This window comes from Bradyrhizobium sp. SEMIA (assembly GCF_014844175.1).
GTDB lineage: Bacteria > Pseudomonadota > Alphaproteobacteria > Rhizobiales > Xanthobacteraceae > Bradyrhizobium > Bradyrhizobium arachidis.
The window spans coordinates 1,475,736-1,531,882 of sequence record NZ_CP046601.1 but is presented as its reverse complement, the minus strand read 5'-3'; the positions used below and the strand labels follow the sequence as shown (position 1 = coordinate 1,531,882).

The window sequence follows — 56,147 nt, the reverse complement described above, 5'->3', positions numbered from 1 at the left end:
GAACGTACCGTTCTCGACGCTGATGCTGACCCACGGCCTCTGGCTTCTGTTCCTGCTCTGGTACGTGACCCCTCGAACGCTGTTTGGTGGTCCAGCCGAACATTGAAAGAGGGTCGCGCCGGGCTCGATTCGCTGTGGCGAAATCGATGAAGCGAGAAGAACCATCGTACTAATCTAGCCTGGCCGGCTCGAATGTGCCGGCTTTTGCCAGCGCCAAAAGAAGCTCGCCGACGACGCCAAGCAGCAAGAGAAGGAAAATCTTGACCGGGAAAAGATAGAGTTCGGTGTAGTGAAAAAGAGTCGCCTGCCCGAGAAAGGTGGCAACGAACACCGTACTCACGCTGAATACTGCATCGTAGGGAGACCAGCCCTTAGAGACGCGCGCAAGTGAAAACCGCGCCCACACAAAGACGATGGAGGCGAGCATGAGCAGGTATTTCATGTTGTAGGTGGCAAGCGCCGTCGTCACCTTCTTCAGATAGATCGTCGCCACTTCGATCGGGTGGTGAAGAACAATCTCGAAATATTTGCGCTTCAGTATCGAGTAATATTCAGCCGACAGGTACAGTGTGTTGGGGTTTACCTCCTTGACGGCTCGAATACCGTCGTCATCGTTCCACACGATTCCGAAAGGGTTCTCGACGACACCCAGACCGATATACAGATTGTGCCATGCCCCGTGCTGCTCCATCCGGGCGGACGGCGCAATATCAAAGACGGCATCGCGAGCGCGAAGGATGGAGTACGGCGTCCAGATCGTCAGAACCGTCGCGGCGACAATGACGAGATGGGCCAGCCCCATATGCCGCATCTTCATCAGTGAACAGAAATAACTGACGCCGAGGGCAAGAAGAGCAGCCACAACTCCCATAAGCCCGATCGCCTCACGGAAAACCATTCCGACAGCCAGACCAAGCAGACCGACGATCATCCATAACCACCAATTGGCGCGCGGCGGGCCGGTGGATGGAATTCCGAGAACCGCCAACGGCAGCAATGCGACCAGACAGGCGACACCAAAGTGGCCAGGATGCGGCCCAAGCGCATGAGACTTGTTGGCAATCACGGTCCCGACGGTCAGGACGAGAAACGAGACAAACGGCAACCGCAGACGAAAAAGCAGACCCGCCAGACTTATGATGCCGACATAGTTCAAGATCGTATTCACCCTCGAAACGTCGGTTTCGGTTACGACCGAGCCGCTAAGGGCCGCATAGAGATCCAGAACAAGGGGAGGCCCCGGATCGTCACCCGCCGAGACGTCCGCGATAGGTACGAGACGATCCCCCTGGCAAATGGCCAGGACGGCCTTCGTTGTTCGCGCGCAATCTGCGCTCTTCGCGGCCTGGTTGCAGAGATCGAGCTCGCGGCGGTCCACCGTGACGAGCCTCGCATCCTCCCGTTCGAGCCGGCGCACCAGCGCGGCTCCGACCATGCCGCGATGGCCGGCGACGTAGACGCTTTTGCCTTTCAGCTCAAACGCTGTGCTTGCCACGGCCGGCGTCCCGTTTCGCGTCCGCCAGATCGCTCGCTACCATCTCCTCGACGAGTTGTGCAAACGTCCGCTTCGGCTTCCAGCCGAGCACCTGGCGCGCCTTGCTGGCGTCACCGACCAGGAGATCGACCTCGGTCGGGCGGAAATAGGTGGGATCGATTCTCACCACGGCCTTGCCGCTCGTCTCGTCGACGCCGGTTTCGTCGACGCCCTGCCCTTGCCACGCGATGCGGCGGCCGACCTGCGCAAAGGCCAGTTCGACCATCTCGCGCACCGAGCGCGTCTCGCCGGTGGCGAGCACGAAGTCATCAGGCTTGTCGGCCTGGAGGATCATGTGCATGCCTTCGACGTAGTCCCTGGCATGGCCCCAGTCGCGCTTGGCTTCGAGATTGCCGAGATAGAGCGTGTCCTCGAGGCCGACTTCGATGCGGGCGACGGCGCGGGTGATCTTGCGGGTGACGAAGGTCTCGCCGCGGATCGGGCTCTCGTGGTTGAACAGGATGCCGTTGCTGGCGAACATGCCATAGGCTTCGCGGTAGTTCACAGTGATCCAGTAGCCGTAGAGCTTGGCGACGCCGTAAGGCGAGCGCGGATAGAACGGCGTGGTCTCCTTCTGCGGGATCTCCTGCACGAGGCCGTACGCCAAGCCGCGTTGATGACGCGGCCCTTCCAGCTCGGATCGGGCGCGAAGGACAAGGGCGGCATCCGATAGGCGACGGAGCCGAGGCCGCCGGCAAATTGCCGGTCGAACGGCTTGGCGATGATGCCATCGCTGTCGATCCGCACCACCTCGCCGATCTGCGGCTTGCCGCCGGAATTGACGCCGATGAGTTCACCGAGCCTGACGAAGCGCGACAGGCCGGAGACACGGAAATGCGTCGGCGCGATCTCGGAGATCGCGCCGCTGACGCTGGCCAGGGGAGTGCTCTGCTGAAGCTCCAGCAGCGCCCACTCGAGTTGCCGAAGAGCGTTCAAGGAAATCGTCCACCATCAATGCGCACGCGGCGCAAACTACTTGCAGGTCTATTTGCCCGGCTCGCCCAGCGTCCGGATTGCATTCTGGAGCGAGCTCTCGGTGCCCTCGATCATCGAATTGGTGCCGTCGAAGGCGCGCGAAGCCGCGATCAGCTTCGTCAATTCCATCATCGGATTGGCGCCGGAGCCTTCGACATAGCCCTGCTTGAAGCCGTCGCGGGAGAAATCGGCGATGGCGGTCGCGGGCCGGTCGGGCGTGACGCCGGAATTGCCGTAGCGCTCGAGGTTGGCATCGGCGGGGATGTTGAACAGGCCGATGGTGCCGATCTCGTTGTTGTCCTGGGTGATCGCGCCGCTGCGCGCGATCGAGATCGGTCCGCCGTTCGGGTCGAGCGTGATCTGCGCGCCGCCGGCATCGATCACCGGGAAGCCGGCCACCGTCTGAAGATCGCCGTTGGGAGCGATCTGGAGGCGGCCGTCGCGGGTATAGACCGTGCCGTTCGGGCCGGCGAAGGCGATCCAGCCCTGGCCGACCACGGCGACGTCGAGCGGGTTGCCGCTTTCGGTGATGCTGCCTTGCTCGCGCGAGATGATGTTGTCGCCGGGCGAGGAGAAGGCCACCGGGTTCGCGCCGGCCTTGGACAGCACCGTCTCGAACTTCACCACGTCGGTGCGGAACGCCGCCGTGTTCACGTTGGCGACGTTGTTGGCGATGGTCTGGAGGCGCTTTTCGAGCGCGACCTGCGCCGACAATCCCACATAGAGAGCCGATTGCATGACTTACCTGTTGAAGCGAATGTTCTGAAGCGTCGTGAGCATGTCGGTATCCAGGCTCACCGATGTCGAGGCGCCGGCGATCAGCACCAGCGCGGGATTGGTCGAATTGTCGCTCTGGGCCTGGGTCGCATCCCACATCGCGGCAAAGCGCTGCACGAATTTTGTGACCTTGGTCGGGTCCTGGAAATCGGTGAGATCGATCTTGTCCGTGATCATCTTGGCCTGGGCGTCGATGTCGGACGAGCTGATTGTCGACGACCAGCCCATGGCGGTCTGGACCACCTGGGTCAGCGCCTTGTCGGCGAGGATCTGATAGGCGTTCGTGATCGTGGAGGCTTTACGGGTGAAATAGAGTGCGAGCCGCAGGCCCTCGTTCTGGTTGCCGGCGTTCTCCTCCAGCGTCTGCGTGACGTATTGGGTCGCCGTGCCGGTCGTCGCCGCGGTGGTCGAGGTCGCCTGATCACCGAGGGCGGCGAAATTGAAGGCGGTGGCGAACTGCCGGTAGCGGGTGTCGGAGAGCTTGTTGGCGAAAGCGTCCTGGTCCGAGACACCCTCAGTCAGCACCTTGCGCATGAACGCCTTGGCGTAGGTCATGTCGCTGAGGCCATAGGCCTTCATCGCGTAGGAATAGAGGCGGTAGTCGTTCAGGAAGTCGTCGATCGTCTTCACGTTGCCGATATGGCTGAGGAAGTAATCGGTATCGCGGCTGACATCGGGCTGCGTCGCGACCTGCGTCATCGACTTGCTCATGTCCGTGGTCAGTCTGGTGTAGTCCGCGATGGTGGATAGCATGGCCCGCGCCCCTCTGGCCGCTGTTGCGGCGTGTCCCAAGCTGCCGTCAATTGCTTGCGCGGGGCTGGCGATGCGGCAAGCCAGCTTCGCGCAAGCGTCGCCGACTAGATATTCCCAGTGGGATCGGCGATGGAGCGGCGTGTTGGGCAGTTTCGTGGGGATTTTCATCACGGTAGCGGCGCTGCTCGGCGGCTTTGCCGCCATGGGCGGGCATCTGGCCGTGCTCATGCAGCCGTGGGAATTCGTGATCATCATAGGCACCGCGGTCGGCACCTTCATCCTGGCCAATCCGTGGAAGACGGTCATCGACACTGGGGTCGCCTGCATGCAGGCCGTCACCAACGCCGTGCCGGGACAGCGCTATTACCTCGACCTGCTCGGGGCGCTGCACGCCCTGATGCGCGAGCTGCGGGGCAAGGGCCGCAACGAGGTGGAAGCCCATATCGACGACCCCTCGTCTTCCGAGATCTTCAAGGCGTTCCCGAGCGTGCTCGGCGACCCCTCGCTGCTCCAGTTCATCTGCGACTATGTCCGTCTCATCATCATGGGCAACGCGCGCACCCACGAGATCGAAGCGCTGATGGACGAGGAGATCCACACCATCGTGAAGAGCAAGCTGGCACCCTACCATGCGCTGGTGACGGTTTCCGAGGCGATGCCGGCGCTCGGCATCGTCGCCGCGGTGCTCGGCGTCATCAAGGCGATGGGCGCGCTCGACCAGTCGCCGAAGCTGCTCGGCGGCTTCATCGGCGCGGCCCTGGTCGGTACCTTCGCAGGCATCTTCATTTCCTACGGTGTGCTTTCGCCCTTCGCGATCAAGATCAAGATGACGCGCGAGAAGAAGTGCCGGCCCTACATCATCGTCAAGCAGACGCTGCTGGCCTTCATGAACGGCGCCATGCCGCAGATCGCCGTCGAGCACGGCCGCAAGATGATCTCGAGCAACGAGCGTCCGTCGATCGACGTCGTCGAGAACGAGACGATCGCCGGCCCCAAGGCGGTCCCGACCGAGGCTGAACCGAAGGCGGCCCGCGCATGACGATGGAAGACGTCGAGGTCGATCAGCGGAAGCAGCTGCCGAACTACCTGCTCGATGCGGCGGGTATCTCGATCGAACGCATGCCGATGCTCAATGTGATCTTCGATCGCATGGCGGCATCGTGCACCGACAGCCTGCAGCCGATGGCCGGCACGCCGTGCTATTTCTCGGTCAATGGCATCACCAACGACCCCCTCGGCGACATCATCAAGGACTACGAGGGCAACGCGGTCGCCGCCGTGCTCTATGCCGAGCAGTGGGATTCGCGCGTCATCATCATGCTGGACCGCGACTTCGTGTTCACGATGGTCGAGGCGATGTTCGGCTCCGACGGGGCCGAGCCGCCGCTCGATGTCGAGCGCACCTTCTCGAACATCGAGATCCGCCTGGTCCAGGCGCTGTTCGAGCGGTTCGCCAAGGCGCTGCAGGGCGCCTTTGCCGGCACGTCCAACGTCACCTTCCGTGTCGAGCGGGTCGAGACGGCGATGGCGTCGCTGGCGATCGGCCGCAGCAGCAACATGTCGATCTGCGCGAACATGATGGTGCAGGCGCTCTATCGCGGCGGCCAGATGTTCCTGATCATTCCGCACTCTGCGCTCAACCCGCTGCGCCAGAAGCTCGCCCATGTCGTCGTCAGCGACGGCCGTGCGTCGGATCCGCGTTGGCGCGAGCAGATGGAGAGCGAGGTCAACAAGACCGAAGTGACGTTGACCGCCGTGCTCGACGAGAAGATGATAACCCTCGACGATGTCGTGAAGTTCCACGTCGGCCAGGTGCTCGAGCTCGAAGCCACGCCGCGCACGCTGGCCCGTCTCGAAAGCAACAACCAGGTGCTGTTCTGGTGTCAGATCGGCCAGCTCGATGGCTATTATGCCATGCAGGTGTCCGATCCCGTCGATCAGAAACGGGAGTTCGTCGATGATATCCTATCTCGTTGATGCCGTGCTCTTGATTGCGCTCGCCTTCACCAGCATGCGGGTGACCCGGATGCACCGCGAGCTGGCGCGCTTGCGCAGCTACCAGGGCGAGTTCTCGACCATCGTCCACGAGACGGCGGGCGCCTTCGACACCGTCATCACCGCTGCGCACGATTCCACGGCGAATCTCGGACGGCTCGCCAACGTGCTGAGCACGAAGATCGATCAGGCTCACGAGGCGATTGCGGCACTCGATGCGAGGAGCGGGCTCGCGTCCGCCACAGGCGGCGCCGACGTGAACAAACATTGAAGCCGGAGCAGGCTGAACACATACGACCGGAACGTCGCGGCGCTCCGGGGGCGGAACTACCAAGAGGCGATACCACATGGCGCAATCCTTCGACTATGAGTCTGCATCTGCATCTGACGAGACCGAGGCGTCTCCGCTGGAGCGGCTGGCCGAGATTGCCGCGCGCACGGCGGAGGAGACCGGCAAGTTCGCCAACGTCGATGCCATCATGCGGATTCCCGTCACCATGCAGGTGGTGCTCGGCTCGGCGACCATTCCGGTCGCGAACCTGATGAAGCTCGGCCGCGGCGCGGTGGTCCCGCTCGACCACCGGGTCGGCGAGCCCGTCGATGTCGTCGTCAACGGCCGCATCGTCGCCCGCGGCGAGGTGGTCGTCGTCGAAGAGGATAACTCTCGCTTCGGCGTCTCGCTCACGGAGATCGTCGGACCGCTGGGGCAGGGTGATACCTGACCATGGCGGCACAGGTCGCTCCCATCAAGCAGCGAGGCGTTGCCACGCTGGGTGGAACGGAAAAGGTCGCAGCGCTGCTGCTGGCCATGGGGCGGCAGGCGGCCGCGAGCGTGCTCGCGCAGTTCGAGCCGCAGGATATCCGCATCGTCACCAAGGCCGCGGCGGAGTTGCGGCCGATCACCGCGCAGGAGCTCGAGGGGATCGTCGAGGAGTTCGCCCAGCAGTTCTCGATGGGCGCCAACATCCTCGGCACGCTCGGCGGGCTCGAGGCCGTGCTCGGCGACGTGCTTCCGGCCGACCAGGTCACGGCGATCATGTCGGACCTGCTCGGCAATTCGAGCCGCTCGGTGTGGGACCGGGTCTCGTCGGTGTCGGAAAATTCGCTGGCAACCTACCTCTCCAAGGAGCATCCGCAGACCGCGGCGCTGATCCTGTCCAAGGTCAAGCCGTCCTGCGCTGCCAAGGTGATGAGCCAGCTGCCGTCGAGCCTGCGCAACGAGCTGATGCGGCGCGTGCTCAGTCTCAAGCCGATCGTCGACGACGCGATGAAGGTTCTCGAGAAGACGCTGCACGAGGATCTGACGCTGAATTTCGCCCGCAACCTCGGCGCGGATACCTATGCCCGCGTCGCCGACATCATCAACAAGATGGAGCGCGGCCACATCGAGGACATGCTGAAGAGCCTGTCGGAGAAGCGGCCGAAGTCGGCCGAAGTGCTGAAGGAGCTGCTGTTCACCTTCGACGACGTCATCAATCTGGCCCCGAAGGCGCGCACCATGATCTTCGATCAGGTGCCGACCGATCGCATCGTCGTCGCACTGAAGGGCACCGACAAGCATTTCCGCGAAACCATCCTGTCCGCGGTTGCCTCGCGCGTTCGCCGTGTCGTCGAGAGCGAACTTGCCATCGGCGAGCCGTCGAACCAGCGCGACGTGCTGGAGGCGCGCCGCGTCATCACCGATCTCGCACTCGACCTCGCGGAGAAGGGCGAAATCGAGCTCAACCCCGACCAGGAGGATGAGCTGGTCTTCCGCTGACCGCTGAACGGGCATGGCAGAAACATCCGATCAGGACAGCAAGACAGAAGAGCCGACCGAGAAGAAAGTCCGCGATGCGCTCGAGCAGGGCAACATTCCGGTCTCTCGGGAGGCGCCCATCTTCGCCTCGATGGCCGCGTTGATGGTGATCCTCACGTTCCTGATCGGCCGGGGCGTGCAGCAAATAACGCTGACCTTGAAGGGTCTTCTCGACGACCCCGACGGATTCCCGCTCGGTGCGCCGGCTGATGCGCTGAACCTGCTTACCGTCGTGGGGCTCGAGGCGCTGCGCTTCCTGACGCCGTTGCTCGTCATCTTCGCCGTGTTCGGGCTGGCGGCGCAGCTGCTGCAGAATGCGCCCAACCTGGTGCTCCAGCGCATCATGCCGGACCTTTCGAGGATTTCTCCGCTGAACGGCTGGAAGCGGCTGTTCGGAACGCAGGGCCTCGTCGAGTTCGCCAAGTCGATGTTCAAGCTCGCCTCGGTGAGCGCCGTCGTCGCCTTCGTGCTGCGCTCGTCCGAAGCGAAAGCCTTCGAGGCGATGTACACCGATCCGGTCGCACTGCCGGAGATGATCCTCAGCATCGCGATGCGGATCGTCTCGGCGATCTGCATCGCCACCATCGTCCTGGTCGCGATCGATCTCGCCTGGGCGCGCTTCCATTGGCGGCGCGAGCTGCGCATGACCAAGCAGGAGATCAAGGACGAGCACAAGCAGGCGGAGGGCGATCCGCTGATCAAGGCCCGCCTGCGCTCGCTGGCGCGTGATCGCTCGCGGCAGCGCATGATCGCTTCGGCGGCGCGCGCGACGCTCGTGATCGCGAACCCGACGCATTTTGCGATCGCGCTGCGCTACAAGCGCGAGGAGAACGCGGCGCCCCTGGTCGTGGCCAAGGGCATGGACGTGATCGCGCTGAAGATCCGCGAAGTCGCCGAGCAGAACCGGATTCCGGTGATCGAGAACAAGGCGCTGGCGCGCGCGCTCTACGAGGCGGTGCAGGTCGATCAGGTGATCCCGGCGGAGTTCTTCCGGCCCGTCGCCGAGATCATCTACTTCCTGCAGTCGAAGCAGGCGCCGCGGCCCGAGAAGGTCCAGTAGATTTCCGAGGATGGCGCTTCGCGCAACAGCTTGACGAAAGCTTAACGCCCTAGGGTTCTCCCGAATGGACCAGAATGGGGCTGTCGTGGGACCGCTTTATCTCTTCGAACTCGCATCGTCGCAGGCGCGTTACCTTGAGCTCCGCCAGCAGACCATCGCGACCAACGTCGCCAATGCCAACACGCCGGGCTTCAAGGCGCGCGACGTCGAGCCCTTCAACAAGGTGCTCGACACGATGCCGGTCAGGCTTGCGACGACATCGCCGTCGCACATGCAGCTGTCTGCGGCCGAGACCGACACGCGCGCGACCGCCAAGAAGGATAGCTGGGAAGTGGTCCACTCCGGCAACTCGGTCAGCCTCGAGCAGGAAATGATCAAGGGCAACGACGTCAATCGCGACTACTCGATGAACGCGGCCGTCGTGCGCTCGTTCCACCGCATGCTGCTGTCGAGCGCGAAGACCTGAGGTGAATTGATATGCTGGACGCACTGAGTGCCTCTCTGACGGTCGCGAGCTCCGGGCTCGAAGCGCAGTCGACGCGCATGCGCATCGTCTCTGAAAACCTCGCCAACGCCACGGCTACCGGCCGCACCGCCGGCGCCGATCCGTATCAGCGCAAGACCATCACCTTCGATGCCGCGATGGACCGCGCCTCCGGTGCCCAGCTTGCGAAGATCAAGGAGATCGGGGTCGACACCACGCCTTATCGCGTCGAGTACGATCCGGGCCATCCCGCCGCCGACAAGGCCGGCTACGTCAAGCTGCCGAACGTCAACATGATGATCGAGATGGCCGACATGCGGGAAGTCAACCGGTCGTATGAAGCCAATCTCCAGGTCGTGAAGCAGGTGCGCTCGATGCTCGGCATGACCATCGACCTTCTGAGGAGCTGACAATGCTTGAGGCGATTTCATCCACCGCGATCTCCGCTGGGCAGGCCGCGTCCCGCGCGACGGAGACACAGGCCGTCGCGCCGTCGGCGCCGAGCGCGATCCAGTCCACCGACGATCTCGGCTTCGAGTCGGTGATGAAGCAGGTGACGACGGACGCGATCGGCACGCTGAAGGCGGGCGAGGCGGCGTCGATCTCGGCGATGCAGGGCAAGGAGTCGACGCGGAAGGTCGTCGAGGCGCTGATGTCGGCCGAGCAGGCCATGCAGACGGCGGTCGCGGTCCGCGACAAGGTCGTGCAGGCCTACCAAGAAGTCGTTCGGATGTCGATTTGATCTGAGGGAGTGACGATCGTGAAATCGCTCGCCATTGCGGCCACGGGCATGAACGCCCAGCAGACCAACATCGAAGTCATCGCGAACAACATCGCCAACATCAACTCGACCTCGTACAAGCGGGCGCGCGCGGAATTCACCGATCTGTTCTACCAGATGGACCGCATGCAGGGCGTCGCGAACGTCAACGGCTCCTCGCCGATCCCGGAAGGCGCCAATCTCGGCCTCGGCGTCAAGTCGGCGGCGATCCGGAAGCTGCACATCCAGGGCGCGTTGACGCAGACGGGCAACCCCTACGATCTCGCCATCAACGGCCGCGGCTGGTTTCAGGTGCTGGGTCCAAACAACGAGGTGCAATACACCCGTGCGGGCTCGTTCAACACCAATGCCAACGGCCAGCTCGTCACCATCGACGGCTACCTGCTGGACCCCGCGATCACGGTGCCGCAGGGAACGGTCCAGGTCACGGTCAACCAGACCGGACAGGTGTTTGCCAAGCTCGACACCGAAATCAACCCGCGGCAGATCGGCCAGCTCAACCTCGCCAATTTCGCCAACGAAGCCGGCCTCGAGCCGCTCGGCAGCAATCTCTATCGTGAGACGACGGCGTCAGGTACGCCCGTCGTCGGCCTGCCGGGCGATTCCGGCTACGGCAAGATCAACCAGCAATATCTCGAAGCCTCGAACGTCGATCCGGTCAAGGAGATCACCGAGTTGATCTCGGCGCAGCGCGCCTACGAGATGAATGCCAAGGTCATCCAGGCCTCGGATGAAATGGCCTCGACGGTATCGAAGGGCCTTCGCTAGTTCCGGTGTCTCCATGTTGAACTGGGTGGGCCTGATCGTGCGCGGGTTGGCCGCCGTGCTGCTGGTTCTGGTTTCGGCGCGCGTCGCCGTGGCCGAGGAGAAGCGGCTTCCCGTGCCGGCCGTGTCGATCCGCGCCGGCGAGCTGATCCGGGACGACATGATCACGGAGCGCGTCTTCGCGCCGAACGTGCTTGGCGTTGCCATGTTCATCGAAGGACGCCAGGTCCTGGTCGGCCGGATGGCGCGGCGCAACTTGCTGCCGGGCCAGCCGATCCCGACCAACTCGGTCGAAGAGCCCTGGACCGTCGCACGCGGCGCCATGGTCAAGGTCGTGGTCGAGGACAGCGGCCTGTCGATCGTCACTTACGGCTCGGCGATGCAGCAGGGCGCGCCCGGCGCGCTCATCCCGGTGCGCAACACCGATACCGGCGTGATCATCAGGGGCATCGTCCAGCCGGACGGCACCGTCAAGGTCATGGACGGGTCATGACCAGGTTCCTGCTTACGCTCGTCCTGCTCCTCTCCACCGCCAGCGCCCAGGCCGCCGTCCGCATCAAGGACATCGCGGACATCAAGGGACTGCGCGAAAATCAGATCGTCGGCTACGGCCTCGTTATCGGCCTGAACGGCACCGGCGACACGCTCCGCAACGCGCCGTTCACGGAGCAGTCCCTGCAATCGATGCTCGAGAACATGGGCATCAACGTCAGGAACGAGACCACCAGCACCAACAATCCGCCGCGTCCGACCACGCTGCGCACGCGTAACGTCGCCGCCGTGATGGTGACCGCGGATCTGCAGCCCTCGATCGGGCCCGGCGAGCGCATGGATGTGACGGTGTCGTCGCTCGGCGATGCGACCTCGCTGCTCGGCGGCACGCTGGTGATGACGTCGCTGCGTGCGGCCGACGGCGCGGTCTATGCGGTGGCGCAAGGCGCGGTCACGGTCGCCGGCTACAGTGTCGGAGGCCAGGCGCAGAACGTCAGCCAGGGCACGCCGACCGCGGGACGCATTCCGAACGGCGCGCTGGTCGAGCGCGAGGTGCAGGGAAGTCTCCACGAGATGGAATTCCTGGTGCTGGAGCTCAAGAACCCCGATTTCGTCACCGCGACGCGCATCCTCGACGCCATCAACCGCTACGCCGGCGGCCGCTATCGGGCGCAGATCGCCTTCGAGCGCGATTATCGCACGATCGTGCTGTCGAAGCCTCGCTATGTCGGGCCGGTCCGCTTTCTCGCGGAAGTCGGTGAGCTGACGGTCGAGCCTGATACCCCGGCGCGGGTGGTGATCAACGAGCGTACCGGCACGGTGGTGATCGGACGTGACGTGCGCATTTCGACCGTCGCCGTGACGCACGGCAATCTGACGGTTCGTGTCACCGAGCTTCCGGTGGTGTCGCAGCCGGCGCCGTTCTCGCAAGGGCAGACCGTCGTCGTGCCCCAGACCATCGTCGAGGCCAATGAAGCCGGATCGCAGGTGGCGATCCTCAGTGGCGTCGATCTCCAACGTCTGGTGCGCGGCCTGAACCAGATCGGCCTGAAGCCGTCCGGCATCATCGCGATCCTCCAGGCCATCAAGACCGCCGGTGCGCTCCAGGCTGACGTCATCGTGCAATGATGCACAAGCGTCGTGCAAGCTTGGTCGCTCAATGCTCAGGTCTCGACCGAGAATCGCACGCGGCCCGATGCTGAAGCTGGATCACAAAGCCAAACTCCTCGTCCTGGTCGCGGCGTCCGCGCTTGCGGGCGGCTCGCCTGTGCTGGCGCTGGACGAGGCCAAGCCGTCGAAGCCGCTCAACCTGCTCTCGTTCGCGCGCGGCCGGGCGCCGGGAGCGCAGAAGCCGTCTGCATCGGCACCGATACCGGCCGACAATGCGTCGATCCGCGCGACGGCGTGGGCGGCCGAAGATCAAGGACCCGCGACCACCGGCGCGGCCGCACCTGCATCTGCGCCCGTGCGCACGGTCAAGCCCGGCAGCGTCACGGCCCCGCCGAAGCCTGCGCCGGCCCAGGCCGCTGTGCCCGCGGATAACGAGGTCGCCCTGTTCTGTAGCAACGTTGCCGATCCCGCCGTCGATGCGCGGCTGGCCTGGCAGCTCAAGGAGCTGGAGAAGGCCGAGGCCCAGCTCCGCGAGCGGATCGCCGAGGTCGAGGCCAAGCGCGCCGAATACGAGAAGTGGATGGCGCTGCGCGACGACTTCCTGAAAAAGGCCGAAGCGCAGGTCGTCGAGATCTACTCGCGCATGAAGCCGGACGCGGCCGCCACCCAGATCGCCGGCATGGCGGACGAGACCGCCGCCGCCGTGCTCGCCAAGCTCAACCCGAGGACCTCGAGCGCAATCTTCAACGAGATGGATACGGCGCGCGCGGCGCACCTTGCCGACGTGCTCGGTGGAATGCGCCGCGTGGATGACGGAAAGACCAAATAGATGAAGAAGCCGATCCTCATCCTGTCGCTCCTGCTGTCGTCGGTGCTCCTCGCCGGGTGCTTCAATGATCCGGCGGAAGTCCTGACCGGTCCGCGATTGTCGCCAGTCGGAAGCGGCCTCAGGACGCAGGCCGAACCGATCCCGGTGACGCCCCGCGTTCGTACGCCCGTCAGCTATCGCTCGACCTGGGACGACGGCACCGATCTCTACCGCGATCCCCGTGCCCGCCGCACCGGCGACGTCGTGACGGTGATCATCTCGATGCAGGACAAGGCCAAGCTCGACAACAAGACCGACCGCTCGCGCGATTCGCAGATCAAGTTCGGGCTGGACTGGCTGATGGACGTCGCCGGGTGGAACGACAAGGGCACGGCCAACGCCAACCTCTCGACCAACACCCAGATCAAGGGCAACGGCCAGATCGATCGCACCGAGGACATCAAGCTGTCGATCGCCGCCGTCGTCACCGACGTGTTGCCGAACGGCAATATGATGATCAGCGGCTCGCAGGAATTCCGCGTCAACACCGAGATGCGCGTGCTCAACGTCGGCGGTATCGTGCGTCCGCGCGACATATCGCGCACCAACACGATCTCCTACGAGAAGATCGCAGAGGCGCGCGTGTCCTACGGCGGCCGCGGAAATCTGTCTGACGTGCAGCAACCCGGATGGGGACATCGGATCTATGACGCCGTGGCACCGTTCTGAGAATAGCGCCGGCCGGGCCGCATCGCGAGGGCAGGGGACGTGATGCGCCTGATCGCGGCCATTGTGGTGCTGACCCTGATCGCGATCGGCGCGGGCGCGCTCGCCGGCCTGCATCTGTTTGCGGCCGCGGAACGCGTCGCCGACGCGAAGAAGGCCGCCGCGCCGCCGCCTCTTGCCACGAGCTACGCCGGAAGCGCGCGGCTCAGGAAGCTGTCGCCGATCGTGACCAATCTCGGCGCGCCATCCAACAACTGGGCGCGTATCGAAGCCTCGATGGTGACCGATAGCATGAACGACGAGGATGCCGGCATCCTGGCAGCCCATATCAGCGAGGACATCGTGACCTATCTGCGGTCGGCGTCGGTCGGCCAGTTCGAGGGATCTCGCGGGCTCCAGCATTTGCGCGACGACCTGACCGAGCGCGCCAACATCCGCTCGTCGGGCAAGGTTCGCGAATTGATCATTGAGACGTTGGTGATTCAGTGAAATTGAGAGTCCTGCTGCTCGCGCTGATTCTGGTCGTCCTGCCCGAGGTGGCGTTCGCCCAGATTCCGGACCTCAACTCGCTGCTGCCGCCCGGCAACGGCTCGACCAGCGGCCGGATCATCCAGCTGATGGCGCTGATCACGGTGCTGTCGGTGGCGCCGGGACTGCTGATCATGGTGACGAGCTTCACGCGGTTTGCGGTGGCGCTGTCGTTCCTGCGCTCCGGTCTCGGCCTCCAGACCACGCCGGCCAATCTGGTGCTGATCAGCCTCGCGCTGTTCATGACGTTCTACGTGATGGCGCCGACATTCGACCGCGCCTGGGAAACCGGCGTCCAGCCGCTCATGAAGAACGAGATCTCGGAGGAAGAGGCCTATCTGAAGATCACCGACCCGTTCCGCGAGTTCATGCTGGCGCATGTCCGCGACAAGGATCTCCAGACCTTCGAGGCGCTCGCCGCCGAGAGTTTTCGCAAGAAGTTCGACGACAAGCGCATCGATCTGCGCGTCATCATCCCGGCCTTCATGATCTCCGAGCTCAGGCGCTCGTTCGAGATCGGATTCCTGATCATGCTGCCGTTCCTGGTCATCGACATGATCGTGGCGACGCTGACGATGTCGATGGGCATGATGATGATGCCGCCGACGATCCTCGCGCTGCCGTTCAAGATGCTGTTCTTCGTGCTGATCGACGGCTGGAACCTGCTCGCCTCAGGCCTCGTGCGGTCGTTCTCGTAAGGCGGCGACCTCCGGCCGGCCGGTTATGGTTAGCGAGAAGTACCGCATCATGGTTAGCGGTGGGTAATGTTAACCATATGATTTTGCTTAGAAATTCAAGCCGATCTTAAGGCGCGCGCAAGATTCGGCGTGCTAGCAATGCGGCACGGCGGGTTGGACCCCACCCACATCAGTCCAAAGGCATGATGCCGCCCCTCCGTACCGGTGAAAGCCCGGTATGTCCCCTCGTGAAAATGTAACGCGTACATAAAAGGGACATTCGCAATGTCAAGCCTGCTTACGAACTCGACCGCCATGACCGCACTCCAGACCCTGCGGTCTGTGAGTTCGCAGCTCTCCTCCACGCAAACCCGCATCTCCACCGGCCAGCGCGTCTCGACTGCTTCGGACAACGCCGCCTACTGGTCGATCGCGACCTCGATGCGCGCCGACAACGCCGCGCTCTCCGCGGTCTCCGACTCGCTCGGTCTGTCGGCCGCGACCGTCGACACCGAATATACCGCTCTGACCGCCGTCGTCGGCGACAAGACCGGTGGCTTGACCAAGCTGCAGTCGCTGCTGGTCGAAGCCAAGACCGCCGGTATCGACCGCTCCAAGATCCAGGCTGACATCACCCAGATCCAGCAGCAGATGAAGAGCACCGCGGATGCGGCGACCTTCAACGGCGTGAACTGGCTGAGCACGACTGCCTCGACGCCGGCGACGGTCGACCTCGTGTCGTCCTACTCCCGCGTCCAGAGCACGCCGACCACGGGCGCGATTACCCTGACGGTCTCCAGCTACTCGCTCTTCACGGCGAGCACGAGCGGTATTCTGGACACGCAGACGACCAGCGGTGTGTCGGTCGCCAACATGACCATCACCTCGCTGACCGACGCGGCCTCCGACCAGACCACGCTCGACGGCTACATCGCGCAGGTCACCGCTGCGATCAACTCGGCAGCTTCGGCCGCCGCCGATCTCGGCGCCGTCAAGAACCGTATCTCGACCAACACGGAGTTCGTCAAGACCCTGATGGACTCGGTTGATCGCGGTATCGGCCAGCTTGTCGACGCCGACATGAACCAGGAGTCCACCCGCCTGGCGGCCCTCCAGGTCCAGCAGCAGCTCGGCGTGCAGGCGCTCTCGATCGCCAACAACAGCAGCCAGAGCATCCTGTCGCTGTTCCGCTAAGTCGAAAGACAATCCGGGGAGGGCCGCGCTTCTCGCAAAGCGCGGCCCTTTCGTTTTGGCGTGACGCTACGCGCATGCCTTCAATTCGGCTGCTCTGTTGCAACCGGGACACAGAGCCACAAGCCTCGCACAAGCTTCGCACGTTACGGTCGCCGTACGACAGGTTGGGCCTAACCGCTTTCAGCAGCCCAAAGGCATGACGCCGCCCTGTCGTACCGGTGCAAGTCCGGTATGTCCCCACTCAATCAATCTCAAAGGGACATCAAAATGGGTTCTAGCCTCCTCACTAACTCCGCAGCAATGACGGCGCTGCAGACCCTCCGCAACGTTCTCCCGCGTCCAGAGCACGCCCACGATCGGCTCCATCACCCTGACGATCTCGAACTACTCGCTCTACACGTCGACCACGAGCGGCATTTTGGACACGCAGACGACCGCCGGTGTGTCGATCGCCAACATCACCATCACCTCGCTGACCGACGCGACCACCGACCAGGCCACGCTCGACGGCTACATCGCGCAGGTCACCGCTGCGATCAACTCGGTGGCTTCGGCCGCCGCCGACCTCGGCGCCGTCAAGAACCGCATCGCGACCAACACGGAATTCGTCAAGACCCTGATGGACTCGGTTGATCGCGGTATCGGCCAGCTCGTCGACGCCGACATGAACGCGGAATCGACTCGCCTCCAGGCGCTGCAGACCCAGCAGCAGCTCGGTGTTCAGGCGCTCTCGATCGCCAACCAGAACAGCCAGAGCATCCTGTCGCTGTTCAAGTAAGCTTCGGCTTTCAAGACGACCGTGCTCCCCATGGGAGCACGGTCACCGCCATGAACGGCGGATTTGGCGGCACATGATGTGCCCGCAATGACCTCCTGACACCAGACTTCATGCAGCACCCGCAGCCGACTGCGCTGGCGTGCGTTCGCGCGCCCGATGGCTGCTGCTGGACCGTCTGTATCGGAGAAAATTCTTGCAAATTTACAACGCCTCGCCAGCGAACTGACACATTCGTGTCCTTGCGCAACCTTCAGACAAGGTTGGCAGCGGAGTGTCCTCTACGTTCGCATTGGTACGAGGTCATATGCTGTTCAGTCGTGCGCAGATACAGCAACTGCTCAACAATCTGCTGGAGCTTGGGCCGCGACGCCTGATGGCCTTGGGACTGATCGGCTTTGCCGTTCTCGTCACCGTCGTCGGCGGCGCGTATTATCTGAGCCGGCCGGAATTCGAGACCCTCTATACCGGCCTCACCCGCGAGGACGTGACGCGCATGGGCGCGGCGCTGCGCGAGCAGAACATCGCCTTCGACGTCAATACGGCCGGTGACGCCGTCTCGGTGCGCCCGAGCCAGACCATGCAGGCGCGGATGCTGCTCGCCGAAAAGGGCCTGCCGACCAGCGCCAATTCCGGCTATGAGCTGTTCGACAAGATCGGCTCGCTCGGCCTGACCTCGTTCATGCAGGAAGTGACGAAGCTCCGCGCCCTCGAGGGCGAGATCGCGCGCACCGTCCAGTTGATGAAGGGCGTCAAGGCGGCGCGGGTGCATATCGTGCTGCCGGTGCGCGGCTCGTTCCGCGCGACGCAGCAGCCGCCTTCGGCCTCCGTGGTGCTGCGCACCGACGGTGCAATCGAGGCGCGCACCGCGCAGTCGATCCGCCATCTCGTCGCGGCCGCCATTCCCGGCATGAGCCGCGACAAGGTGACCGTGCTCGACGCCGACGGCTCGATGCTCCTCGCCGAGGAGGACGAGGCGAGCGCTGCGCCGACCAAGATGGCGAGCCTCCAGAAGACGGTCGGCGGCATGGTGCAGGAGAACATCCGCAAGGCGCTGACGCCGTATCTGGGCCTCGACAATTTCGAGGTGAGCGTCGCCCCGCAGCTCTCCACCGACAAGCGGCAGATCAACGAGACGGTCTACGATCCGGAGAGCCGCGCCGAGCGTTCGGTGCGGAACGTCCGCGAGAAGGAATCGTCGCAGAACGCGGACCGTTCGCAGCCGACCACGGTGCAGCAGAATCTTCCCGACCAGCAGGTCAATTCCGGCGGCACCAAGAATTCCAGCGAAGACAAGTCCCGCCGCGAGGACGTCACCAATTTCGAGGTGTCGTCGAAGACCACGACGACGGTAAGCGACGGCTATTCGGTCAAGAAGCTCTTCATCGCCGTGCTGGTCAACCGCGCGCGGCTCGTCGCCGATCTCGGCGACAAGAGCAACCAGGCCATCATCGACAGCAAGCTCGCCGAGATCAGCCAGCTCGCGGCGACCGCCGGCGGACTGGACAAGACGCGCGGTGACCAGATCCAGGTGACGGCCGTCGACTTCATCGAAGGCTCGCGCGAGCTGGCACCTGTGCCGCCGATCAGCTTCGTCGAGATGATCAACAAGCAGCTCGGCAGCGTCATCAATGCGGTGACGATCCTGGCTGTCGCCTCGATGCTGGTCTGGTTCGGGCTTCGTCCCGCGGTCAACGGCATCCTGACTCACCGCGCGCAGCAGGAGCAGACCGAGGCCGCCGAGGCCGCTGAGCTCGAAACCGCCGCGGCCCTCGCCTTGGCCGAGAGCCAGGACCCCGAGCTCAACCTCGTCGAGGACCTCGAAGGCAAGATGCAGCGGACGCCGCAGAAGCGGCTGGAGCAGATCGTCCGGCTCGATCAGATGCAGGCGGCAGCAATCCTTAAAGACTGGATGCGACGCGAGGAGGCGGCATGAACGCGGCAATCGGAAAACTCCTGACGCAGTTCGACGCGAACGGCCGGGCCAAGTCGCCGCCGCCTCCGCCGCCCAAGATCCAGGACGTGCTGACGAGGCAGAAGGAGGCGCGGCGCGAGCCGCAGCCGCAGGCCCAGCCGCAGCGCCAACCTCAATCGCAGCCGCAGCTTCAGTCGCCGCCTCCGGCGCCCGAGCCGGAAGCTCCGCCGGTCAATCTTCTCGAAGATGCCTATCGTCGCGGCCATGCCGCCGGCGTTGCGGAAGGCGATGCCAAGGTCGCCGAGGAGCGGGTGCGCAGCGCGATCCGGCTCGGCGAAGAGCGCGCCAAATGGTCCGACCAACAGGCGGCCGCGATCGTCGGCGGTTTCGAGGCGGCATGCCGCGAGATCGAGACCAACATTGCGAGCTCCGTCGCGCGCATATTGCTGCCGTTCCTCGCCGATGCGGTCCGCGACAAGGCGATCGGGTCGCTGGTCGAGCAGGTCGCGGCCCTGACCGGCAACTCGCCGGTGCCGGTGTTCAAGGTGACGGGTCCGAGCGAGCTGCTTGACCTCGTGAGGACGCAGCTCGACGCCTCCAGGCGAGCAAGCATCGAGTATGAGGCCGCCGAGACCCTGGAGGTCCGCGTCGTCGCCGACCAGACCGTGATCGAGACGCAGATCTCGGCGTGGAGCGAGCGCCTGAAAGACGCACGCCGGTAGTCGCCATGGAAGAGGTCAAGCATGAGATCGTGATCGTCCGCCGGCGCAGCGCCTTCGCAGAGGAGGCGCATCACGGTGGCGTGTGGAAGATCGCCTATGCGGATTTCATGACCGCGATGATGGCGTTCTTTCTGGTCATGTGGCTGCTCAACGCCCTCAACCAGGACCAGAAGCAGGTGGTCGCGAGCTATTTCAATCCGATTAAGCTCGCGGAGAACGCGCCTGCCCCAAAGGGTCTCAAGGATCTCACCAAGAAGGAGCCGACGCAGTTCGAGGGCCAGGATGGCAAGCGTCAGCCAGCCGGACCGAACGAAGAGCGCCGCGGCGACTCGCCGACGGCCGAGAAGCCGGCTTCCTTCGAAGAGAAGGTCCTGTTCCGCGATCCCTATGCGACGCTTGCCGAGATCGCGAACAGCTCGAACCAGGCTTCGGGCCAGCGACGTGCAGGTGCGCTGACCTCGGCCGAAGAGGAAGGCCTCAAGGGCGGCGACGCCTATCGCGATCCGTTCGATCCCGGCTATTGGAAGATGGCGCCGCAAATGTCGAAGGATGCGGATCGCTTCGTCGACAGCGAGCCAAAGCCGAATGCGTCCGCGCGCGACATCGCGTCCGGAACGAGCCAGGGAGAGCCGCAGGCGCGTCGTGCCAAGACGGACGATGCTGGCGGAAGCATCGCTCCCAATGCTGATGCTTCGTCGGCAAGCCTGTCGCCGCTGCTGCCGCCAGGGCCCGCGCCGTCGCAGGCTCAGCGCGACGGCGGTGCCCAGGCGAATGCGCAGCCAAGTGCGCAGGCTGGCGCTCAAGCCAATGCCGCCGCGCAGCCGCGCCCCAACGATCAAGCGAAGACTTCCGAACCGCGCGATGCAGCGCAGACCCAGCAGCCGACCGTCAAGCAGCTTCAATCCGCGATCGCGGATGCGCTGTCGGATATCAAGGCCGGCGCCGGACCGGTCGCCGAGGTGCGTCAGGTCGAGGAAGGCCTGCTGATCAGCCTGACCGACGATGCCAGCTTCGGCATGTTCGCGGTCGGCTCGGCCGAGCCGCGGCCCGAGCTGATCCGCGTGATCGACAAGATCGGACCGCTGCTGACGAAACGCCAGGGCGTGATCATCGTGCGCGGCCACACCGATAATCGGCCGTACAAGTCGGAGAACTACGACAACTGGCGGCTGTCGACGGCGCGGGCGCAGATGGCCTATTACATGCTGGTTCGCTCCGGCGTCGATGCGCAGCGGATCGAGCACGTCGAAGGCTATGCCGATCGGCGGCCGAAGCTTCCGAACGACCCGGCCGCCGCGCAGAACCGCCGGATTGAGATCCTGATCCGGGAGAAGCGCCCTTGATCAGGCAGCTCCTCTGCGCTGTGCTGCTGATGGTGGTGCCGCTGACGGCTTCACGCGTCTTGGCCGAGACCGCACCGGCGCCAACACCGGCGCCGGCGCCGGCTCCTGCGCCGGCATCGACGTCGAGCGAACCTTATGAGCTGGTGCGCGGATTGCAGGCGGTGCAGGACGGCATCGCCAATGGCGACACCGCGGCGCATGGCAGCCACATCGCGCTGATCCGGCAGATCGGCGAGAAGTTTCTCGCCGCCGATCCGAACGTGTGGAGCAATCCGCAGAACGGCCAGGCCGTTGTTATCTACATGCTCAGCGGCGGCGCGCCTCAACTGGTCCGCAAGCTGCCGCGCGACAAGATCAATGTCGAGGGGCGGCTGTTCGACGGCGCGCTCGCCTATGTCGAGGGCCGCCAGGACGAAGCGCGCGAGCTGCTCAAAGAGGTCAAGCCGCGGACGCTTCCGTCGGGCCTGGGCGGACAGGTCGCGCTGGTTCAGGGTGCGCTGTTCGCGCGCTCTGAAGCATCGCTCGCGATCGAGCGCCTGGATGACGCGCGGCTGCTTCTGCCCGGCACGCTGGTGGAGGAAGCCGCACTGCGCCGCGAGATCCTGCTGGTCGGACAGGCCGAGGATTTCGACAAGTTCGAGTTCCTGACGCTGGCCTATATCCGCCATTATCGCAACTCGATCTATGCCGGCGACTTCTGGCAGCGCTTCTCCTCGGGTCTGACGCAATCGAGCCTCGCGCTCGACGAGCGCCGCTTCTCGCGGATCGGCAGCCTGCTGGAGCAGATCGACCGCGCGAGCCGCCTCAAGCTCTATCTCATGATCGCACGCGCCGCGATGGTGCGCGGGCGGATGGAAGTGACCCGGCTTGCCGGCGAGCGCGCGCTGACGCTTAGCGCCGATGCTTCGGCGGAGCGCGAGCGAGCGCATCTATTCCGCGGCGCCTCGCGTGCGCTCACCGACGAATATGACGGCGGTCTTGCCGAGCTGAAGGCGCTTGACCGCTCGAAGCTGCCCGAGCGCGACGTTCCGCTTCTGAATGCGACGATGCAGCTCGCGCTCGACGTCCGCAAGCCGTTCGCGGGCGGGCCCTCTGCTGCCGCCGACAAGCCGCCGGTAACGCCGGCGCGTCTCGATCTCGCGTCGTCGACCGCGGCCCTCGCACGCGCGCAGAAGCAACTCAGCGAACTCGAACTTCTCACCAGGGATCGTCGTCCATGACGAAGCTCAGCGGAACATCAGGACAGGTCTTCTCCGGCCTCGCCGAGAGCCTCAACATGCGTGGGACGTCGCGCTCGGCGAAGGGCACTGGTACGAAATCGCAGGCGGATTCGTCATTCAACGATCTGCTCCACACCGTCTCGAACCTCGCCAAGCGGGCGCTGAACGACGAGGGCAGCGACACCGGCGTGAAGACCGCCACGCTGCGCACGCGCCTGGCGCACTCGGCCGGGAAGGACGAGACCAAGGACGGGCACGAACGCACCGAGGCGGCCGACGAGTCCAAGTCAGCGGGGAAGTCTTCCGACGAGAAGACCGGCATATCATCGGAGAAGCAAAATCCGGTTGATCTTGCCTCGAAAGCGGATGCCCAGAGCCGATCGATCACTCCGGTGATCGTTGGCCAGGAGCTCGCCGCCGCGAATCCGCAGATGCAATTGCCGGCGGGCGACAGGAAGGACGCGCCCGCGCGAGATGAGCGATCCTCCTCGACGAAGCGTGAGGTTCCGGCAGCTTCCAAGGCGGCTGCGCTCGATTCCGCGGCGACCGCTGCAGGTCCAGCCAGTCCGCGCGCGCAAGGTCCGGGTTCGCAAGCAGTGGCAGCTCAGCAGGCCACGCCGCAGCAAGGCGGCGACGCCGCGAAGGCAATGCCTGCGACGTCAGGCTTCGAAGCCGTCACGGCCAATGTCGAACGCGCAGTCAAGGCCTCGGCGCGGGACACCTTGCCCGAAACGACCAAGGTCACCGTGGTCCAGCAGGAGACCCATCTGCCGCCGGCGCAATTCAACGCGCCGCAACAGGTCGCCAACGCGGTCGTCACGGAGTTGAAGGAGACCGCAGCGCCGGCGGCGTCCGCGGCTCCCGATCTCGCAACGTCGCAGGCCAACGCGCCAGAGCCGCTCAAGATTTTGACCATCAATCTCGAGCCGCCGCAGCTCGGCAACGTCACCGTGCGCCTTCGTCTCGTCGGCACCGAGGTGTCCGTCCACCTCGCGGCCGAACGCAAGGACACCAGCCAGATGCTGGACCAGCAGCGCGACCAGATCCGCGATCTGATGCAGTCGGCAGGTTACGTTGCCGACGTGGCGCCGGTGCAGCATGGCTCGCTAGACGGATTCCAGAGCGGCTCCGGCCAGTCGCAACCGCAACTGCCCGGCCAGCAACAGCCGTCGCCCCAGTCGCAGGGCACGTTCGACGGCACCGGCACGTCGTCGGGGCAATCCGATGGCGATGCGAGGCAGGCCCGCCAGGAGCGCCAGTCCAACCAGGAGACGCGTCATGATCAGGACGTGGGCCAGCAGACTCGTCGCGGCCCTGTTTATCTGTAGCGCCGGCACCGCGGCAGCGGCGACCGACAATGCGCGCCCCTGCGAGCGCGAGATGGCGCGCGCGTCCCAGCAGCACGGCATTCCGCTCGGCATTCTCTATGCGGTCGGCCTGACCGAAACCGGGCGGCGCGGTGCGCTCTATCCTTACGCGCTCGGAGCGGAAGGGCAGACCGTGTTCGCCAAGGACATGGACGATGCGATCGCGAATTTCGAAGCGATGCGCGCCAAGGGCATCAAGCTGATCGATCTCGGCTGCATGCAGATCAACCACTACTATCACGGCGACAAGTTCACGTCCGTGCGCGCGATGTTCGATCCCGCCAGGAACGTGGAATATGCGGCGCGCTTCCTGAAGGAGCTGAAGCAGCGCGAGGGCAGCTGGACCATGGCGGTCGCCCGCTACAACGCCGGCCCCAACAATCAGCCGGCGCAGAAGCGCTATGTCTGCCACATCGTCGCGCATCTCGTCTCGAGCGGCTTCGGCGCGTGGACCGACAAGGCGCGCTCGTTCTGTCAACCCAAGACGACATGACCAGGACAACCCTAAAGTTGTGCATGGTTCCCAATCATCAGCCCCGCGCAAGCAAGAACCCGCATTGTAGCGGCAACCTACCGAAGGAGCCAAATCCATGAGCCTGTATGGTGTTATGCGCACCGGCGTTTCCGGAATGGGCGCGCAGTCCAACAAGCTGTCGACGGTCTCGGACAACATCGCGAACGTCAACACGACCGGCTACAAGCGGGCCTCGACCGAGTTCTCCTCGCTGATCCTGAAGAGCGGCTCCGGCAACTACGACTCCGGCGCCGTCGAGACCACGGTGCGCTACGCGATCAGCGATGCCGGACATACGCAGTTCACCACGTCGACCACGGACCTCGCCGTCCAGGGCAACGGCTTCTTCGTGGTGTCGAATGCCAACAACACGCAACAATATCTGACGCGCGCCGGCTCGTTCGTGCCGGACAGCCAGGGCAATCTGGTCAATGCGGCTGGCTACTACCTTCTGGGCCAGCCCGGTAACGTGACCAATTTCTCACAGAACAGCCTGTCAGGCATGCAGATCGTCAACATCGCCCAGGTTTCGCAGGTGCCCGTGCCGTCGACGGCGGGGACGCTCACGACTGGCAATCTGGATCCGAAAGCGGCCGTGATCGCTGGCCCGCCCGGCCCGGCCTCATACTCGTCGAAGAGCTCGATCGTGGCCTACAACAATATCGGCCAGGCCGTTACGCTTGACGTCTACATGTCCCACACCGCAACGGCCGCCGGTTCGGACACCTGGCAGATTCAGGCTTACGACTCCGCGACGGGTGCGTCGGTCGGCGCCGCCACCACTTTCACCTTCGATACGACCGCAACCGGCAAAGGCACGCTGGCCGCGGCGAGCCCGACGACCCTCGCCTTCACCGTCCCCGGCGGTGCGGCGATGACCATGGACCTGTCGAACATGACGCAGGTCGGAACCGACTTCAGCTTCAAGGCGACCGTCAATGGCAGCGTTCCCTCGGCCATCGACAAGGTCGATGTCGACGATACAGGCCACGTGACGGCGGTCCTCAAGAACGGACAGACGCTGACGCTCTTCACCATCATGCTTGCCGACGTCGCGAGCCCCGACAATCTGACACCGGAGCCGGGCAACGTCTATTCGACCAACATGAACTCCGGCAACGCGCAGGCCGGGAATGCCGGCACCGGCGGCCTCGGCACGATCCAGTCCGGCGCCCTGGAAGACTCGAACGTCGACCTTGCGGACGAGCTGACCGGGATGATCGAGGCGCAGCGCGGCTTCACCGCGAACTCGAAATCGTTCCAGACCGGCGCTGACCTGCTCGACGTCGTCGTCAACCTGAAGCGCTGAATTCTTCAGCGCGCATTCCAGGCAAGAGCAAATCATGTCCCTTACCGCCGCTCTCGACTCCGCCCGCGCTTCGCTCATGGCGTCGGGCATCCAGTCCTCGACGATCTCGCGCAACATCGCTGGTGCCAGCGCCGCCGGCTATTCGCGCAAGATCGCCGTGCTGGACAATCTGCCCGGGGCTGGCGTCTATGTTGCGGCGATCCAGCGCGCCGCGAGCTCGGGTCTCTACGACAACGTCTTGGTCGCGACTTCGTCGTCGGCCAAGCAGACCGCGATCTATGACGGTCTGCAGAAGATCGCATCTGCCACTGTGGACGATCCGGAGCTCGACCAGTCGCCGACGGCGCAGCTCAATGCGCTGAAGAAGGCGCTTCAGCAATATGCCAACGCTCCGGATAACACCACGCTGGCGCAGGCGGCGGTGACATCCGCCAAGGACATGGCGACCGCGCTCAACCAGGCGACGCAGACCGTGCAGTCGGTCCGTGCGGGCGCGGATGCCGACATGAATACGTCGGTCCAGAACATCAATCAGCTGCTCTCCCAGTTCGGGACCGTGAATACCGCGATCGTGAAGGGCACGATCTCCGGCGACGACATTACCGACTATCTCGACCAGCGCGACAGCATCGTCTCGCAGCTGTCGCAGGAGCTCGGAGTCACGATGTCGCTCCGACCCAACGGCGACGCGGCGCTCTACACCGACAGCGGTGTCGTGCTGTTCGACAAGACGGCCCGAACGGTCAGCTTCACGGCGACCAACATCTATACGCCTGGCACCATGGGCAACGCGGTGGTCATCGACGGCGTGCCGGTAACCGGTGCCAATTCGGTGATGCCGCTGAAGTCGGGCAAGCTCGCGGGCCTCGCTCAGCTGCGTGACCAGGACACCGTCACCTATCAGAGCCAGCTCGACGAAATCGCGCGCGGCCTGATCAATACCTTCAGGGAGAGCGATCAGACCGCCGCGGCGCTGCCCGACGTCCCCGGTCTCTTCACCTATCCCGGCGCGCGGCGATGCCCGCGAGCGCCACCGTCTCGGTCGGCCTTGCCGGCCTGATCAGCGTCGCGGCGTCAGTCGACCCGGCCCAGGGCGGCAACCCAAATCTGCTGCGCGACGGCGCGATCAGCGGCAACGTCGCATACCAATACAACACCGCCGGCAATGGCGGCTACTCGGTCCGGCTGCAGCAGCTCATCGCCGGCATGGATGCTTCGCAGCCGTTCGATGCAACCACGCAGGGCAAGCCGAGCGGCAGCCTGATCGACTTCGCGTCGTCGTCGACCAGCTGGATCGAAAACCAGCGCAAGACCGCGGACTCCAACGTCAGCTACCAGAAGACGCTGCTAGACCGCAGCACCGCGGCGCTGTCGAACGTCAGCGGCGTCAACATGGACGACGAGATGTCCTTGATGCTCCAGGTCGAGCGCACCTATTCGGCCTCGTCGAAGATCATCTCGACCGTCGACGAAATGCTGCAGAGCCTGCTGGCTGCCGTGGGGAATTAAGCCATGATGAGCGCGAACTACATCTCGACCTTGATGCTGTCTTCGTCGTTGAGGTCGTCGATCACGAACAACCAGTCCTTGCTGAGCAAGGCGTCGACCGAGGCGACCACCGGCCGCTTTTACGATGTCGGCCTCGAGCTCGGGGCCACCACGGGAGGCGACCTCACCCTGCGGGCCGACCTCAGCTTCGCCGATCAGCTCGTCGACACCAACGGGCTCGTCGCCGGACGCCTCGACGTGACGCAGAACCGGATCACCCAGCTCAACACGACCGCAACGTCCTTCCTCAAGGATCTGATCGCGGCCCGCAGCACCGACGGCGGCGGACGGATCATCCTGCCGCCTGCGTCCTCCAACCTCCAGGATCTGATCGGCGCGCTGAACGTCTCTTATAACGGCTCGTACCTGTTCTCGGGCATCAACACGCAGAACCAACCGATCACGGCTTACGCCGCCGGCTCGGCCAGCAAGAACCAGGTCGACACCGATTTCGCTACGTTCTTCGGCTTCTCGCAATCCTCGCCCAACGTGAAGAACATCACGCCGGCCCAGATGCAGACCTTCCTCAACACCACCTTCGACGCCGAATTCGCGAGCCCGGCCTGGAACACCAACTGGTCGTCGGCCACCGACCAGGTCATGCAAAGCCGTATCTCCACGACCGAGATCGCCGATACGTCCGTCAGCGCCAATCAACCCTCCTTCCGCATGCTCGCCGAGGCCTACACCATGATGGCCGATCTCGGGAACGCGAACCTGGACCAGTCGACGTTCCAGGTCGTCGTGGACAAGGCGATCGGCCTCGTCGGGAACGCCATCACCGGCCTCGCTACGCTCGGCGGCGATGTCGGCACGGTCCAGCAGCGGCTCACCTCCGCAACCGACAAGCTCAAGACGCAGCAGGACATTCTGAACAATCAGATCGTCGGTATGGAGAAGGTCGATCCGGCCGAAGCCTCGGTGCGCGTCAACACCTTGCAGACCCAGATCCAGACGGCGCTTGCACTGACGTCGCAGCTCCAGAAGATCAGCCTCATCAACTATCTCTGAGCCTAGGCTCGTCACCTTTGTCTTGTTCTTCGTTTCCTGCGCAGTGTGGTCCTGATGACGTTTGAAGCCTATGAAGCGGTCGTCGATGATAGCGGCTATGAGGCGAGGGGCCGCGAGCGCCAGGCGCTCAGTCTCGGCATCGACCGACTCGAGCGCCTCCAGAAGGGACGCGCCAGTTTCGAGGATCAGGTCCAGAGCCTGCTTTACGTGCGGCGGCTGTGGACGATCTTCATCGAGGATCTCGCGCATCCGGAAAACGGGCTTCCCGAAAAGCTGCGGGCCGACATCATCTCGATCGGCCTGTGGGTCGTCAAGGAGGCCGACCGCCTTCGCGAAGAAAAGTCGAACGACGTGATGCAGCTCATCGAAATCAACCGCATGATCCGAGACGCACTTTAATGAAGATCTCCTTGCGGGCGGGCGAACGGATCTACATCAACGGCGCGGTTCTGCGTGTGGACCGCAAGGTCTCGGTCGAGCTCGTCAACGACGTGATGTTCCTGCTCGAAGGGCAGGTCATGCAGGCCTCCGACGCCACCACAGCGATGCGGCAGCTCTATTTCATCGTTCAGCTCATGCTGATGAACCCGACCGACGTCCGGGACGCTTCGGCGCTCTATGTGCAACACCACGCGGCCCTGGTCGCGGTGTGCGAAAGCCGCGAGATGCTGGAGGGGCTTGCCGCGGTCGACGAGCTGGTCGAGACGACCCGTTATTTCGAGGCGCTCAAGCGAATTCGGGCGCTGTTCCCGGTGGAGCAAGCCATCCTGGCCGGCGCCGCCGCCCCATTCGAGGCTGCCTGACAGCGGAGAGGCAAATGAACGTCACCAGCGCGACCGACAGCACCAGCAAGTCCAATTCGACCAGCTCGACCTCGAACACGTCGAGCACCGGCGTCGACTACAACACGTTTCTTCAGCTTCTCGTCGCCGAGATGAAGAACCAGGACCCGACCAATCCGATGGACACGTCGCAATATATGAGCCAGTTCGCCCAGCTCTCGACGGTCGAGCAGGCCATGCAGACCAATAACAAGCTGGACTCGCTGTTGTCTTCGCAGTCGCTGTCGCAGGCGGACGCGTTGATCGGAAAGAAGGTCAGCTTCACCGACTCGACCGGTGCGACCTTCAGCGGCAAGGTCGCATCGATCTCCATCAACACCGACGGTTCCATCGCGACCCTCGAGGACGGCACCAAAGTCGCCGTCGGGCCCGGGCTCACGATCAGCCAGTCATGAACGAGCGCGACGCCCTCGACATCGTCCAGGCGGCGATCTGGACCATCATCGTCGCCTCCGGCCCCGCAGTCGGGGCCGCTATGCTGGTCGGCACCGTCATCGGGTTGCTGCAGGCCCTGACCCAGATCCAGGAGGCAACGCTGACCTTCGTTCCGAAGATCATCGTCCTTCTCGTGGTCGTCGCCGTCTCCGGTTCCTTCATCGGCGCCCATCTCTCCACCTTCACCGAGATGGTCTATTCGCATATCGAACGCGGCTTCTGAGCCGCGCGGCCGGCGGCCACCACCCTCGCGTAAGCTTTGCGCGGCAAATTACCGGGCGGACCCTCTGCCGGTGACCCATGGCCGATACGTTAGCTGCTAGCCTGCCCAGCCCGCGCCGACTCGGGGCGGACGCCTTCTTCGCGGGCGGCATCGTGACCATGCTCACGATCCTGTTCCTGCCGATACCGCCGATCCTGATCGATCTCGGGCTCGCGTTCTCGATCGCGCTCTCGGCGCTGATCCTGATGGTGGCGCTGTGGATCCAGCGCCCGCTCGACTTCTCTGCCTTCCCGACCGTGCTGCTGATCGCGACGATCCTGCGCCTGGCGCTGAACGTTGCGACCACGCGCCTGATCCTGTCGCGGGGCGGGGAGGGTGAGCAGGCCGCAGGCTATGTCGTCGCCGGCTTCTCCAAATTCGTCATGGGCGGCGACTTCGTTATCGGTCTGATCATCTTCGCGATCCTGGTCACGGTGAACTTCGTCGTGATCACCAAGGGTGCGACGCGTATCGCCGAAGTCGGCGCCCGTTTCACCCTGGACGCCATCCCCGGCAAGCAGATGGCGATCGACGCCGATTTGTCCGCGGGCCTGATCGACGACAAGGAAGCCCAGCGCCGGCGTCGCGAGCTCGAGGAGGAAAGCGCCTTCTTCGGTGCCATGGACGGTGCCTCGAAGTTCGTCCGCGGTGATGCCATCGCCGGCCTGATCATCACTGCGATCAACATTTTTGGCGGCATCATCATCGGCGTCACCCATCACGGTCTGACCCTGTCGCGTGCCGCCGACGTCTACACCAAGCTGTCCGTCGGCGACGGCCTGGTGTCGCAGATGCCGGCGCTGATCGTGTCGCTGTCGGCCGGCCTTCTCGTCTCCAAGGGCGGCACCAGGGGCTCGGCGGAGCAGGCCGTGCTGCGGCAGCTCGGCGGCTATCCCCGCGCGGTGTCGGCCGCCGCGCTGATGATGTTCGTGCTGGCCCTGATGCCGGGCCTGCCCATGGCGCCCTTCATGCTGCTCGGCGGCGTCATGGCCTTCGTCGGCTACTCGCTGCCGAAGCGCCAGGCGGCCCTCAAGCAGAAGGAAGACGCGCGCAAGGCCGAAGAACGCGCCCAGGCCGAGGCCAAGGATTCGGTCAAGGAATCGCTAAAGACCGCCGAGATCGAGCTGGCGCTCGGCGGCCACCTTTCGGTCCATCTGCTGGGCGCGCGCACCGAGCTTGCTCACCGCGTGGCCAAGATCCGCAAGAAGTTCGCCAAGCAGTACGGCTTCGTCATTCCCGAGATCAAGCTCACCGACAATCTGTCGATCGATCCCAAGGGATACCAGATCCGGATTCACGACACGCGCGTTGCGCATGGCGAGCTCAGGCTCGGCGAGGTGCTGGTGCTGGTCGACAAGGACGGCAAGCCCGACGTGCCCGGCGAAGAGGTGATCGAGCCCGCCTTCGGCATGAAGGCGCTGTGGGTGACAGAGGCTTTCACCGACGAGGTCAAGCGCCAGGGCTGCAAGCCGGTCGACAATCTCTCGGTGCTGCTCACGCATTTGAGCGAAGTGATCCGGGCGAACCTCGCCCAGCTCCTGTCCTACAAGGACATGCGCGCGCTGCTCGACCGGCTCGATCCCGAATACAAGCGCCTGGTCGAGGATCTCTGTCCGTCGCAGATCTCCTATTCGGGCCTGCTGGCGATCCTGAAGATCCTGCTGGCCGAGCGCGTGTCGATCCGAAACCTGCATCTGATCCTCGAAGCCATCGCCGAGATCGCGCCCCATGTGCGGCGGTCCGAGCAGGTCGCAGAGCATGTGCGCACGCGCCTTGCCCAGCAGATCTGCGGCGACCTCTCTGACAACGGCGTGCTCAACGTCGTCCGGCTCGGCAATCGGTGGGACCTTGCGTTCCACCAGAGCCTGAAACGCGACGGCAAGGGCGACGTGGTCGAGTTCGACGCCGATCCCCGCCAGATCGAGCAGTTCGCGACGGAAGCCAGCGCCGCGATCCGCAAGTTCACCGAGAGCGGCACTAGCGTGGTGCTGGCGGTGACCCCCGAAGCCCGTCCCTATGTCCGCATGATCCTGGAGCGGGTGTTCCCGACACTGCCGATCCTGTCGCATGTCGAGGTCGCGCGCTGCGCCGAGATCCGGGCGCTCGGAGCCATATCGTGATCAGCAGCCTTGCCGACAGCGTGCTGGTCACGTTCATCGTGTTCTGCCGCATCGGCGCCTGCCTGATGTTCGTGCCCGGCTACTCTAGCGTCAACGTCCCGGCCCAGGTGCGCCTGTTCATCGCGCTCGTCACGACGTTTGCGCTGACGCCGATCCTGATCGCGGTCCTGAAACCTCTCACGGAGAATGCGGCGCCGCTAGCGCTGGCACTTCTGATCGGCTCCGAGATCCTGGTCGGCAGTGTCATCGGCCTCGGCGGGCGCGTGTTCTTCCTAGCGCTCCAGACCATGGCCACCGTGATGGCGAGTGCGATCGGGCTCAGCAACATTCCGGGCACGCCGATCGGCGATACCGATCCGGCGCCCGCTTTGGTGCCGCTGATCATGGCGTCCGTCACCACGCTCTTCTTCATGACCGACCAGCACTGGCAGGTCCTGCGCGGGCTGATGAACTCCTACGATGTCTGGCATCCCGGCAGCAGGATCGAGGGCAGCATGGCGCTGGACCAGCTGCTCGCTCGTCTGTCGGAGGCGTTCGTGCTGACGCTGCGGATCACGAGCCCCTTCATCGTCTATTCGGTCATCGTCAACCTCGCTGTTGGCTTCATCAACAAGCTGACGCCGGCAATTCCAGTCTATTTCATCTCGGTGCCCTTCGTGCTGTTCGGCGGCTTCCTGCTGCTCTACCTCACCAGTGACGAGCTGCTGACGCAATTCATGCTCGGCGTCTCGTCGTGGCTCGCAGAGTGATCGGTCATGAGGTCGCGTGCGGACAAGCTCGCCCGGATGGTCTCCCTCGTGAAGCTCCAGCTCCGGCTGTCCGAATGGCAGCTCGCGCAGCTGCGGCAGCAGGAGAAAAGCCTGCAGGACGAACAGGAATGGCTGGTCGGAGCTTTGAACGAGGGCAAGCCGCCGGCAGGTTCGTCGAGCGAATCGATCGCGCGGCGCCTCAACAGGACCAGCGTCGGCGCGCGCGCGGTTCAGGCGCAGGCATTGCAGCAGTTCAACCAGGTCCGCGCGGAGAGCCGCCGCGTGAAACAGCTCGAGGAAGTCGCCAAGGCGGCGCTCGCGGACAAGCTTCGCGATGCCGAAAAGCGTTCGCTCGAGGAGATCGCGGGAACAAGCCTCACCGTGCGCGAGTGGACGCCACGACCAGCCAGCCGGAACAAGACATGATCGTGACAGCGACGCCCGACCTCGTTCTCGACGTCCTCGATGCCGCCGATCCCGTGACGCAGCGCGCAGCGGCCGCGAAGCTCGACGCGCTCAAATCATCCGACGCCGATTTCGCCGCCACGATGGACGCGGAGGTCGGCAAGGCCAAGGCGGCGACGGCCGATCAGGCCGCGTCGAAGGTTGTCGATGCGCAGTCGACCGCCGTGAACGGGGCGCCGGTGCAGGTGATCAAGGCGCCTGCCTCCGGCGAGGTCTACCGGAAGTTCGAGGCTTTCATCCTCCAGACCTTTGTCGAGACGATGTTGCCGAAGGAGTCGGAGCAGGTCTTCGGCAAGGGCACGGCCGGTGGCGTCTGGAAATCGATGCTGGCGGAGCAGCTGGGCAACCAGCTGGCCAAGGGCAAGGGGATTGGCATTGCCAAGCAGCTCGCCTCAGCGCATCCGGCGGGAACGGACATTACGGGGAAAGCCGGATCATGATCCGGGAATGGGTGACAGACGTTGAGGGGTGAATTTCCTATGCAGGCACAAGAAAGCGCGGCGGTCCTGGTGATGGAGCAGCCGGTCGCGGACACCGAGGCGATAACGATGGAAGCGGCGACAGGCGGTGCGCAGCTGCCGGCGCTGTTGCCGAATGCCGGCGGCGAAGCGGCGGTCGACGGCATTGACGCGGCGAGATCGGACGAGGTGCGCGGCCTGCTGGCGGCGATCCGCCGGCTCGAGAGCATCGTCGAGGAGGAGACGATTGCGCTCACGACGCGCAAGAAGATCGATTTCGACGACTTCAGCGCCCGCAAGAGCCGGAGCATGCTCGAATTCGTCCGCCTGATGCGGGCACGGATGCATCTCGGCAACGAGACCGTGATCACCGAGGAGATCCAGCGCTTGCGCGAGAAGCTCGAGCGGAATCGCTCGGTCCTCGAAATGCATTACGAAGCGGTGCGCGAGGTCGCCTCCATCATCGTCAAGGCGATCAAGGACGCCGACTCGGACGGCACCTATACCGGTCGTACGGCGCAGGACGGAAGATGATCAGACTCGTTCTGGCCGGCCTCTGGGTTTGCATCCTCACCGCGGGCACGAGCTATGGCGTGGCCTATTGGAAGGAAAACGGTAGCCTGCTGCCGGCGAAGGACGAGTATCTCGACGGGCTGCAATACCAGAAGACGCGGGCGCTGAGCGTGCCGATGATCGAGGGTGGCAGCGTGCAGGGCTACATCGTGGCGCGCTTCGTCTACACCATCGAGGCGCGGACCATGCACCAGCTCAACGTTCCGCCGGAGCCGTTCGTCGTCGACGAGGCCTTCCGCAGGATCTACGCCGACGACCGTCTCGATTTCAGGAAGCTCGCCCGTTACGATCTCTCGATCCTCACGACGGCGATCAAGCAGCGCGTCAACGAGCGGATGCAGGCCGACGTCGTCCAGGACGTCCTGGTCGAGGACTTCAACTACGTATCAAAGGAAGAATTCCAGAAGCAGTAGGCGTCGCGGAACAAGCGTGGGCGGCCCTCCGGCTGCGCCGCGCTGCGTGGCCTGATTTCAGCCGGCCTCGGTCCCCAACAGTGCAACGGCCTCTGCGAAGGATGCTCCGCAGAGGCCGTTGTCGTTGTTGTGGCGGTGCGCTGCCGCGTCAGTTTCCGGCGGGATACGCCGCAGGGGCCGGGGCGGCGCGCGCCGTGTTCAGGAGGATGCCGACCTCGTCGAGCTCCTGCATCGGCACGTCGATGGTCTCGCCCGCGGGGATGTTGAGGCGGTATCCGACGTAGCGCCGGGCCACGATCGCATCGAAACCGAGGCGGTCGCGAAGCTTCTTGCGCAGCTTGCTGACGTGGCTCTCGATCACGCTCTCGTCGAAGGTCGACTCGAAGATGCCGTAGACCGCGTTGAAGATCTGCGTCTTGGTGATCCACTTGCCGTGGTTGGCGACCATATATTCGAGGATGCGCAGTTCGCGGCGGGGCAGGGTGAGGGCGTGGCCCGCGATCTCGGGGTCACGTCCGTTGAAGAAGACCTGGATCCGGCTCTCGCAGGGCCTCGGCAGATCGCCAACCCGGCGGCGCGCGATCGCGGCCGTTCGGGCGAGGATCTCGCGCAGGTGTATGGGCACGTGCACGACGTCGTCGACGCCCGACTCGAACAGCTCGAGCGTGTTCTTGAGCATCTTCTGGCCGCTCATGGCGATGATGGGAGCCGAGGAGCGCTTGCGCATCGCCCGCGGCAGGCTTCCGCGGGCATCGCAATCCCCGAGCAGGAAGGCATCGACCGCTGCCAGATCCGATTCACTCGCAGATTGCAGCCAGTCCCAGAATTCTCCGGAGGAGAATCCGATCGACGATACACCTTCGCGAACGAGCCCTACAACGTAGCTGTTCGTGACGCTCTCGCGATCATCAACGATAATATACATCAGTCTTTCGCCCCTGTTTCGCACTTGCAGCGGCCGGGTGGTTGTTTGTGATGCCCCGGCTCGGCAGCCATGCTGTTTGACGATATTTCCCTCCCGCGAACCGTTGTTATGGTTTCGATATTCGCGGGCAGCCCTACGCATTCAGTGCCTGCGTGAGCAGGCCTGCTACTTCGACTCGATACTGAACGCTTACTGTGTGAGGCCCGGCGGGTGTCTTACGGATCACCCCGCGGAGCGGATTGAGAATACGACCTAGTACAGTTGCGCCAAGTTGCTCATCGTGTCCGAAACGCTACTGAACTTTGTCGATCTCCTCGCCAACTGGCGAGAGAATCACTTGAGTAGGACCGTAACAATTGCCTAATTCCGATCAAGCGCGCGCCGCAAAGCGATTGCTATGCATGTTTGATGCTGTTGATTTGTTTCGAGTTGTTTCTTGATATTTTCAACCGCATCAGTTGATTTGAATTTCGAACTAGTTTTGCACCTTGGCGGTTCTAAAGTTCCGCATGTCCGTATAATCACAGCAATTTTGAGTGGTGCTACCGGTGACGCGTAGCGAGGGGTTTTCAACCCCGGATTGACTCGTGCTCCCATTTTTCCACATGCGACAATTCGACTCATGTGTGGCGGCTGGACTCCAGCTTGGCGAAATCTTGGCGAGTGTGTGTCTTTCGAGTCGCACTCTCGCCGCGTGCGTGTCGCGTTCGACTCATTGAGGTCGCATCGCGCGCGTTGAAAGCTTTTCGATGCGCACGTTTCAGGCAAGCTTCGGCAAATAATCTCGTCGATCAACAGATCGAACTGAACGGAGCATTTTCACATGTCGTCCGATGGACAAGCTCGTCCCAGCGAAACCGCTGATGTTTCCGCGGCGGCGAAGCCGGCTCCGGCGGCAAGCAATATGAAGGACAGCGCGACGCAAAATTCCAGGCCCGCAGCAAGCACCAAACCCGCAGCGAACGCGAAGCGCGTGTCGGCCGCGGTGAACGATGAAGTGCTGGCGAAAGAGGCGCTCGAAGGGCTGAAGCGCATTCGCGCCAAGGCGCGCCTCGACAAGATGGCGATACCCAAGCCTGCCCCGGCCGTGATCAAGCCGGCCGTGATCGTGGCCAAGCCGCCGCCGCCGCGTCCGACCTGGGTCGTGCCGCTCGCAACATTGGCGGTCGCCGCGATCCTGGTGGTCTGCGCCTGCACCGGCGTGATCGCCTATCTCACCACGCAGCCTGCGCAGAACAACGTCGCGGCCAACACCGAGATCAGGATTCTGCGCGAGACGGTCGCGCAACTGCGCAAGCAGGTGTCGGGCGTGTCCGAAAATCTCGACGGTCTGCGCACCGCGGTCGATCAATCGAGCAAGGCGACCAACGATCGCTTCGGTAGGTTCGCCGAGAATCTCGACCGGATCGAGCGGGTGAGCTCGTCCTCGACGGCGAAGCTCGACAGGCTCGCCCAGGTGCAGGCTCAGGCGCCGGCGCCCGCGGCCGTTGCTTCGCAGCCGCCGTCACAGGCTGCACCGATGATGGCTTCGCTCGCAGCGCCCGAGGTCACCGGCTCGGTACCTCCGTCCGCGCCGCGGAAGGTCGTCAAGGGCTGGTCGGTTCGCCAGGCCTATGAGGGGATCGCGATCCTGCAAAGTCCGAACGGCGTCATCGAGGTCGTGCTGGGACAGCAGGTGCCCGGCCTTGGCCGCATCGAGGACATCAAGAACGAGAACGGTCGCCTGGTGGTGGAGTCCAGCAGCGGCGTCATCTATTCGTCACGCAAGGCGACGCCCTGAGCAAAGGCCGCCCTCTATTGGCGGTGATGCTCGAAGCTGGTGCATAGCAGATCCACCTCCGCTTCCGCGATCGGCGCGCGGAACAGACGGCAGCTGAACTCGGCTGTCTTGCTATCGGGGGAAGTGCGATCCTCGCGAAGGAAGATGCATCGCTTGCAGACATCGGTGTGGTGCCGCTGCTCGGCAGCGTCGGACTGATCCAGTACGTGACGGAGTGCGTCGCGGAAGCGGACCTTGGCGTCGTCGTCGAGGACGGCAATTGCCTCGACGAGAACGCTGACGGGATCGCGCACCAGGAACTTCTTGCCCTGCTGCGTCACGCTCAGCATCACCGATCGCTTGTCAGTGGCCGAGCGCTTTCGCTCCAGATAGCCGAGCCGCTCGAGCTCGCCGATGATGAACGAGGCGGTGCCGCGCGTGGTGCCGACGTAGCTTGCGAGCGCCGAAGGCGTCCGGGAAAACCGGTTGGCGCGGGAAAGGAATCGCAGCGCCATCCACTCGCGGTCGCGCAAGCCGTGCTTGGTGCCTTCGAACCAGAGGATTCGCGCGACCTGCTCCAACAGTTCAATCGATTCACGAGCCAAGTTCATTTCAATTCCAGGTCGGATAAAGCTTTATTCAATTGAGCCTTGGGTAGCGCAATCTGGGTGGACGACAATGAAGCTCTCGGGCGATCCTTCGTCCGAATGGACGGCGGAGCGCTCTTGGAAGTCGCCCTTCGGTTTCCAAGAGGGAACCTCCGGACGTGGAACTAGGGCGTCACAAAGAAAGTTCGAGTGAATCGTACGGCTCAACTCTTCGGAAAATTTCAGTCAAATGACTGCGCTTCACCGGCCGGATTCCGGCGGCGCGCTGCGTCTGGGCAACATGATGTGTCGTTGCCGCCACCGCACAGCCTATTTGTTGCGGCGGAGCCTTTTCGAATTGTGCGAAGTGGCCGCAGTCTGCAGCTTCTGACCGCGTGGGTTGCGGCAGCAGAACTGTAATGTTGGGTTAATGGATGTTGCGTCGCAGCGCAGCCACGCGGTTAAAGCCCGCACACGATCAAATCCGACGGCTGGCGTATGGCCGATCCGATCGGCCGCCGGTCTCTTGTTCAGAGTCCGGCGCGCGGCCGATGGTCCGCGCCAACGAAGGGATGATACCGAGAACCGCGTGCTCGCAGGCTGGTGACTTGCCTTTGCCCGTTAACTATCGGCGAATGCGTCGCCCCCGGGGCACCACCATAAGCAGGAAGGGATACCGATGAGCTTCGAAACCACCATGACATCCGACGTCGTCGGCCTGACGAAAGTCGCCCCGGTCTCGCGCCGCGGATTCATGAGCGCCACGGCGGCCGTCGCCGCTGGCTACACGCTCGCGGCCGGTCCGGTTCGCGCCGACATCATCACGACCGACACCAACGGCCTCCAGACCGGCGACGCCAAGATCAAGGTCGGCTCGGAAGAGATGCCGGCCTATTTTGCTCGCCCTGCCGGCAACACCAAGGCGCCGGTGATCATCGTCGCGATGGAGATTTTTGGCCTGCACGAATACATCAAGGACGTGACGCGGCGCCTGGCCAAGCTCGGCGCGTTCGCGGTCGCGCCTGACTATTACTTCCGCAAGGGCACCGATCTCACCAGGATCACCGACGTCAAGGACCTGCTGCCGATCGTCAATGCCAAGCCGGACGCCGAGCTATTGACCGATCTCGACGCGACGGTGGCCTGGGCGGGATCGCAGGGCGGCGACAGCACGAAGCTGGGCATCATCGGCTTCTGCCGCGGCGGACGCACGGTCTGGGAATATGCCGCCCATAGCGGCGCGCTCAAGGCCGGCGTCGCCTTCTACGGTCCGCCGGTCGATCCGGCCAATCCGCTCTGGCCGAAGAGCCCGATGCAGCTTGCCCCCGAGATGAAGGCGCCGGTGCTCGGCCTGTATGGCGGGGCCGATACCGGCATTCCGGTCGCCCAGGTCGAGCAGCTCAAGGCGGCGCTGGAGCAGAACAAGAAGACGGCCGAATTCAAGATCTATCCCGAGGCGCCGCACGGCTTCCATGCCGACTATCGCGGCAGCTACCGCAGGGACGCCGCGGAGGATGCCTGGAAGCAGGCGCAGGCCTGGTTCAAGAAATACGGCGTATTGAGCTGAGGGCAGCGTTTTCGAAAGGGCGGCCGGAGTGGCCGCCCTTTCTCTATTCGAGGCTCACTTCGTCATTGCGCCATAGACGATGTCCTGGACCTGCTCGCGGTAGTATTTGCGCAGCTCACCCGGCGCCGCCGTTCCGACAACGACGACGAGACGTTCCTTCGGATCGCAGAAGAACTGCGTCCCGTAAGCGCCGTTCCAGGTGAACTCGCCGGGATTGCCGGGCACCGACGACAGCCCCTCGCCGGTGCGCACCGCGACCGCGAGGCCAAAGCCGAAGCCGGCGCGGTGCGGCTCGATGTTGGCCACGTTGTTCTTGATCTCGGGGCCGAGATGGTTGGTCGTCATGTGGTGCACGGTCTTGGGCGAGAGGATACGCTGGCCGTCGAGCTCGCCGCCATTGAGCAGCATCTGTCCGAAACGGATGTAATCGCCGATCGTGGCGAACGAGCAGGCACCGCCGCAATCGAACTTGGTTGGCGTGTCGAGCAGCTTGATGGCCTGCGGCTTGCCGGTCAGCGGATCGTTGGCGAACGGGCGGGCGAGGCGGGGGCGCTGCGCGTCGGTGGGGTGGAAGGTCGCGTCCTTCATGCCGAGCGGTTGCCAGACATTGGCAGCGAGATAGTCGCCGAGCTTCTGCTCGCTGACTTTCTCGACGACGGCGCCGAGCACGTCGATCGAAAAGCCGTATTCGAACTCGGTCGAGGGTTGATGCGCCAGCGGCAGTTTGGTGATGCGCTCGATGAAAGCCGGGGTGTCGCCTTCGATCGCGGGCGCGACGCCATCGGGGTATTGCCGCGCAAGCGCGCTGGAGGAGTCCGGGCGGCCGCCATACATCAGGCCGGACGTGTGCCGGTAGAGGTCGTGAATGAAGATCGGCGAGGCCTGCGGCTCGAATTTCAGCGAGCCGTCGGCCTGCTGAACGCCGACCTTCATGTCGGCAAAGCCGGGATAGTAGTCCGACAATTTTGCCTGGAGCGGGAGCTGACCCTTTTCCATCAGGGTCAGACCTGCGACCGCGGCCATCGGCTTGGTCATCGAAGCGAGCGCGAAGATCGCATCGACCGGCATCGGCGTGCCCTTGTCCGGATCGAGCATGCCATAGGCCTTGTAGTGCACGAGCTTGCCGTCGCGCGCGATGGCGACGACCGCGCCGGGCACGCGCTTGGCGGCGATCTCGCGCGCGAAGAAGCTGTCGAGCCGCGCCAGGCCCTGCTTGGAGAAGCCAGCGTCATCGGGATTTGTTTCGGGCAGCGGTGCGGCGCGCGCTGCACCGAACGTGATGACGGCAGCCGCCGCCGCGATCATGGCGATCGTCTTCTTCATTGCATCCTCCCAGGCGAGCGCGTTATGCGAATGGCTCGCTCGACGCCTAGATCACGACCGCGCTGGCGCGAAGTCAAGCGCGCACCCAGCATGTCTGGGACGCACCGGTGATGCCCGAACCCTAGCGTCCTTCGCCGGCGCGCCAGAGCGCATCGAGGCCATGGCGGTAGGTCGGATAGGCGAGCGTGACGCCGAGCTCTCGCTTCAGTCTTGCGTTGGAGACGCGGGCGCTGCTGGCATAGAAGCTGCGCGCCATCGCCGACATCTCGGCGGTCTTGAAGGCTTCTTCCGGCGGCGGCGCAACGTTCATCAGCTTCGCGGCATAGGTGATGACGTCCTGCGGGGGCGCCGGCTCGTCGTCGCAGACGTTCCAGGTACCCCCGCCCTCGCGCTGGATCGCCGCCATGATCGCGCCCGCGATGTCGTCGACATGGATGCGATTGAACACCTGTCCGGGCTTGATGATGCGCCTTGCCGTGCCCGCGCGCAGCGTCACCAGCGCATTGCGGCCTGGGCCGTAGATGCCGGCAAGCCGCAGGATGGCGGCTTCGCCGCCGGTTGCGTCGGCCCAGGCCTGCTCGGCCGCAATGCGCATGCGCGTGCGCTCGAGCGTCGCCTGCGGCGGCGTGCTCTCATCGACCCATCCGCCGCTGTGATCGCCATAGACGCCGATGGTGGAGAGATAGACGACCTTGCGGCGGCCCGCCGCCAGCACGTCGCCGAATGCGGCGATGGCAGGATCACCGGTGCTGCCGGGCGGGATCGAGATGAGAAGGACATCGGCCTCGCTGATGCGTTCGACCGTCTCGCGCGCGGACTGCCGCCGGAAAATTCGTGGACCTCGATGCCAGCGAGATCGTTCCGCTGCGCGGGATCGCGCACGGTGCCGGCGACATGGGAGAAGCTGTCGCCGAATTTGCGGACGAAGTGCCGGACGCTGTAGCCGAGGCCGAGGATGAAGAGCCGCATGCGTCTCCCGTGCAGGTCAAGGTTCCCGTTCGCGCTCGCCGCGCGTCTCGCTCATAAGAGATTTTTGGGTCCGGCAAAAGATATTCCGATTTGTCTCGCCGGCCGGTGCAGGCAATGCTCGCTCGACACCGGGAGGCATCGACCATGCAGGCGGAAGCGGCCACCATGACGCCCTCCGGCGCGGCAGAGCTGATCCGCGGCGCGGCCGCGCTGATCTTCGATGTCGACGGCACCCTCGCCGAGACCGAGGAGCTGCATCGGCAGGCCTTCAACCACGCCTTCGTCCGCCATGGTCTCGACTGGCAATGGGACCGTGCCGTCTACAAGGACCTGCTGCGAGTGACCGGCGGCAAGGAGCGCATGCGTGCCTACCACGCGAGGCTGGCAGCCGCCCCGCCATTATCCGATGTGGACATCGCGGCGCTTCACCGCATCAAGACCGCGCATTATGCGGAGCTGGTCGAAACCGGCTGCTGTCCCTTAAGGCCCGGCGTGGCGGAGCTGTTGGCCAAGGCTAAGGCGCGTGGCCAGCGGCTCGCGATCGCGACCACGACGTCGCACGGCAACATCGATGCGCTGCTGTCTCGAGCGCTGGGGACCCGCTGGGCTGCGGATTTCGATGCCATCGTTGCTGGTGATGATGTCAGGCACAAGAAGCCGGCGCCGGATGTCTATCTCGAGATCCTGGCGCGGCTGAGGCTCCATGCCTCCGACTGTGTCGCGATCGAGGATTCTGGCAACGGGCTGATCGCGGCGTCGCGGGCGGACATTCCGGTTCTCATCACGCGCAGCATGTTCTTCCGTGATGACGACTTCAGCGCGGCGCGGTTTGTGCTGGATGACCTGTCGGAACTCGGGGCTCAAAAATAAAACCGGAAAACAACCCCATGCACAGTAGCTCACGCCGGCGTGAGGGCTGCGGTCAGTGGACGCGGTGACTCGCCCTATCGTCTTCGGCCTGCTCGACAATCTGCGCAATCGGGCTCGACTGGTGATGCACCAGGCGCCAGCCGTCGCCGACGCGGCGAAAATGGTTGGCGGCGGCCAGAGCGGTGCCGTCGACGATCTCGATGCAGAGCACGCGGGCGCTGTCGCCGTCGACGATCGCCTGCGGTTCGGCGCAGACGATCTGCGGCCGCTCCGGATTTTGCAGAATATCGCGCCAGCTTCCGATCACGGTGGCGCGGCCGACGATGGCCGGCCAGCCTGGATGGATGCAGGAGATGGCGTCGTCATCCGCCCACATCCGTTCCATGCCGGCGAAGTCGCCAGTCGAAAAAGCGGCGTAGAAAGCCGCGTTGGCGGCGATGACCTTGCTGTCCTTTGCCATGCCTCTCGGGTGGGCCAATGACAGAAAAAAATCAAGCGCGACTTGCGTTTGATTTTGACCGCACTGCAGCATTCAAGGCGCGGCTGCTCCTTTTGTAGTCACGCCGAAACGTGCGTCTCCACCGCCCGCCGCGCGCCATCCTTGTAAAGATGGGCGAGCGCCGAGGTCACGGCCTCGCGCAAGCGCGGATCGGTGCCCAGCGGCCCGAACACTTTTTCCACGCCGAGCAATGCGGGTGCGAGCCGCTCGGCGACCGGGCCTGTCTCACGCGCCAGCGCGGCGAACTCGGCGGCGAGCGGATCGCGCACGTCGATGGCGCGGCCCTGCTCGTCGGTGGCGGCGACGTAGCGCATCCAGCCGGCGACCGCGAGCGCGTGGGTCGCGATCGGCAGGCTCCTCGCAAGGCGATCCTGCATCGCGCCGAGCAGGCGCTGCGGCAGCTTTTGCGAGCCGTCCATCGCGATCTGCCAGGTGCGGTGATGCAGCGCCGTATTGGAAAAACGCTTGAGCAGCGAGGCGCGATAGGCGGCAAGGTCAGTGCCAGGCGGCATTGTCAGCGTCACCGCGGCCTCTTCCATCACCCGCGCGGCGAGACGCGCGAAACTCGCATCGGTCATGGTGTCGGCGATGGTCTCGTAACCGGCGAGATAGCCGAGATAGGCGAGCGCGGAATGGCTGGCGTTGAGCAGCCGCAGCTTCATCAGCTCGAACGGCTTCACGTCGGTGACGAGCTCGACCCCCGCGGCGGCAAGATCAGGCCGGCCCGCCGTAAAACGGTCCTCGACTACCCATTGCGTGAAGGGTTCAGTCATGACCGGCCAGGCGTCGCGTAGGCCGAGCGCGGATGACACCGCATCGCGGTCGGCGTCCGTCGTCTCCGGCACGATGCGGTCGACCATGGTCGAGGGGAAGGCGGCATTATCTGCGATCCACTTGCCGAACTCCTTCGAGCGCAGTGCGGCGAACTGCGTCACGATCCGCTGCACGGTGTGACCGTTGGCGGCGAGATTGTCGCAGCACAGCACGGTGAAGGGGATCAGCCCCTGCGCACGCCGGCGCGCCAGCGCAGCCACGATGACGCCGGGCGCCGAGCGTGGTGCGTCGGGATTGTTGAGGTCGTGCACGACATCGGGATGCCGCTCGTCGAGGTCGCCGGTCTGCGGCGTGTGGCAATAGCCCTTCTCGGTAACCGTGAGCGAGACGATGCGGATGGCGGGATCGGTCATCCGCTCGACCAGCGCCGCCGGCTTCTCGCGCGCGACCACGCTGTCGAGCAGCGCGCCGATGACGCGGTGCTCGGTGCCTTCGGCCGCACGTACGGCAACGGTATAGAGATGATCCTGCGGGGCGAGGGCGTCGCGCGTATCCGGGCTGCGCAGGCTGGCGCCGACAATGCCCCAGGACGAGCTGCCGCTGGCAAGGCAATCGTCGATGACGACGGCCTGATGCGCGCGATGAAAAGCCCCGAGGCCAAGATGCACGATGCCGGGCGTGGCGCGCGAGCGGTCATAGGCCGGGCGGCGGATGCCGGACGGCAACCGATCGAGATTGGCGCCGCCAAGACGCATCGAACTTGGGCGCATGGACGTCTCCCCTTTGCTTTGCCGCTGCTTGACATGGCGCCCGACCTCGGTCAATGCTCTGGTCAATTGGTAAGACCAATTTTCCAAAATTGGCGGGCCGCGGGTCGGGACGATTCCGCGAGACCCTTTCGGGGAGGCCAGCGTGCCGCTGGAAGCTGTGGAGGCGAGACGGCTTTACCGCCAGGTCGCCGATCAATTGCGAAGCCTGATCGACAGCGGCGAGTACGCGGTCGGCAGCCGCTTGCCGACCGAGCGCGAGCTCGCCGAGCAGCTCAAGATCTCGCGGCCCACGGTGCGCGAGGCCCTGATCGCGCTCGAGGTCGAAGGCCGCGTCCGCATCCGTGTCGGCTCAGGCATCTATGTGATCGAGCCGGCCGATGCCGCGCCGGCGCCGGCGGCCGCCGTCATCGAAGGCCCGTTCGAGCTGCTGCGCGCCCGCGAATTCCTGGAAAGTGCCATCGCCGAACAGGCTGCGCGCGTGGCGACGAAGGATGATGTCGCCCGCATCGATGCGTCCCTGGTCGCGATGGAGAACGTCGAGCATCCCGGCGAAGCCTCGATGGTGCACGACCGCGCGTTCCACGTCGCGATCGCCGGAAGCCTCGGCAACGCCGTTCTGGTCCGCGTGGTCGGCGAGCTGTTCGACCAGCGCCTCAATCCCTATTTCGCGCAGCTTGCGCATTATTTCGAAAGCCCCGGCACGTGGCGTACCGCGCTCGACGAGCACCGCGCCGTGCGCGATGCGATCGCGGCGCACGATCCGGACAGCGCGCGCGAGGCGATGCGAAAGCATCTGGCGCGCTCGCAGGAGCGCTTTGCTCAGAATTTTGGCGCCGAGACCGCCGCAGCGGCCTCGTCTGCCGGGCGGAGCCGGGCGGAGCGACATCAGGCCAAGCCGGCAATACCAAAGCGAGCGGCGAAGAAGCAGGCCAAAAAGCAGGTCAAGGGCAGCAGCGCGCGGCGGCGATGAGATTGGGCGGCCCTCATCCGTTTCAGGTGTGGGCGAACAAGAAGCAGACTTTAGTCAGTGGAGGATAAGTCGATGTTGAAGAAGATGACGATGGTGCTGGCGGCTTCGGTCGCGGCGATGGTCGCGGCGACCAGTTCCGGCATGGCGCAGACCAAGCTCAAATGGGCCCATGTCTACGAGACCTCGGAGCCGTTCCATAGCGCGTCAGTGTGGGCCGCGCAGGAGATCGGCAAGCGCACCAATGGGCGCTACCAGATCGACGTCTATCCGGCGTCGCAGCTCGGCAAGGAGGCCGACATCAACCAGGGCCTCTCGCTTGGCTCGGTCGATATCATCATCTCCGGCTCGAGCTTCGCGGCGAAAAGCTTTCCGCCGATCGGCGTGACCTACTATCCCTACACTTTCCGCGATGCCGATCATCTGCTTGCCTACACCAAGAGCGACATCTTCAAGGAGCTCGCCAAGGGCTATGAGGACAAGAGCGGCCACCACATCATCGCGGTGACCTATTATGGCGTGCGCCAGACCTCGTCGAACAAGCCGATCAAGAGCTGCGCCGACCTCAAGGGCCTGAAGATGCGCGTGCCTGACGTGCCGGCTTATCTGGCCATGCCGCGCGCCTGCGGCGCCAACACCGCGCCGATCGCCTTCGCCGAAGTCTATCTCGCGCTCCAGAACGGCACCGTGGAGGCGCAGGAGAACCCGCTGACCACGATCGAGGCCAAGAAGTTCTACGAGGTGCAGAAGCACATCGTGCTCACCGGCCACATCGTCGACCACCTCAACACGGTGGTGGCGGGCGCGCTCTGGAAGAAGCTCTCCGACGAAGACAAGAAGATCTTCACCGACGTCGCGCAGGAGGCCGCCGCGAAAGCGACCGCCGAGATCAAGCAGAACGAGGCCAAGCTGGTCGCCTTCTTCAAGGAGAAGGGCCTGACCGTGACCGAGGTCGACAAGAACGAATTCCGCGACATCGTGCTGAAGAACGTCCCGTTCGAGACCTTTGGTTATCGCAAGGCCGACTGGGAACGGATTCAGGAAGTCAAATAGCAACGACCGTCATTCCGGGGCTCGCGAAGCGAGAACCCGGAATCTCGAGGTTCCGGGTTCGACGCTGACGCGTCGCCCCGGAACGACGATTTGAGGAGGAGCACACCCATGTCCACCGCCGAAATACACCGGCAGATCACCGCGGACGAGATCGCCCACACCTTCGAGGAGGAGGCGACGCCGAAGGTCGATCTCGGCATCTACGCCTTCGAGGACTGGGTGGCGCTGGTGATCTTCTGGGTGATGGCGCTTGCCGTCTTCCTCCAGTTCTTCACCCGCTACGTCCTCAACGACAGCTATGCCTGGACCGAGGAGATCGCGACCTATTGCCTGATCGGCGTGGTCTTCATCGGCGCCTCGATGTGTGTGCGGCTGTCGCGGCATATCCAGGTCGACCTGATCTACCGCTACCTGCCGCACATGGTGGCGCGCACGATGTCCACACTGATCGACCTGATCCGGATCGCCTTCTTCGGTTACGCCATCAAGCTGGTCTGGGTCTACATCCAGATCATCGGCGATGAGTCCATGACCACGATCAATCTTCCCAAGGACTACGTCTATTACGCCGTGCTCGCCGGCTTCGTGCTGATGTTCGTGCGCTCGCTGCAGGTGGCGCTGCAGCATCTGCGGCAGGGCTATTCGATCCTCGAACGCCCCGGCGCCTACGACGGTTTTGAAGGATAGTATCATGCTGTTGCTGCTTGGGGGCTTCCTCATCCTGATGCTGATCGGCGTTCCCGTGGCGATCGCCATGGCCGCGTCGTCGCTGCTCTACATCCTGGTCAGCGGCGTGACGCCTGACGTCACGCTGGCGCAGCGCATGATCGCCGGCGTCGAGAGCTTTCCGCTGCTCGCCGTGCCGTTCTTCATCCTCGCCGGCAATCTCATGAACATCGCCGGCGTCACCGGCCGCATCTACAAGTTCGCAGTCGCGCTCGTCGGCTGGATGCGCGGCGGCCTCGGTCACGTCAACATCATCGGCTCGGTGATCTTCTCCGGCATGTCCGGCACCGCGATCGCGGATGCTGCCGGCCTCGGCACCATCGAGATCAAGGCGATGAAGGACCACGGCTACTCCACCGAATTCTCGGTCGGCGTCACTGCGGCGTCCGCAACGCTCGGGCCCATCATCCCGCCGTCGCTGCCCTTCGTGATCTACGGCATGATGGCCAACGTCTCGATTGGCGCGCTGTTCCTCGGCGGCGTCATTCCCGGCATCGTCATGACGCTGCTGATGATGGCGACGGTCACCTATTTCGCGCACAAGAACAAATGGGGCAGCGACACGCCGTTCTCCTGGCCGCAGCTCGGCTCGGCCGGCCTCGAGATCGCGATCGTGCTGACGTTCCCGCTCGCGATCTGGCTGATGGTGATGGCCGGCATGTCGACCAACATGGCGGTCGTCATCGGCCTCGGCACGCTGCTCATCATCGACTGGTATTTCGACTTCTCGGCCGTGATGGCGCTGATGGCGCCGGTGATCCTGATCGGCGGCATGACGCTCGGCTGGTTCACGCCGACGGAAGCCGCGGTCGCCGCCGTGATCTGGTCGCTGTTCCTCGGCCTCGTCCGCTACCGCACCATGACCCTGAAGACGGTGGCGAAGGCGACCTTCGACACCATCGAGACCACGGCCTCGGTGCTCTTCATCGTCACGGCGGCGTCGATCTTCGCCTGGCTGTTGACGGTGTCGCAGGCGGCGCAGATGCTGTCGGACTGGATGCTCAGCATCACCCACAACAAATGGGTATTCCTGGCGCTCGCCAACATCCTGATTCTGTTCGTCGGCTGCTTCATCGACACCACGGCGGCGATCACCATCCTCGTGCCGATCCTGCTGCCGATCGTGCTCAAGCTCGGCATCGATCCGATCCACTTCGGCTTGATCATGACGCTGAACCTGATGATCGGCCTGTTGCATCCGCCGCTCGGCATGGTGCTGTTCGTGCTCGCTCGCGTCGCCAAGCTCTCGGTCGAGCGCACGACGGTCGCGATCCTGCCCTGGCTGGTGCCGCTGCTGCTCGCGCTGATCGCAATCACCTACATTCCCGAACTGACCCTCTGGCTGCCTAAATATATGGGACTCTCCAAATGACCTCCGTAGCTCTCGCCGCAACCCTGTTCGGCCCCGAAGATTTGCGCATGATCGAGCATCCGCTCGACAAGCTCGCGGACGGGATGGTGCGCATCCGCTTCGGCGCCGGCGGCATCTGCGGCTCCGACATGCACTACTTCCGGCATGCCCGCACCGGCGACTTCGTGGTGAAGTCGCCGTTGGTGCTGGGCCACGAGATCTCGGGCGAGGTCGTGGAGATCGCAGGCTCCGCCGCCAATTTGAAGGTCGGCGACCGCGTCGCCGTCAATCCGTCGCGCTGGTGCGGCCATTGCGTCGCCTGCCGCGAAGGCCGGCCCAATCTTTGCGAGAACATCTACTTCATGGGCTCGGCCTCGAAGACGCCGCACATGCAGGGCGGCTTTGCCAATTATTTCGATGCGATCCCGGCGCAGTGCGTGAAGATTCCGGATCACGTCTCCTATCAGGCCGCGGCGCTCGCCGAGCCGCTCGCGGTCTGCCTGCACGCGGTGGCACGCGCCGGCAACATCGAAGGCAAGCGCGGCATCATCTTCGGCGCGGCCCGATCGGGCTTCTGACCATGCTCGCCGCGCACCGCGCCGGCATGGCCGACATTACGGTCGCCGACATCGCGCCGGCGCCGCTCGCTTTCGCGACCAAGCTTGGTGCGTCCCACGTCGAGAACGTGTCGGGTGGGGAAGAGGGCCTGAAGGCGCAGGCCGCGACGCGTCCCTATGACGTCGCCTTCGAAGTCTCGGGTACGGCCGCCGGCCTTGCGAGCGCCATTGGCATCGTCAGGCGTGGCGGCGTCGTGGTGCAGATCGGCAATCTGCCGGGCGGCCAGATCCCGACGCCGTCGAACGCGGTGATGGCCAAGGAGATCGACCTGCGCGGCTCGTTCCGCTTCGGATTCGAGTTCATGACCGCGGTGGAACTGATCGGCGCAGGCAGCGTCGATGTGCTGTCGCTGGTCACCGCCGAGCGGCCGCTGTCGACCGCGCCGGATGCGCTGCGGCTGGCGCTCGACCGCTCGCAGAGTGTCAAGGTCGTGCTGACCGCGAACTGATCCTAGAGCCCCGTTCCGATGGAATCGGAACGGGACTCTAGATTCTTGTTTGACGCGTTTTCTTCACGCGAACCGGTACCCACTTCGCTCGAAAACGCTTTGGGAGAATTTCGATGATGCTCGAAGGATGGCGCTGGTACGGTCCGGATGATCCGGTGTCCTTGGATGACGTCAGGCAGGCCGGGGCGAGCGACATCGTCTCGGCGCTGCATCAGGTGCCGATCGGGGAGGCCTGGACGCGCAAGGCGGTCGAGGAGCGCAAGAATTTCATCGAGAACGGCCAGCCCGGCCGCTCGCATTGACCTGGTCGGTGGTGGAATCGATTCCGATCCCTGACGACGTCAAGCGGCTCGGGGCTAAGGCGACCAAATCCATCGAAGCGTGGATCGCTAGCCTGGAGGCGGTGGCCGCCAGCGGCATCAAGATCATCTGCTACAATTTCATGCCTGTGGTCGATTGGTGCCGTACCGATCTCGAATGGGAGCTGCCGAACGGCGCCCGCGCCATGCGCTTCGACCAGGACCGCTTTGCGGCGTTCGAGCTGCATATCCTGGAGCGGCCTGCGGCCGCGCAGGAATACTCGCCAGAGCAGCAGGCGCGCGCGAAAGCGCTATTCGAGAAGATGAGCCAGGCCGACATCGACTATCTCGTCATGGTCATCGCCAGTGCGCTGCCCGGCTCGACGACCGAGCCGATGACCATCCCGCAGTTCCGCGACCGGCTGGAGACCTATCGCGACATCACGCCAAAAATCCTGCGGCAGCATCTCGCCGAATTCCTTGCGCGCGTGGCGCCGGTCGCCGAGCAACTCGGCGTCTCGCTGACGCTGCATCCGGATGATCCGCCGCGGCCGCTGTTCGGTCTGCCGCGCATTGCTTCGTCTGCCGACGATTACCAGGCGCTGTTCGACGCCGTGCCATCGAAGGCGAACGGCATCTGCCTGTGCACGGGCTCGCTCGGCGTGCGCGCCGAGAACAACCTGCCTGAGATGGCCGAGCGCTTCGGCCCGCGCATTGCCTTTGCGCATCTGCGTGCGACCAAGCGCGAGGCAGACGGCCTGTCGTTCTACGAGTCCGATCATCTCGACGGCGACGTCGACATGGTCGCCGTGCTCAAGGCGCTTTTGAAGGAGAACGCGCGGCGCGCCCCCGACAAGCGGATCGTGTTCCGGCCCGATCACGGCCACCGCATGCTCGACGATCTCGCCGCCACCAAGCGCACCAATCCCGGCTACACCGCGATCGGCCGCCTGCGCGGCCTCGCTGAGCTGCGCGGTGCAATCAGGGCGATCGAGCATCGATAGGACGGCAGGGTCTCCCTAAAGGCCGCGTTAGTTCGGCTCTTTGCTCGCGGAGATTGTCTTCGGCTCCTGTGTGTGCCACAGTGGCTGCATTGCATTTTGACTGACGCATTGCAGCCACAGGCCATTTATAGGAGCTGCGCATGAGCTTCCTGGTCGAACTTCCTCTCAGTGAATACAATCGGAACGCGTTCGCGGACTTCAACAAGGCGTCCGGCAATTTTGATCCTGACGTCGCGCGCGCGATGATGTGGATGTCGCAGCTCGCCTACGAGACCCACGTCCCGCAAACGATTACCGCGGTGTCCGGCTTCTGGACGCTGTCAAACGTCAAGCTGTTGATGCAGCCCGCGAAATCGACGCTCCCCGTCTCGGACACCCGCGGCGTTATCGCCCAGCGGGACGGCGCGACCATCGTCGCGTTCGCCGGCACCGATCCGCTCATTCTCAAGAATTGGGTCAGTGACTTCTATCTCGGTCGTCCGAAGGGCGATGTCCACCAAGGCTTCAAAGATGCCGCCGCGGCCGTTTGGGACGATGTGCGAACGGCGCTGATTGCGGCGTCTGGCGCGGGCTCGCCCATATTCATCACCGGACACAGCCTGGGAGCGGCACTTGCCGTCGTCACGGCCGATCGCGCGCGTAGCGAGCCTGCGATTGCGCGTCCGCAAGTCTATCTTTACGGCTGCCCGCGCGTCTGTCGCGTCGATGCCGCGGCCGCCTACAACGCGACGCTCGGGCCTACGACCTATCGCCTGGTCCACGGCAACGATATCGTCCCGACCGTCCCGCCACCACAGCTCGGTTTCCAGCATGTCGGGCGCTATTTGGCATGCGGCCCGCGTACGAAATTCGTCGTCAGTCAACTTGCGCCGAACAGCAATTCCGACGAGCCGTTGCCGACGACCGGGGGCTTCGCTGGCCTAACCCAGCAGCTTGAAAATCTCGTCGTCGGGTTTTCCCCGAGCAGGCGTATGGATCTGATCGGTCGGCTCTCCCAGTTACTGCTGCCCGGCATCGGTGATCATCTGCCGGATCGATATTACGACGTGTTGCCCTAACGCATCGCAATCTCGTCGGATCAATAACAGGCGGCCATGGCGCGGAGCTTGGGATAGAGCCGGTCGATTGCGGCAATCTCGCTTCGCATCTGCGCGGTGATCCAGTCGCGGATCTCGGCAGCGATGGGGCGCATCGGCCGGTTGCGCGGCGGCAGGAATTCGCAGATGCGGCGCGTGGTGGTGAGCCGGTCGGACGCCGGGACCAGTGCGCCGGTCAATAACCAGTGCGAGGCCACCGTCAGCCAGCCGAGGGCGATGCCCTGGCCGAGCAGGGCCGCCTGCACCACGACGGCATAATCGGTGAAGCTGAGCCCCTTGGCCGCGCCGCGGCGCCCGGTGAGCAGCGATGCGTAGTCCGCGGCCCAGTCGCCCGGCGTCTCGGCGAGGCGGATGATGGTATTGCCCTCGGCGGGGTCGGTCTCGCCGAGATAGCCGGGGCTGCACATCGGCAGCATTACTTCCTTCATGACCAGCGTGCCGCCGGACGACGGCTCGTCGCGATCGCGGAAGCGCATGCCGAGGTCGACATTCTCCACCGGCCCGCGCAGCGCGCCGGAGATCAGCTGGAAGCGCAGATCCACTTGCGGAAACTGCTTCTGCAGCTTGTCGATGCGCGGCATCAGCCAGTGCGTGGTGAAGGCGGAGGAGACCGACAACGTCACCGTCTCGGTGCCCTTGCGCCGCCGCTCGATCTCCACGAGCCCGCTCTCGATGCTACGAAAGCCGTCGAGCACGCGGCGATACAGGAGCTCGCCCTCCTCGGTGAGCACCGCGCGGCCCGCCTTGCGATCGAACAGGCGGACGCCAAGATGCTCCTCGAGCTGGCCGAGCATGCGGCTCACCGCGGGCTGCGTGACGTTCAATTCGGCCGCCGCCGCGGTGAAGCTGCCGTTGCGCGCCGCCGCGTCGAAGACGAACAGGGCGTTACTCGACGGCAGCATGCGGCGCAGCTCGGGCATAACGTCATGTTATGGGCGCGGTGAGAATTTGGCAATTGCCGGATTTTGCCAAGTCTGGTGTCATTGGCATGACAGCCTAAACACAGGGTCTTCGGGAGAAGATTTGGTGCAGCGCACGCTTTGCCGTGAGTGCCCCAAATCCGTGTCTATAAAGCAGGCTTATGGCGCGCAGTGAGGCACGCCATTGCAGGACATGGCGAGGTCGATCGTTGGACAAGCGAGCGGAAAGCGTCGAGATCAAGTCCGCCAGCAAGGCCTATGGCGCCGTTCGCGCCCTCGACGACGTTTCGCTCAATGTCGGCGCCGGCGAATTCGTCTCGCTGCTCGGCCCCTCCGGCTCGGGCAAGACCACGCTGCTCGGCATCTTGGGCGGCTTCATCCTGCCGACGTCAGGCACAATTCTCTTCGGCGGCCGCAACGTCACCTTTATGCCGCCGCACAAGCGCGACATCGGCGTCGTGTTCCAGAACTACGCGCTGTTCCCGCATATGAGCGTCGGTGAGAACGTCGCCTTTCCCCTGCGCGCGCGCCGCCTGCCGAAATCGTCCTGGCCAGACAAGGTGCGCGCGGCGCTCAGCATGGTCGGCCTTGCCGGCTATGAGGAGCGCGGCATCGCGCAGCTCTCCGGCGGCCAGCGCCAGCGCGTCGCGCTCGCGCGCGCGATGATCTTCGAGCCGCGCCTGATCCTGATGGACGAGCCGCTCTCCGCGCTCGACAAGCAGCTCCGCGAATCCATGCAGATCGAGCTGCGGACGCTGCACAAGCGCATCCAGGCCACCATCATCTACGTCACCCATGACCAGCGCGAGGCGCTGACCATGAGCGACCGCGTCGCCGTCATGAAGGACGGCCGTCTGGTCCAGATCGACGAGCCGGCGCGGCTGCACGATCATCCCGCCGACTCCTTCGTCGCCAGCTTCATTGGCGAGGCGACACTTCTGCCGGTCCGCCGTGTCGATACCTCCAGCGTGTCGCTGGGCAACGCCCTGCTGCGCAGCGCCCGCGCCATTCCTGATGGCGACGCGCTGATGCTCGCCGTGCACAGCGAGAAGCTGCTGATCGACGACGGCGCCCAGGATGGCGCCTGCAACCGGCTGACCGGGACGGTCACCGACATCGTCTACCAGGGCGAGAGCCTGCGCATCTTCCTGGTGCTTGCCGACGGCGTCGCGCTCAGCCTGCGCCAGCCGGCCTATCACCAGGCCTATAGCCGCATCCCGCCGCTCGGCGGCAGCCTCACCGTCACGCTCCACCCCGAGGACACCATCGTGGTCCCCCGGGTGGGGAACTGAACTTTAAGCCGCGTCCAACCGGAGAGAACAAACCACATGTCGACCCAAGCCGCGTTCAGCAACTTCAAGGTTCTCACCTTCGACGTCGTCGGCACCTTGATCGACTTCGAGACCGGCGTGCTCTCCGCGGTGCGGAAGATCTCCGGCAAGACGCCGGCCGAGCTCAGCGACGACCAGATCTTCGAATCCTACAAGCGTGGCCGCGACAAGCACTACGAGCGCTCGAGCGAGGTGATGTTCCACGTCTACCGCTATCTCGCCAAGGAGCTCGGGCTGCCGGCCGACGATGCATGCTGCGACGTGTTCCAGCTCGCGGTGCTGCGCTGGGGCCCGTTCCCGGATTCGGTCGAGGCCTTGAAGCGCCTGCGCACGAAATTCCGCCTGGTTGCCATGACCAATGCGGACCGCGTCGCGCTGTCCTGCTACGCGCACGCGCTCGGCAATCCCTTCGACGACACCGTCTGTGCCGACGACACCGGGGTGGCAAAACCGAACCCGGAATTCTTCGCCTACAACAAGGGCCGGCAGTCCGCGTTCGGCTACAAGCAGTCAGATATCCTGCACGTCGCGCAGAGCCAGTACCACGACATCGGGATCGCGCGGAAACTCGGCTACAAGGTGTGCTGGATCGAGCGCCGCCAGGGTATCGCCGGTTTCGGCGGCACTCCGGCCGTGGAGACGCTGACCAAGCCGGATTTCCATTTCCCGACGCTCAAGGCGCTCGCCGACGCGGCGATCGGGCCGGTGGCATAAATCCGTGAGCGCCGAGATGACACGGGACTGGAGCGCGCAACCATCGGTCAACTCGCTGTGGGAAGCCACGGCGGAGCCGGCGCGCGCGTTTCCCGTGCTGTCCGGCGAGCACCAAGCCGATGTGGTGATCATCGGGGCGGGCTATACGGGCCTCTCCGCCGCACATCACATCGCCACAGACGGCTCGTCGCCAATCGTGATCGAGGCCAACCGCCCCGGCTGGGGCGCGAGCGGGCGCAATGGCGGCGTGATCACCGCGAAGTTTCGCCTCTCGTTCCGCGAGGTCGACGCCGTGCATGGCCGCGCCATGGCGAGGCGCATGTACGAGATCGCGCATGAGTCGACCGACATCGTCGAGGAGCTCGTCTCCGAATTCGGCATCACCAGCGCGAACCTTGTGCGCACCGGCCAGGTCAAGGCTGCTCACAACGAGACGACGCTGAAGGCCGCGATCGACGAGGCCAACTGGATGACGCGCGAAATGGGCTCGGCCGAGGTCCGGATCCTCGACAAGAAAGGCGTGCGTGACGAAACCGGCTCCGACATCTTCGTCGGCGGCGTGCTCAATCCCGGCTCGGGCGGCATCCATCCGCTGAACTATCTGCGCGGCCTCGCCGATGGCGTGGCGCGCCGCGGCGTGCCCATCTTCCAGGAGACGCCGGTCGTCAAGCTTCGGCGCGACAAGGACCGCATCGTTGCCGAAACACCGCGAGGGGCAGTACGTGCAAAACAGGCGATCATCGCCACCAACAGCTATTCCGATCTGACCGGCGCCACCGCGCATCTGCAGCGCGCGCTGATCCCGTTCCGCAGCGCCATCGTCGCAACCGAGCGGCTGCCGCGCAATCTCGCGGGAAAGCTGATGCCGACCGGACGCAGCTACACCGAGACCAAGCGCATGATGCGCTGGTTCCGCATGGTCGACAACCGCGTGATCTTTGGCGGCCGCGGCGCTTTCGGCAAGCAGGACACCCAATCCGCGTTCGGTGCCTTGCGCAAGGCGATGGTCGGCATCTTCCCCGATCTCGCCGATATCCCGCTCGAATACAAATGGTCGGGCCTCGTCGCGATGACGCTG

The 56,147-nt window shown here is 64.4% G+C and carries 56 protein-coding genes and 7 pseudogenes (2 of these 63 cut by a window edge); 51 read left to right on the top strand and 12 right to left on the bottom strand.

Annotation, left to right across the window (positions count from 1 at the left end):
* On the top strand, positions 1-106 hold the end of the coding sequence (locus FOM02_RS07335; protein WP_265441517.1) for a hypothetical protein. The gene continues 1,211 nt to the left of window position 1, outside the view; 106 of the gene's 1,317 nt are visible here — the last part of the coding sequence; the start codon falls outside the window, past its left edge; its stop codon occupies positions 104-106.
* A gap of 63 nt (positions 107-169) precedes the next feature.
* Here FOM02_RS07335 and FOM02_RS47085 read toward each other — a convergent pair whose 3' ends face one another.
* The 5 genes and pseudogenes from FOM02_RS47085 to FOM02_RS07310 all read right to left on the bottom strand — a co-directional run bounded on the left by FOM02_RS47085 (position 170) and on the right by FOM02_RS07310 (position 4,039).
* Entirely contained in the window at positions 170-1,495 is a 1,326-nt protein-coding gene (locus FOM02_RS47085) for an NAD-dependent epimerase/dehydratase family protein (RefSeq protein ID WP_416207762.1), read from the bottom strand.
* Positions 1,476-2,138 (bottom strand): annotated as a pseudogene (locus FOM02_RS07325) (GDP-mannose 4,6-dehydratase); the annotation flags it as partial. The pseudogene FOM02_RS07325 and the gene FOM02_RS47085, both read right to left, overlap by 20 nt.
* A 5-nt stretch (positions 2,139-2,143) precedes the next feature.
* A pseudogene (gene fliI, locus FOM02_RS07320) lies at positions 2,144-2,470 on the bottom strand (flagellum-specific ATP synthase FliI); the annotation flags it as partial.
* Between the two features lie 48 nt (positions 2,471-2,518).
* Entirely contained in the window at positions 2,519-3,247 is a 729-nt protein-coding gene (gene flgF, locus FOM02_RS07315; protein ID WP_027565137.1) for a flagellar basal-body rod protein FlgF, read from the bottom strand.
* Positions 3,248-3,250: 3 nt separating this feature from the next.
* Positions 3,251-4,039, bottom strand: a complete 789-nt coding sequence (locus FOM02_RS07310) for a DUF1217 domain-containing protein (RefSeq protein ID WP_027565136.1) — start codon at positions 4,037-4,039, stop codon at positions 3,251-3,253.
* 142 nt (positions 4,040-4,181) lie between these two features.
* On the opposite strand from FOM02_RS07310, the gene motA reads away from it, so the two are divergent.
* The 37 genes and pseudogenes from motA (at position 4,182) to FOM02_RS07125 (ending at position 34,498) form a co-directional block, all read left to right on the top strand.
* Positions 4,182-5,078: a flagellar motor stator protein MotA gene (gene motA, locus FOM02_RS07305; RefSeq protein ID WP_027565135.1), complete on the top strand. Its 897-nt coding sequence runs from the start codon at positions 4,182-4,184 to the stop codon at positions 5,076-5,078.
* The gene (locus FOM02_RS07300; RefSeq protein WP_027565134.1) at positions 5,075-6,016 is read left to right on the top strand and encodes a flagellar motor switch protein FliM; all 942 of its coding nucleotides are present in this window, start codon (positions 5,075-5,077) and stop codon (positions 6,014-6,016) included. Before motA ends, FOM02_RS07300 begins: the two co-directional genes overlap by 4 nt.
* Positions 5,997-6,305 carry a hypothetical protein gene (locus FOM02_RS07295; RefSeq protein ID WP_027565133.1) on the top strand — a complete coding sequence of 103 codons (309 nt, stop codon included), beginning with the start codon at positions 5,997-5,999 and terminating at the stop codon, positions 6,303-6,305. The genes FOM02_RS07300 and FOM02_RS07295 overlap by 20 nt, the downstream gene beginning before the upstream one ends.
* Before the next feature lie 76 nt (positions 6,306-6,381).
* Positions 6,382-6,756 (top strand): flagellar motor switch protein FliN, encoded by a 375-nt coding sequence (gene fliN / locus FOM02_RS07290; protein WP_027565132.1) that lies wholly within the window; start codon positions 6,382-6,384, stop codon positions 6,754-6,756.
* A gap of 2 nt (positions 6,757-6,758) precedes the next feature.
* Complete coding sequence (locus FOM02_RS07285) at positions 6,759-7,793, top strand: flagellar motor switch protein FliG (protein ID WP_027565131.1); 1,035 nt, start codon at positions 6,759-6,761, stop codon at positions 7,791-7,793.
* A 13-nt stretch (positions 7,794-7,806) separates the two neighbouring features.
* On the top strand, positions 7,807-8,892 hold the full coding sequence (gene flhB, locus FOM02_RS07280) for a flagellar biosynthesis protein FlhB (protein WP_027565130.1): 1,086 nt from the start codon (positions 7,807-7,809) through the stop codon (positions 8,890-8,892).
* Positions 8,893-8,956: 64 nt separating this feature from the next.
* On the top strand, positions 8,957-9,358 hold the full coding sequence (gene flgB / locus FOM02_RS07275; RefSeq protein WP_035729250.1) for a flagellar basal body rod protein FlgB: 402 nt from the start codon (positions 8,957-8,959) through the stop codon (positions 9,356-9,358).
* 11 nt (positions 9,359-9,369) lie between these two features.
* Positions 9,370-9,786 (top strand): flagellar basal body rod protein FlgC, encoded by a 417-nt coding sequence (flgC, locus tag FOM02_RS07270; protein ID WP_027565128.1) that lies wholly within the window; start codon positions 9,370-9,372, stop codon positions 9,784-9,786.
* Positions 9,787-9,788: 2 nt separating this feature from the next.
* Positions 9,789-10,118, top strand: a complete 330-nt coding sequence (locus FOM02_RS07265; protein ID WP_027565127.1) for a flagellar hook-basal body complex protein FliE — start codon at positions 9,789-9,791, stop codon at positions 10,116-10,118.
* An 18-nt stretch (positions 10,119-10,136) separates the two neighbouring features.
* Positions 10,137-10,925 (top strand): flagellar basal-body rod protein FlgG, encoded by a 789-nt coding sequence (gene flgG, locus FOM02_RS07260; protein ID WP_027565126.1) that lies wholly within the window; start codon positions 10,137-10,139, stop codon positions 10,923-10,925.
* 13 nt (positions 10,926-10,938) lie between these two features.
* Complete coding sequence (gene flgA, locus FOM02_RS07255; RefSeq protein ID WP_084335157.1) at positions 10,939-11,415, top strand: flagellar basal body P-ring formation chaperone FlgA; 477 nt, start codon at positions 10,939-10,941, stop codon at positions 11,413-11,415.
* Positions 11,412-12,542: a flagellar basal body P-ring protein FlgI gene (gene flgI, locus FOM02_RS07250; protein ID WP_027565124.1), complete on the top strand. Its 1,131-nt coding sequence runs from the start codon at positions 11,412-11,414 to the stop codon at positions 12,540-12,542. Before flgA ends, flgI begins: the two co-directional genes overlap by 4 nt.
* Positions 12,543-12,609: 67 nt before the next feature.
* Entirely contained in the window at positions 12,610-13,353 is a 744-nt protein-coding gene (locus FOM02_RS07245; RefSeq protein WP_265441514.1) for a MotE family protein, read from the top strand.
* Positions 13,354-14,061 carry a flagellar basal body L-ring protein FlgH gene (gene flgH, locus FOM02_RS07240; protein ID WP_027565122.1) on the top strand — a complete coding sequence of 236 codons (708 nt, stop codon included), beginning with the start codon at positions 13,354-13,356 and terminating at the stop codon, positions 14,059-14,061.
* 42 nt (positions 14,062-14,103) lie between these two features.
* Complete coding sequence (locus FOM02_RS07235; RefSeq protein ID WP_027565121.1) at positions 14,104-14,547, top strand: flagellar basal body-associated FliL family protein; 444 nt, start codon at positions 14,104-14,106, stop codon at positions 14,545-14,547.
* Positions 14,544-15,284 carry a flagellar type III secretion system pore protein FliP gene (gene fliP, locus FOM02_RS07230; RefSeq protein ID WP_027565120.1) on the top strand — a complete coding sequence of 247 codons (741 nt, stop codon included), beginning with the start codon at positions 14,544-14,546 and terminating at the stop codon, positions 15,282-15,284. The genes FOM02_RS07235 and fliP overlap by 4 nt, the downstream gene beginning before the upstream one ends.
* A 264-nt stretch (positions 15,285-15,548) precedes the next feature.
* Entirely contained in the window at positions 15,549-16,457 is a 909-nt protein-coding gene (locus tag FOM02_RS07225; RefSeq protein WP_265441513.1) for a flagellin, read from the top strand.
* A gap of 322 nt (positions 16,458-16,779) precedes the next feature.
* Positions 16,780-17,235, top strand: a pseudogene (locus tag FOM02_RS07220) (flagellin); the annotation flags it as partial.
* Between the two features lie 304 nt (positions 17,236-17,539).
* Positions 17,540-19,168 carry a flagellar basal-body MS-ring/collar protein FliF gene (gene fliF, locus FOM02_RS07215; protein ID WP_027560921.1) on the top strand — a complete coding sequence of 543 codons (1,629 nt, stop codon included), beginning with the start codon at positions 17,540-17,542 and terminating at the stop codon, positions 19,166-19,168.
* Positions 19,165-19,869 (top strand): hypothetical protein, encoded by a 705-nt coding sequence (locus FOM02_RS07210; protein WP_027560920.1) that lies wholly within the window; start codon positions 19,165-19,167, stop codon positions 19,867-19,869. Before fliF ends, FOM02_RS07210 begins: the two co-directional genes overlap by 4 nt.
* A 5-nt stretch (positions 19,870-19,874) precedes the next feature.
* Positions 19,875-21,212, top strand: coding sequence for a MotB family protein (locus FOM02_RS07205; RefSeq protein WP_027560919.1), 1,338 nt, complete (start codon positions 19,875-19,877; stop codon positions 21,210-21,212).
* A complete protein-coding gene (locus FOM02_RS07200; protein ID WP_027560918.1) occupies positions 21,209-22,432 on the top strand; it encodes a chemotaxis protein in 1,224 nt (407 codons plus the stop codon). Before FOM02_RS07205 ends, FOM02_RS07200 begins: the two co-directional genes overlap by 4 nt.
* Positions 22,429-23,760 (top strand): flagellar hook-length control protein FliK, encoded by a 1,332-nt coding sequence (locus FOM02_RS07195; protein ID WP_027560917.1) that lies wholly within the window; start codon positions 22,429-22,431, stop codon positions 23,758-23,760. The genes FOM02_RS07200 and FOM02_RS07195 overlap by 4 nt, the downstream gene beginning before the upstream one ends.
* A complete protein-coding gene (locus FOM02_RS07190) occupies positions 23,711-24,292 on the top strand; it encodes a transglycosylase SLT domain-containing protein (protein WP_027560916.1) in 582 nt (193 codons plus the stop codon). Before FOM02_RS07195 ends, FOM02_RS07190 begins: the two co-directional genes overlap by 50 nt.
* Positions 24,293-24,389: 97 nt before the next feature.
* Positions 24,390-25,622, top strand: a complete 1,233-nt coding sequence (locus tag FOM02_RS07185) for a flagellar hook protein FlgE (RefSeq protein WP_027560915.1) — start codon at positions 24,390-24,392, stop codon at positions 25,620-25,622.
* Between the two features lie 34 nt (positions 25,623-25,656).
* Positions 25,657-27,131: pseudogene (gene flgK / locus FOM02_RS07180) on the top strand (flagellar hook-associated protein FlgK).
* 3 nt (positions 27,132-27,134) lie between these two features.
* Positions 27,135-28,181, top strand: coding sequence for a flagellar hook-associated family protein (locus FOM02_RS07175; protein WP_027560913.1), 1,047 nt, complete (start codon positions 27,135-27,137; stop codon positions 28,179-28,181).
* A gap of 54 nt (positions 28,182-28,235) precedes the next feature.
* Positions 28,236-28,580 (top strand): flagellar biosynthesis regulator FlaF, encoded by a 345-nt coding sequence (gene flaF / locus FOM02_RS07170; protein WP_027560912.1) that lies wholly within the window; start codon positions 28,236-28,238, stop codon positions 28,578-28,580.
* Positions 28,580-28,984 carry a flagellar biosynthesis repressor FlbT gene (gene flbT / locus FOM02_RS07165; RefSeq protein WP_027560911.1) on the top strand — a complete coding sequence of 135 codons (405 nt, stop codon included), beginning with the start codon at positions 28,580-28,582 and terminating at the stop codon, positions 28,982-28,984. The genes flaF and flbT overlap by 1 nt, the downstream gene beginning before the upstream one ends.
* A gap of 14 nt (positions 28,985-28,998) precedes the next feature.
* Entirely contained in the window at positions 28,999-29,418 is a 420-nt protein-coding gene (gene flgD / locus FOM02_RS07160; protein WP_027560910.1) for a flagellar hook assembly protein FlgD, read from the top strand.
* Complete coding sequence (fliQ, locus tag FOM02_RS07155; protein WP_027560909.1) at positions 29,415-29,681, top strand: flagellar biosynthesis protein FliQ; 267 nt, start codon at positions 29,415-29,417, stop codon at positions 29,679-29,681. Before flgD ends, fliQ begins: the two co-directional genes overlap by 4 nt.
* 77 nt (positions 29,682-29,758) lie before the next feature.
* Positions 29,759-31,840 carry a flagellar biosynthesis protein FlhA gene (flhA, locus tag FOM02_RS07150; RefSeq protein WP_027560908.1) on the top strand — a complete coding sequence of 694 codons (2,082 nt, stop codon included), beginning with the start codon at positions 29,759-29,761 and terminating at the stop codon, positions 31,838-31,840.
* A complete protein-coding gene (fliR, locus tag FOM02_RS07145) occupies positions 31,837-32,589 on the top strand; it encodes a flagellar biosynthesis protein FliR (RefSeq protein ID WP_027560907.1) in 753 nt (250 codons plus the stop codon). Before flhA ends, fliR begins: the two co-directional genes overlap by 4 nt.
* A 6-nt stretch (positions 32,590-32,595) precedes the next feature.
* Complete coding sequence (locus FOM02_RS07140; RefSeq protein ID WP_027560906.1) at positions 32,596-33,015, top strand: hypothetical protein; 420 nt, start codon at positions 32,596-32,598, stop codon at positions 33,013-33,015.
* A complete protein-coding gene (locus FOM02_RS07135; protein WP_027560905.1) occupies positions 33,012-33,494 on the top strand; it encodes a rod-binding protein in 483 nt (160 codons plus the stop codon). Before FOM02_RS07140 ends, FOM02_RS07135 begins: the two co-directional genes overlap by 4 nt.
* Before the next feature lie 39 nt (positions 33,495-33,533).
* On the top strand, positions 33,534-34,046 hold the full coding sequence (locus FOM02_RS07130; RefSeq protein WP_027560904.1) for a hypothetical protein: 513 nt from the start codon (positions 33,534-33,536) through the stop codon (positions 34,044-34,046).
* Entirely contained in the window at positions 34,043-34,498 is a 456-nt protein-coding gene (locus tag FOM02_RS07125; protein WP_027560903.1) for a hypothetical protein, read from the top strand. The genes FOM02_RS07130 and FOM02_RS07125 overlap by 4 nt, the downstream gene beginning before the upstream one ends.
* A gap of 148 nt (positions 34,499-34,646) precedes the next feature.
* Here the strand turns inward: FOM02_RS07125 and FOM02_RS07120 are convergent, their stop codons facing one another.
* A complete protein-coding gene (locus tag FOM02_RS07120) occupies positions 34,647-35,423 on the bottom strand; it encodes a response regulator transcription factor (RefSeq protein WP_027560902.1) in 777 nt (258 codons plus the stop codon).
* An 823-nt stretch (positions 35,424-36,246) separates the two neighbouring features.
* On the opposite strand from FOM02_RS07120, the gene FOM02_RS07115 reads away from it, so the two are divergent.
* Positions 36,247-37,203 (top strand): hypothetical protein, encoded by a 957-nt coding sequence (locus FOM02_RS07115; RefSeq protein WP_027560901.1) that lies wholly within the window; start codon positions 36,247-36,249, stop codon positions 37,201-37,203.
* A 14-nt stretch (positions 37,204-37,217) separates the two neighbouring features.
* Here FOM02_RS07115 and FOM02_RS07110 read toward each other — a convergent pair whose 3' ends face one another.
* Entirely contained in the window at positions 37,218-37,793 is a 576-nt protein-coding gene (locus FOM02_RS07110; protein WP_027560900.1) for a MarR family winged helix-turn-helix transcriptional regulator, read from the bottom strand.
* A gap of 655 nt (positions 37,794-38,448) precedes the next feature.
* On the opposite strand from FOM02_RS07110, the gene FOM02_RS07105 reads away from it, so the two are divergent.
* Positions 38,449-39,336, top strand: a complete 888-nt coding sequence (locus FOM02_RS07105; RefSeq protein ID WP_027560899.1) for a dienelactone hydrolase family protein — start codon at positions 38,449-38,451, stop codon at positions 39,334-39,336.
* 54 nt (positions 39,337-39,390) lie between these two features.
* On the opposite strand, the gene FOM02_RS07100 is transcribed toward FOM02_RS07105, so the two are convergent.
* Positions 39,391-40,659: a serine hydrolase domain-containing protein gene (locus tag FOM02_RS07100; RefSeq protein ID WP_027560898.1), complete on the bottom strand. Its 1,269-nt coding sequence runs from the start codon at positions 40,657-40,659 to the stop codon at positions 39,391-39,393.
* Between the two features lie 121 nt (positions 40,660-40,780).
* Positions 40,781-41,628: pseudogene (locus FOM02_RS07095) on the bottom strand (SDR family oxidoreductase).
* Between the two features lie 144 nt (positions 41,629-41,772).
* Between FOM02_RS07095 and FOM02_RS07090 the strand changes: the two are divergent.
* On the top strand, positions 41,773-42,498 hold the full coding sequence (locus tag FOM02_RS07090; protein ID WP_027560896.1) for an HAD family hydrolase: 726 nt from the start codon (positions 41,773-41,775) through the stop codon (positions 42,496-42,498).
* Between the two features lie 52 nt (positions 42,499-42,550).
* Here FOM02_RS07090 and FOM02_RS07085 read toward each other — a convergent pair whose 3' ends face one another.
* Both FOM02_RS07085 and FOM02_RS07080 read right to left on the bottom strand, forming a co-directional pair.
* Positions 42,551-42,958, bottom strand: a complete 408-nt coding sequence (locus FOM02_RS07085; protein ID WP_027560895.1) for a nuclear transport factor 2 family protein — start codon at positions 42,956-42,958, stop codon at positions 42,551-42,553.
* Between the two features lie 98 nt (positions 42,959-43,056).
* Positions 43,057-44,541 (bottom strand): mannitol dehydrogenase family protein, encoded by a 1,485-nt coding sequence (locus FOM02_RS07080; RefSeq protein WP_027560894.1) that lies wholly within the window; start codon positions 44,539-44,541, stop codon positions 43,057-43,059.
* Positions 44,542-44,683: 142 nt separating this feature from the next.
* Between FOM02_RS07080 and FOM02_RS07075 the strand changes: the two genes are divergently transcribed.
* The 7 genes and pseudogenes from FOM02_RS07075 (at position 44,684) to FOM02_RS07045 (ending at position 52,065) form a co-directional block, all read left to right on the top strand.
* Positions 44,684-45,511 carry a FadR/GntR family transcriptional regulator gene (locus tag FOM02_RS07075; RefSeq protein ID WP_027560893.1) on the top strand — a complete coding sequence of 276 codons (828 nt, stop codon included), beginning with the start codon at positions 44,684-44,686 and terminating at the stop codon, positions 45,509-45,511.
* Between the two features lie 90 nt (positions 45,512-45,601).
* A complete protein-coding gene (locus tag FOM02_RS07070; protein WP_027560892.1) occupies positions 45,602-46,561 on the top strand; it encodes a DctP family TRAP transporter solute-binding subunit in 960 nt (319 codons plus the stop codon).
* 108 nt (positions 46,562-46,669) lie between these two features.
* On the top strand, positions 46,670-47,248 hold the full coding sequence (locus tag FOM02_RS07065) for a TRAP transporter small permease (RefSeq protein ID WP_027560891.1): 579 nt from the start codon (positions 46,670-46,672) through the stop codon (positions 47,246-47,248).
* Positions 47,249-47,252: 4 nt separating this feature from the next.
* Entirely contained in the window at positions 47,253-48,659 is a 1,407-nt protein-coding gene (locus FOM02_RS07060; protein WP_027560890.1) for a TRAP transporter large permease, read from the top strand.
* A pseudogene (locus FOM02_RS07055) lies at positions 48,656-49,704 on the top strand (L-idonate 5-dehydrogenase). The gene FOM02_RS07060 and the pseudogene FOM02_RS07055 overlap by 4 nt, the downstream one beginning before the upstream one ends.
* A gap of 113 nt (positions 49,705-49,817) precedes the next feature.
* Positions 49,818-51,007, top strand: a pseudogene (uxuA, locus tag FOM02_RS07050) (mannonate dehydratase).
* 140 nt (positions 51,008-51,147) lie between these two features.
* Positions 51,148-52,065 (top strand): lipase family protein, encoded by a 918-nt coding sequence (locus FOM02_RS07045; RefSeq protein ID WP_027560887.1) that lies wholly within the window; start codon positions 51,148-51,150, stop codon positions 52,063-52,065.
* A 20-nt stretch (positions 52,066-52,085) separates the two neighbouring features.
* Here FOM02_RS07045 and FOM02_RS07040 read toward each other — a convergent pair whose 3' ends face one another.
* Positions 52,086-53,024 carry a LysR family transcriptional regulator gene (locus FOM02_RS07040; RefSeq protein ID WP_027560886.1) on the bottom strand — a complete coding sequence of 313 codons (939 nt, stop codon included), beginning with the start codon at positions 53,022-53,024 and terminating at the stop codon, positions 52,086-52,088.
* 209 nt (positions 53,025-53,233) lie between these two features.
* Between FOM02_RS07040 and FOM02_RS07035 the strand changes: the two genes are divergently transcribed.
* The 3 genes in view from FOM02_RS07035 to FOM02_RS07025 are tightly spaced (at most 36 nt apart) and all read left to right on the top strand, a layout consistent with a single transcriptional unit that may run on beyond the window.
* Positions 53,234-54,316 (top strand): ABC transporter ATP-binding protein, encoded by a 1,083-nt coding sequence (locus FOM02_RS07035; protein ID WP_027560885.1) that lies wholly within the window; start codon positions 53,234-53,236, stop codon positions 54,314-54,316.
* A 36-nt stretch (positions 54,317-54,352) separates the two neighbouring features.
* Complete coding sequence (locus FOM02_RS07030; RefSeq protein WP_027560884.1) at positions 54,353-55,069, top strand: HAD family hydrolase; 717 nt, start codon at positions 54,353-54,355, stop codon at positions 55,067-55,069.
* A 16-nt stretch (positions 55,070-55,085) separates the two neighbouring features.
* Positions 55,086-56,147, top strand: the 5' portion of a protein-coding gene (locus FOM02_RS07025; RefSeq protein ID WP_027560883.1) for an NAD(P)/FAD-dependent oxidoreductase. Its footprint extends 246 nt past the window's final position; the window shows 1,062 of its 1,308 coding nt (coding positions 1-1,062); it begins with the start codon at positions 55,086-55,088; its stop codon lies off the right edge, out of view.

Coding starts and splice junctions, on each gene's coding strand:
- FOM02_RS07120 (WP_027560902.1), bottom strand. CDS start 35,423: ATGTATATTATCGTTGATGATCGCGAGAGCGTCACGAACAGCTACGTT.
- fliN (WP_027565132.1), top strand. CDS start 6,382: ATGGCGCAATCCTTCGACTATGAGTCTGCATCTGCATCTGACGAGACC.
- FOM02_RS07080 (WP_027560894.1), bottom strand. CDS start 44,541: ATGCGCCCAAGTTCGATGCGTCTTGGCGGCGCCAATCTCGATCGGTTG.
- FOM02_RS07210 (WP_027560920.1), top strand. CDS start 19,165: ATGAACGCGGCAATCGGAAAACTCCTGACGCAGTTCGACGCGAACGGC.
- FOM02_RS07185 (WP_027560915.1), top strand. CDS start 24,390: ATGAGCCTGTATGGTGTTATGCGCACCGGCGTTTCCGGAATGGGCGCG.
- FOM02_RS07125 (WP_027560903.1), top strand. CDS start 34,043: ATGATCAGACTCGTTCTGGCCGGCCTCTGGGTTTGCATCCTCACCGCG.
- FOM02_RS07105 (WP_027560899.1), top strand. CDS start 38,449: ATGAGCTTCGAAACCACCATGACATCCGACGTCGTCGGCCTGACGAAA.
- flgC (WP_027565128.1), top strand. CDS start 9,370: ATGCTGGACGCACTGAGTGCCTCTCTGACGGTCGCGAGCTCCGGGCTC.
- FOM02_RS07070 (WP_027560892.1), top strand. CDS start 45,602: ATGGTGCTGGCGGCTTCGGTCGCGGCGATGGTCGCGGCGACCAGTTCC.
- FOM02_RS07285 (WP_027565131.1), top strand. CDS start 6,759: ATGGCGGCACAGGTCGCTCCCATCAAGCAGCGAGGCGTTGCCACGCTG.
- flgD (WP_027560910.1), top strand. CDS start 28,999: ATGAACGTCACCAGCGCGACCGACAGCACCAGCAAGTCCAATTCGACC.
- fliQ (WP_027560909.1), top strand. CDS start 29,415: ATGAACGAGCGCGACGCCCTCGACATCGTCCAGGCGGCGATCTGGACC.
- FOM02_RS07295 (WP_027565133.1), top strand. CDS start 5,997: ATGATATCCTATCTCGTTGATGCCGTGCTCTTGATTGCGCTCGCCTTC.
- FOM02_RS07140 (WP_027560906.1), top strand. CDS start 32,596: ATGAGGTCGCGTGCGGACAAGCTCGCCCGGATGGTCTCCCTCGTGAAG.
- FOM02_RS07110 (WP_027560900.1), bottom strand. CDS start 37,793: ATGAACTTGGCTCGTGAATCGATTGAACTGTTGGAGCAGGTCGCGCGA.
- flgF (WP_027565137.1), bottom strand. CDS start 3,247: ATGCAATCGGCTCTCTATGTGGGATTGTCGGCGCAGGTCGCGCTCGAA.
- FOM02_RS07195 (WP_027560917.1), top strand. CDS start 22,429: ATGACGAAGCTCAGCGGAACATCAGGACAGGTCTTCTCCGGCCTCGCC.
- FOM02_RS07135 (WP_027560905.1), top strand. CDS start 33,012: ATGATCGTGACAGCGACGCCCGACCTCGTTCTCGACGTCCTCGATGCC.
- flgB (WP_035729250.1), top strand. CDS start 8,957: ATGGACCAGAATGGGGCTGTCGTGGGACCGCTTTATCTCTTCGAACTC.
- flaF (WP_027560912.1), top strand. CDS start 28,236: ATGACGTTTGAAGCCTATGAAGCGGTCGTCGATGATAGCGGCTATGAG.
- FOM02_RS07235 (WP_027565121.1), top strand. CDS start 14,104: ATGCGCCTGATCGCGGCCATTGTGGTGCTGACCCTGATCGCGATCGGC.
- FOM02_RS07300 (WP_027565134.1), top strand. CDS start 5,075: ATGACGATGGAAGACGTCGAGGTCGATCAGCGGAAGCAGCTGCCGAAC.
- FOM02_RS07100 (WP_027560898.1), bottom strand. CDS start 40,659: ATGAAGAAGACGATCGCCATGATCGCGGCGGCGGCTGCCGTCATCACG.
- flhB (WP_027565130.1), top strand. CDS start 7,807: ATGGCAGAAACATCCGATCAGGACAGCAAGACAGAAGAGCCGACCGAG.
- FOM02_RS07310 (WP_027565136.1), bottom strand. CDS start 4,039: ATGCTATCCACCATCGCGGACTACACCAGACTGACCACGGACATGAGC.
- FOM02_RS07065 (WP_027560891.1), top strand. CDS start 46,670: ATGTCCACCGCCGAAATACACCGGCAGATCACCGCGGACGAGATCGCC.
- flbT (WP_027560911.1), top strand. CDS start 28,580: ATGAAGATCTCCTTGCGGGCGGGCGAACGGATCTACATCAACGGCGCG.
- FOM02_RS07040 (WP_027560886.1), bottom strand. CDS start 53,024: ATGCCCGAGCTGCGCCGCATGCTGCCGTCGAGTAACGCCCTGTTCGTC.
- FOM02_RS07265 (WP_027565127.1), top strand. CDS start 9,789: ATGCTTGAGGCGATTTCATCCACCGCGATCTCCGCTGGGCAGGCCGCG.
- FOM02_RS07245 (WP_265441514.1), top strand. CDS start 12,610: ATGCTGAAGCTGGATCACAAAGCCAAACTCCTCGTCCTGGTCGCGGCG.
- FOM02_RS07225 (WP_265441513.1), top strand. CDS start 15,549: ATGTCAAGCCTGCTTACGAACTCGACCGCCATGACCGCACTCCAGACC.
- FOM02_RS07190 (WP_027560916.1), top strand. CDS start 23,711: ATGATCAGGACGTGGGCCAGCAGACTCGTCGCGGCCCTGTTTATCTGT.
- FOM02_RS07060 (WP_027560890.1), top strand. CDS start 47,253: ATGCTGTTGCTGCTTGGGGGCTTCCTCATCCTGATGCTGATCGGCGTT.
- flgA (WP_084335157.1), top strand. CDS start 10,939: ATGTTGAACTGGGTGGGCCTGATCGTGCGCGGGTTGGCCGCCGTGCTG.
- FOM02_RS07130 (WP_027560904.1), top strand. CDS start 33,534: ATGCAGGCACAAGAAAGCGCGGCGGTCCTGGTGATGGAGCAGCCGGTC.
- flgI (WP_027565124.1), top strand. CDS start 11,412: ATGACCAGGTTCCTGCTTACGCTCGTCCTGCTCCTCTCCACCGCCAGC.
- FOM02_RS07085 (WP_027560895.1), bottom strand. CDS start 42,958: ATGGCAAAGGACAGCAAGGTCATCGCCGCCAACGCGGCTTTCTACGCC.
- FOM02_RS07090 (WP_027560896.1), top strand. CDS start 41,773: ATGCAGGCGGAAGCGGCCACCATGACGCCCTCCGGCGCGGCAGAGCTG.
- fliF (WP_027560921.1), top strand. CDS start 17,540: ATGCTGTTCAGTCGTGCGCAGATACAGCAACTGCTCAACAATCTGCTG.
- flhA (WP_027560908.1), top strand. CDS start 29,759: ATGGCCGATACGTTAGCTGCTAGCCTGCCCAGCCCGCGCCGACTCGGG.
- FOM02_RS07205 (WP_027560919.1), top strand. CDS start 19,875: ATGGAAGAGGTCAAGCATGAGATCGTGATCGTCCGCCGGCGCAGCGCC.
- FOM02_RS07045 (WP_027560887.1), top strand. CDS start 51,148: ATGAGCTTCCTGGTCGAACTTCCTCTCAGTGAATACAATCGGAACGCG.
- flgH (WP_027565122.1), top strand. CDS start 13,354: ATGAAGAAGCCGATCCTCATCCTGTCGCTCCTGCTGTCGTCGGTGCTC.
- FOM02_RS07115 (WP_027560901.1), top strand. CDS start 36,247: ATGTCGTCCGATGGACAAGCTCGTCCCAGCGAAACCGCTGATGTTTCC.
- FOM02_RS07030 (WP_027560884.1), top strand. CDS start 54,353: ATGTCGACCCAAGCCGCGTTCAGCAACTTCAAGGTTCTCACCTTCGAC.
- FOM02_RS07175 (WP_027560913.1), top strand. CDS start 27,135: ATGATGAGCGCGAACTACATCTCGACCTTGATGCTGTCTTCGTCGTTG.